This is a genomic window from Bradyrhizobium sp. AUGA SZCCT0160 (assembly GCF_018130105.1).
Lineage (GTDB): Bacteria > Pseudomonadota > Alphaproteobacteria > Rhizobiales > Xanthobacteraceae > Bradyrhizobium.
The window spans coordinates 109,311-149,727 of record NZ_JAFCMD010000020.1 but is presented as its reverse complement, the minus strand read 5'-3'; the positions used below and the strand labels follow the sequence as shown (position 1 = coordinate 149,727).

The 40,417-nt window shown below is 63.1% G+C and carries 45 protein-coding genes (1 of these 45 running past the window's edge); 29 read left to right on the top strand and 16 right to left on the bottom strand.

The genetic code is table 11. The features are described 5' to 3' along the window. The 3 genes from JQ558_RS27880 to JQ558_RS27870 form a co-directional block, all read left to right on the top strand. Positions 1–251 (top strand): hypothetical protein (locus tag JQ558_RS27880; protein WP_212295781.1); only part of this gene is annotated, 251 nt, incomplete at its 5' end. Positions 252–329: 78 nt separating this feature from the next. Beyond that, on the top strand, positions 330–695 hold the full coding sequence (gene flaF, locus JQ558_RS27875; RefSeq protein ID WP_212204296.1) for a flagellar biosynthesis regulator FlaF: 366 nt from the start codon (positions 330–332) through the stop codon (positions 693–695). 28 nt (positions 696–723) lie between these two features. After that, positions 724–1,089 (top strand): hypothetical protein, encoded by a 366-nt coding sequence (locus tag JQ558_RS27870; RefSeq protein WP_192740231.1) that lies wholly within the window; start codon positions 724–726, stop codon positions 1,087–1,089. A 19-nt stretch (positions 1,090–1,108) separates the two neighbouring features. Here the strand turns inward: JQ558_RS27870 and JQ558_RS27865 are convergent, their stop codons facing one another. The 4 genes from JQ558_RS27865 to JQ558_RS27850 form a co-directional block, all read right to left on the bottom strand. Further along, a complete protein-coding gene (locus tag JQ558_RS27865; protein ID WP_212204297.1) occupies positions 1,109–1,486 on the bottom strand; it encodes a hypothetical protein in 378 nt (125 codons plus the stop codon). Positions 1,487–1,628: 142 nt separating this feature from the next. Further along, positions 1,629–2,120, bottom strand: coding sequence for a hypothetical protein (locus JQ558_RS27860; protein WP_212295780.1), 492 nt, complete (start codon positions 2,118–2,120; stop codon positions 1,629–1,631). Positions 2,121–2,137: 17 nt separating this feature from the next. Further along, positions 2,138–2,488 carry a flagellar assembly peptidoglycan hydrolase FlgJ gene (gene flgJ / locus JQ558_RS27855; RefSeq protein WP_212204299.1) on the bottom strand — a complete coding sequence of 117 codons (351 nt, stop codon included), beginning with the start codon at positions 2,486–2,488 and terminating at the stop codon, positions 2,138–2,140. Then, positions 2,488–3,612 carry a flagellar basal body P-ring protein FlgI gene (locus JQ558_RS27850; protein ID WP_212204300.1) on the bottom strand — a complete coding sequence of 375 codons (1,125 nt, stop codon included), beginning with the start codon at positions 3,610–3,612 and terminating at the stop codon, positions 2,488–2,490. Before JQ558_RS27850 ends, flgJ begins: the two co-directional genes overlap by 1 nt. A 262-nt stretch (positions 3,613–3,874) precedes the next feature. Between JQ558_RS27850 and JQ558_RS27845 the strand changes: the two genes are divergently transcribed. Further along, positions 3,875–4,288: a flagellar assembly protein FliX gene (locus JQ558_RS27845; protein WP_212295779.1), complete on the top strand. Its 414-nt coding sequence runs from the start codon at positions 3,875–3,877 to the stop codon at positions 4,286–4,288. A gap of 30 nt (positions 4,289–4,318) precedes the next feature. On the opposite strand, the gene JQ558_RS27840 is transcribed toward JQ558_RS27845, so the two are convergent. Beyond that, a complete protein-coding gene (locus JQ558_RS27840) occupies positions 4,319–4,690 on the bottom strand; it encodes a helix-turn-helix domain-containing protein (protein WP_212204958.1) in 372 nt (123 codons plus the stop codon). Between the two features lie 121 nt (positions 4,691–4,811). On the opposite strand from JQ558_RS27840, the gene JQ558_RS27835 reads away from it, so the two are divergent. The 4 genes from JQ558_RS27835 to JQ558_RS27820 all read left to right on the top strand — a co-directional run bounded on the left by JQ558_RS27835 (position 4,812) and on the right by JQ558_RS27820 (position 7,685). Continuing rightward, positions 4,812–5,423, top strand: coding sequence for an NAD(P)-dependent oxidoreductase (locus tag JQ558_RS27835; RefSeq protein ID WP_212295778.1), 612 nt, complete (start codon positions 4,812–4,814; stop codon positions 5,421–5,423). A 210-nt stretch (positions 5,424–5,633) separates the two neighbouring features. Then, a complete protein-coding gene (dksA, locus tag JQ558_RS27830) occupies positions 5,634–5,999 on the top strand; it encodes an RNA polymerase-binding protein DksA (protein ID WP_092509290.1) in 366 nt (121 codons plus the stop codon). 69 nt (positions 6,000–6,068) lie between these two features. Continuing rightward, on the top strand, positions 6,069–6,857 hold the full coding sequence (locus tag JQ558_RS27825; RefSeq protein ID WP_212295777.1) for a 2-keto-4-pentenoate hydratase: 789 nt from the start codon (positions 6,069–6,071) through the stop codon (positions 6,855–6,857). Between the two features lie 9 nt (positions 6,858–6,866). Further along, positions 6,867–7,685, top strand: a complete 819-nt coding sequence (locus tag JQ558_RS27820; RefSeq protein WP_212295776.1) for a hypothetical protein — start codon at positions 6,867–6,869, stop codon at positions 7,683–7,685. A gap of 3 nt (positions 7,686–7,688) precedes the next feature. Here JQ558_RS27820 and JQ558_RS27815 read toward each other — a convergent pair whose 3' ends face one another. Further along, positions 7,689–8,069: a ClpXP protease specificity-enhancing factor SspB gene (locus JQ558_RS27815; protein WP_249142659.1), complete on the bottom strand. Its 381-nt coding sequence runs from the start codon at positions 8,067–8,069 to the stop codon at positions 7,689–7,691. A gap of 867 nt (positions 8,070–8,936) precedes the next feature. Here JQ558_RS27815 and JQ558_RS27810 point away from each other — a divergent pair. From JQ558_RS27810 to JQ558_RS27795, 4 genes are all read left to right on the top strand, one after another. Further along, a complete protein-coding gene (locus JQ558_RS27810) occupies positions 8,937–9,938 on the top strand; it encodes a tripartite tricarboxylate transporter substrate binding protein (RefSeq protein WP_212295775.1) in 1,002 nt (333 codons plus the stop codon). A 633-nt stretch (positions 9,939–10,571) separates the two neighbouring features. After that, positions 10,572–11,621, top strand: coding sequence for an MBL fold metallo-hydrolase (locus tag JQ558_RS27805; RefSeq protein WP_212295774.1), 1,050 nt, complete (start codon positions 10,572–10,574; stop codon positions 11,619–11,621). 607 nt (positions 11,622–12,228) lie between these two features. Next, positions 12,229–13,263, top strand: coding sequence for a putative zinc-binding metallopeptidase (locus tag JQ558_RS27800; RefSeq protein WP_249127809.1), 1,035 nt, complete (start codon positions 12,229–12,231; stop codon positions 13,261–13,263). Further along, positions 13,260–14,294 carry an ATP-grasp domain-containing protein gene (locus JQ558_RS27795; protein ID WP_212295773.1) on the top strand — a complete coding sequence of 345 codons (1,035 nt, stop codon included), beginning with the start codon at positions 13,260–13,262 and terminating at the stop codon, positions 14,292–14,294. The genes JQ558_RS27800 and JQ558_RS27795 overlap by 4 nt, the downstream gene beginning before the upstream one ends. Positions 14,295–15,197: 903 nt before the next feature. Here the strand turns inward: JQ558_RS27795 and JQ558_RS27790 are convergent. The 3 genes from JQ558_RS27790 to JQ558_RS38190 all read right to left on the bottom strand — a co-directional run bounded on the left by JQ558_RS27790 (position 15,198) and on the right by JQ558_RS38190 (position 17,347). Further along, positions 15,198–15,968: a carbonic anhydrase gene (locus JQ558_RS27790; RefSeq protein WP_212295772.1), complete on the bottom strand. Its 771-nt coding sequence runs from the start codon at positions 15,966–15,968 to the stop codon at positions 15,198–15,200. Positions 15,969–16,183: 215 nt separating this feature from the next. Beyond that, positions 16,184–16,489 carry a hypothetical protein gene (locus JQ558_RS27785; protein WP_212204317.1) on the bottom strand — a complete coding sequence of 102 codons (306 nt, stop codon included), beginning with the start codon at positions 16,487–16,489 and terminating at the stop codon, positions 16,184–16,186. A gap of 171 nt (positions 16,490–16,660) precedes the next feature. Further along, a complete protein-coding gene (locus JQ558_RS38190; protein ID WP_312015037.1) occupies positions 16,661–17,347 on the bottom strand; it encodes a hypothetical protein in 687 nt (228 codons plus the stop codon). Positions 17,348–17,591: 244 nt separating this feature from the next. Here JQ558_RS38190 and JQ558_RS27775 point away from each other — a divergent pair, with 244 nt between their 5' ends. Beyond that, entirely contained in the window at positions 17,592–18,641 is a 1,050-nt protein-coding gene (locus tag JQ558_RS27775; protein WP_249142658.1) for a diguanylate cyclase domain-containing protein, read from the top strand. 126 nt (positions 18,642–18,767) lie between these two features. Here the strand turns inward: JQ558_RS27775 and flgH are convergent, their stop codons facing one another. From flgH to flgF, 4 genes are read right to left on the bottom strand one after another with little or no spacing between them, the layout of a single operon-like run. After that, entirely contained in the window at positions 18,768–19,520 is a 753-nt protein-coding gene (flgH, locus tag JQ558_RS27770) for a flagellar basal body L-ring protein FlgH (RefSeq protein WP_192740246.1), read from the bottom strand. Positions 19,521–19,525: 5 nt separating this feature from the next. Beyond that, positions 19,526–20,602 carry a flagellar basal body P-ring formation chaperone FlgA gene (flgA, locus tag JQ558_RS27765; protein ID WP_212295771.1) on the bottom strand — a complete coding sequence of 359 codons (1,077 nt, stop codon included), beginning with the start codon at positions 20,600–20,602 and terminating at the stop codon, positions 19,526–19,528. 9 nt (positions 20,603–20,611) lie between these two features. Next, positions 20,612–21,400 carry a flagellar basal-body rod protein FlgG gene (gene flgG / locus JQ558_RS27760; protein WP_192740248.1) on the bottom strand — a complete coding sequence of 263 codons (789 nt, stop codon included), beginning with the start codon at positions 21,398–21,400 and terminating at the stop codon, positions 20,612–20,614. A 17-nt stretch (positions 21,401–21,417) separates the two neighbouring features. After that, a complete protein-coding gene (gene flgF, locus JQ558_RS27755; RefSeq protein WP_212295770.1) occupies positions 21,418–22,182 on the bottom strand; it encodes a flagellar basal-body rod protein FlgF in 765 nt (254 codons plus the stop codon). Between the two features lie 380 nt (positions 22,183–22,562). On the opposite strand from flgF, the gene fliL reads away from it, so the two are divergent. The 7 genes from fliL to JQ558_RS27720 all read left to right on the top strand — a co-directional run bounded on the left by fliL (position 22,563) and on the right by JQ558_RS27720 (position 30,211). After that, entirely contained in the window at positions 22,563–23,057 is a 495-nt protein-coding gene (fliL, locus tag JQ558_RS27750) for a flagellar basal body-associated protein FliL (RefSeq protein ID WP_212295769.1), read from the top strand. A gap of 19 nt (positions 23,058–23,076) precedes the next feature. Further along, positions 23,077–24,276, top strand: coding sequence for a flagellar motor switch protein FliM (gene fliM, locus JQ558_RS27745; protein WP_212204326.1), 1,200 nt, complete (start codon positions 23,077–23,079; stop codon positions 24,274–24,276). After that, positions 24,273–24,713 carry a DUF6468 domain-containing protein gene (locus tag JQ558_RS27740; RefSeq protein WP_212204328.1) on the top strand — a complete coding sequence of 147 codons (441 nt, stop codon included), beginning with the start codon at positions 24,273–24,275 and terminating at the stop codon, positions 24,711–24,713. The genes fliM and JQ558_RS27740 overlap by 4 nt, the downstream gene beginning before the upstream one ends. After that, positions 24,710–25,504 (top strand): MotE family protein, encoded by a 795-nt coding sequence (locus JQ558_RS27735; RefSeq protein WP_212295768.1) that lies wholly within the window; start codon positions 24,710–24,712, stop codon positions 25,502–25,504. The genes JQ558_RS27740 and JQ558_RS27735 overlap by 4 nt, the downstream gene beginning before the upstream one ends. A 102-nt stretch (positions 25,505–25,606) precedes the next feature. Next, complete coding sequence (locus JQ558_RS27730; RefSeq protein WP_212295767.1) at positions 25,607–29,497, top strand: tetratricopeptide repeat protein; 3,891 nt, start codon at positions 25,607–25,609, stop codon at positions 29,495–29,497. A 74-nt stretch (positions 29,498–29,571) separates the two neighbouring features. Then, positions 29,572–29,865, top strand: a complete 294-nt coding sequence (locus JQ558_RS27725; RefSeq protein ID WP_312010928.1) for a DUF1488 family protein — start codon at positions 29,572–29,574, stop codon at positions 29,863–29,865. Positions 29,866–29,974: 109 nt separating this feature from the next. Continuing rightward, positions 29,975–30,211 (top strand): hypothetical protein, encoded by a 237-nt coding sequence (locus JQ558_RS27720; RefSeq protein ID WP_212295766.1) that lies wholly within the window; start codon positions 29,975–29,977, stop codon positions 30,209–30,211. Positions 30,212–30,239: 28 nt separating this feature from the next. On the opposite strand, the gene JQ558_RS27715 is transcribed toward JQ558_RS27720, so the two are convergent. After that, on the bottom strand, positions 30,240–30,686 hold the full coding sequence (locus JQ558_RS27715; protein WP_212295765.1) for a GNAT family N-acetyltransferase: 447 nt from the start codon (positions 30,684–30,686) through the stop codon (positions 30,240–30,242). A gap of 85 nt (positions 30,687–30,771) precedes the next feature. On the opposite strand from JQ558_RS27715, the gene JQ558_RS27710 reads away from it, so the two are divergent. After that, entirely contained in the window at positions 30,772–30,993 is a 222-nt protein-coding gene (locus tag JQ558_RS27710; protein WP_212273292.1) for a hypothetical protein, read from the top strand. Here the strand turns inward: JQ558_RS27710 and fliP are convergent. Further along, positions 30,981–31,733, bottom strand: a complete 753-nt coding sequence (fliP, locus tag JQ558_RS27705; protein WP_212295764.1) for a flagellar type III secretion system pore protein FliP — start codon at positions 31,731–31,733, stop codon at positions 30,981–30,983. The genes JQ558_RS27710 and fliP overlap by 13 nt on opposite strands. Beyond that, entirely contained in the window at positions 31,730–32,638 is a 909-nt protein-coding gene (locus JQ558_RS27700) for a flagellar biosynthetic protein FliO (RefSeq protein ID WP_212295763.1), read from the bottom strand. The genes fliP and JQ558_RS27700 overlap by 4 nt, the downstream gene beginning before the upstream one ends. Before the next feature lie 436 nt (positions 32,639–33,074). On the opposite strand from JQ558_RS27700, the gene flgB reads away from it, so the two are divergent. The 8 genes from flgB to JQ558_RS27660 form a co-directional block, all read left to right on the top strand. Next, complete coding sequence (gene flgB / locus JQ558_RS27695; protein WP_212204349.1) at positions 33,075–33,491, top strand: flagellar basal body rod protein FlgB; 417 nt, start codon at positions 33,075–33,077, stop codon at positions 33,489–33,491. A 26-nt stretch (positions 33,492–33,517) separates the two neighbouring features. After that, the gene (gene flgC / locus JQ558_RS27690) at positions 33,518–33,946 is read left to right on the top strand and encodes a flagellar basal body rod protein FlgC (protein WP_212204351.1); all 429 of its coding nucleotides are present in this window, start codon (positions 33,518–33,520) and stop codon (positions 33,944–33,946) included. A gap of 17 nt (positions 33,947–33,963) precedes the next feature. After that, positions 33,964–34,275, top strand: coding sequence for a flagellar hook-basal body complex protein FliE (gene fliE / locus JQ558_RS27685; protein WP_212204359.1), 312 nt, complete (start codon positions 33,964–33,966; stop codon positions 34,273–34,275). A 103-nt stretch (positions 34,276–34,378) separates the two neighbouring features. After that, positions 34,379–34,642, top strand: a complete 264-nt coding sequence (gene fliQ, locus JQ558_RS27680; RefSeq protein WP_212204364.1) for a flagellar biosynthesis protein FliQ — start codon at positions 34,379–34,381, stop codon at positions 34,640–34,642. Positions 34,643–34,659: 17 nt separating this feature from the next. Then, positions 34,660–35,430 carry a flagellar biosynthetic protein FliR gene (gene fliR / locus JQ558_RS27675; RefSeq protein ID WP_212204369.1) on the top strand — a complete coding sequence of 257 codons (771 nt, stop codon included), beginning with the start codon at positions 34,660–34,662 and terminating at the stop codon, positions 35,428–35,430. 72 nt (positions 35,431–35,502) lie between these two features. Then, a complete protein-coding gene (flhB, locus tag JQ558_RS27670) occupies positions 35,503–36,576 on the top strand; it encodes a flagellar biosynthesis protein FlhB (RefSeq protein ID WP_212273288.1) in 1,074 nt (357 codons plus the stop codon). Between the two features lie 215 nt (positions 36,577–36,791). Beyond that, positions 36,792–39,356, top strand: coding sequence for a cell cycle histidine kinase CckA (cckA, locus tag JQ558_RS27665; RefSeq protein WP_212295762.1), 2,565 nt, complete (start codon positions 36,792–36,794; stop codon positions 39,354–39,356). 165 nt (positions 39,357–39,521) lie between these two features. Then, a protein-coding gene (locus JQ558_RS27660; RefSeq protein ID WP_212295761.1) for a hypothetical protein crosses the window boundary here: on the top strand, positions 39,522–40,417 show its 5' portion. Its footprint extends 259 nt past the window's final position; 896 of the gene's 1,155 nt are visible here — the first part of the coding sequence; its start codon is at positions 39,522–39,524; its stop codon lies beyond the right edge, outside the window.

Genomic DNA, 40,417 nt, shown 5'->3' with positions numbered 1-40,417 from the left:
AGCCAGCAGAGCGTGCTCCAGCTGCTCCGCTAAGTTCGGCTGCGAAGACAACGATCAAGGCGGCGGGGGAAACCCCGCCGTTTTTCTTTTTGGCCGAAAGAAAAATGTCCAGTCGTGCGGGCAAAACGCATCATGCAAAAAATTGTGGCTTCGATCTTAATCTCATCAGAACGCACCGCGGGCATGGTGGTGAAAATATGGATTTCGCCGGACCGCTGACACAATTGGTAACCGCCGCTAACCATATTTAAAGGCCGGACTTGTATGAACGTTGGGCAGTTCTTGCAGCCACGCGGTCACTGCCAACCGCTCCCACCGAGGTTCCCTGAATGACCAATGCAGCCCAGGCCTACGCTCGCACGTCGCATGCGACGTCGTCTCCCCGTGAAATCGAAGCGCAGGCGCTGCTGAAGGCCGCACGACAGCTCCAGGAAGTCCAGACCAACTGGGCCGGTCCCGGCCAGGCGCTGGAGAACGCGCTGCTGTTCAACCGCCGGCTCTGGTCGATTTTCATGAGCGCGGCGACGGCCGACGAGAATCCGCAGCCGATCGAGGTTCGCCAGAAGATCGCCAATATCGGTGTGTTCGTGATGAAGCAGACGGTCGACATGCAGATGAGCCCGGATCCGGCCAAGCTGAAGGCGCTGATCGACATCAACTGCAACCTGGCCGCCGGCCTGGCCGGCCGCGCCTAACGACACCTGAGGGTAGGGGAGCCGTAGCATGGCCGACGTCCTGAGCATCCTGTCGGCCAACTACAAGACCGTCGGGCAGACCGTGCCCTCCAATACGCCGTACTTCGCGGTCAATCCCGACAATTATCAGGGCGACTGGACCGGCAAATATGCCGACAACAAGTCGTTCAAGATCTCGGTCTCGAACGTGACCGGCTTTCGCGCCAAGGTGCATTACCAGAGCGGCGCCACCAGCAAATATCAGGACGTGCTGATCAGGAATAATTCGTTCCGGGTCGGCGACACCAAGTTCACGCTGGCGAGCAACGGCAAGGCCGAGATCAACACCGTCGTCACCGATCCCGTCAGCGGACAGACCTATCTGGACAAGGCTTACGCGACCCACGAAACCTGAGTAGCAGGCGTTCTGGCTTTCAAGCCCGCTGGTCGGTAACGCGCAGACGTTGCGGCGCTTCCCTGGTCAGGTCGAGGGCGTGGAAATAGGCGCGGCGGCGCAGCACTGCTTCTTCCGGAAATTGCTTCACGACCTGGCTCGTCCGGTTGTCGACCACCTGATAGACGACCGCTCGCGCGTCGCGATCGATCACCACCTGGTTCGAGACGGACGGATTCGAAATCGAAACATGGACCGCGCGGGAATCGCTGCTGCGTGCGCCCGCGTCCGACGCCGTGACGCTCTGAGGCGCCGGCAATTCGGTCGCGACCGCATTGTGCGCCGCTTCGCTGATCGGTTGAACAATCGGCGCGGCAACCGGTGCCCCCACCGGTTTGATGTTGAAATCTGTACTCATGGCAGCCTCCAGGCTTGCTTCGAGTCAAATCCCAACCCCTCTCAAACAGCAATATAACTTCCCACCCCTCAACACGGTGTTAGGGAACGCGCTGAATCCCGTGCTTATACGGGGACGCGAGTTTGTCGAAAATTTTAGATGTTTAGAGCGAGCGGCTCACCGCAAGCGGCGTCATGTTGCGCGGCCCTGGCGTCGCGCGCTGGCCGCTCGCCGTATAGGTGTTGGGGATGTTGCGGCGCTGGATCTCGACGTTGACGCCGCGCACGATGCCTTCGGACACCGCATGCGCGGTCGCAAGCACCGTGAGATTGATCTGCAGCATGGCGCGGAACGTGTCGTGATGGCGGCGCAGTGTGGTCAGCAATTCAGGCGATACCTGCGTCAGGTATTTTTGCGAGTTCTTCAAGTGCTCGACCGCGACCATGTAGCGGCGCGACAGCTCGCCCTTCTGGCCTTCAAGCTCCATCGCTTCGCGGATCTTGCCGGCGCGAACCAGTTCGGTTTCGCGCTCGATGATGCCGAGCAGCCCGCTCATCACGTCCATCAGGTCTTCCGCAAGTTTGCGGGCCTCGACCGGCGAGGAAATCGCGCGTGCCGGTGTGGCGGCGGGCTGGGCTTGCGGGCGCTGATTCATGTCGGGGTTCCCTTATGTCAGCCGGCGCGATTGGCTTGCTGCAGGATCAAGGTACGGAAGACGTCGTTGGAGATTCCGATGCCGCCGGATTTGGCGAACGACTTCGAATATTCATCCGTCAGCATCGAGCGCCAGGCGCCGGTGCCCGTCGTATCGCCGAACGGGCCTTCGCCTTTGACGCCGGTGGTCATCTGCGAAAACATCGAGTTCAGGAACATCGCCTCGAAGTCCTGTGCCTTGGCGCGGGTCTTCTTCTGCGCCTCGGGCGAAATCTTGGTCAGGGCCTCGGCCAGCTGCGGGTCGTTGCGACCGGTGATCAGCGTGGATTTCGGGTACGAATTGCTGATGCCGTTCAAGCTGCTTTGCATCACATCACCTCGATGTCGGCCTGGATCGCGCCGGCGGCCTTGATTGCCTGCAGGATGCCGATCAGGTCGCGCGGACCGATGCCGAGACCGTTGAGGCCGTCGACGAGCTGCTGCAGCGAGACGCCGTCTTTCACGACCGCGAATTTCTTGCCGTCTTCGGAAACGGACACGCTCGAGCGCGGTGTCACCACGGTCCGGCCGCGTGACAGCGGATTGGGTTGGCTCACTTGCGGACTCTCGGAAATCGAGACCGTAAGGTTGCCCTGCGCCACCGCCACGGTGGCGACGCGCACATCGCGGCCCATCACGATGATGCCTGAGCGTTCGTCGATCACGATCTTGGCGGTGAGGTCGGGTTCGACCTGCAATTGCTCGATCTCGGTCAGGAAGGCGACGACGTTGCCCTTGAACTCGGCGGGGATCGCCAGTTGCACCGTGGACGGATCGATCGGCTCGGCGGTCTTGACGCCGAGGAAATCATTGACGGCCGCGGCGATGCGCTTGGCGGTGGTGAAATCGGCATTGCGCAGCGCCAGCCGCACATTGGGCAAACGGTTCAACGCGAATTCGATCTCGCGCTCGATGATGGCGCCGTTGGGGATACGGCCGTTGGTCGGTACGCCGCGGGTGATGCTGGCGGCGGCGCCTTCCGCCGCGAAGCCCGAGATTGCGAGCGAGCCTTGCGCGACCGCATAGACATTGCCGTCGGCGCCGAGCAGGGGGGTGACGAGCAGGGTGCCGCCGGTCAGGTTCTTGGCGTCGCCGAGCGCGGAAACGGTGACGTCCATCCGCGTGCCCTGGGTGCCGAACGCCGGCAGATTGCCGGTGACCATCACGGCGGCGACGTTGCCGGTGCGGATGGTGGCGCCGCGGATGTTGACGCCCATTCGTTCCAGCATCGCCTGCAGCGATTGCTTGGTGAAGGGGATGTTGTTCAGCGTGTCGCCGGTGCCGTTGAGGCCGACGACGAGGCCGTAGCCGATCAACTGGTTCTGACGCACGCCCTCAATATTGGCTAGGTCCTTGATCCGCGAGGTCGCGCCTGCGGACATGGCCGACAATGCCAGCGCCAGCAGCGCTGCGCAGCCTACCCTCAACACTCTTGCCGTATGGATGCCGGGCATCCCAATGCTCCCCTGAAGTCTTCCCGGACCACACGCCACTCCCATGACGGTAGCCCGGGATTAACTATGCGAGATCGGTGCCACGCGGATTCGGTGGCCTAGTCCGTTGAAAGTGCTATGCTTTACGTGTTGGTGCGCGATCCGGCCGATCTCGCGGCACCGGCGAAACTGCCGCGCGGCGGCAGATTTTGCCGGGTCGTTTACGCGGCATTAACCATAAAGCGGCGAAGCTCCCTGCAATCGACCGGCGAGATTCACGACGATGCGCATCTACGGACCGAACGGCACCACGCTTGGATCGCCCGCGAGCAGCACGCGGCGAACCAACTCGACCGGCTTTTCGCTGCCGGATGCGCCGGCGACGCCGGACGAGACCCGCTCCGCGGCCCCGCCGAAAGCCGCCGGCAGCATCGACGCGCTGCTGGCGATGCAGGGCGTCGAGGATCCGACCGAGCGCCGCAAGCGGTCGGTGGCACGCGGGCGCGGCGCGCTCGACGTGCTCGACGAACTCAAGCTCGGGTTGCTGTCCGGCAATCTCGATGCCGCCACCATGAACCGGCTGCGCGATGCCGCGGCCAACCTGAAATCCTCCTCCGGCGATCCCGGCCTCGATGCCGTCCTGGCCGAGATCGAGCTTCGAGTCGAAGTCGAACTGGCCAAGGCCGGGAAATTCTAGGCTTCGCGCGCTCTTCTCATCCTGTTTGTCTCACGCCGCCATCGAATTGCGCTGCGCATCGTAGCGCCGCTGTGCGTTCAGCACTTCTTTCAGATTGCTTTCCGCCCAATCGCGCAAGGCATCGACCGCCGTCGACAGCGTCGCGCCCAGCGGCGTGATCGAATACTCCACCGTGACCGGCACGGTTGCGATGACACGGCGCTTGATCAGGCCGTCGCGCTCCAGGCTCTTCAGCACCTGCGACAGCATCTTCTGCGAGATGCCTTCGATGGCACGGCGTAGCGCATTGAAGCGCATCGGCTCGTCGCGCACCAGCAGCAGAATCAGCACCGCCCATTTGTCGCCGACGCGATCAAGAATCTGGCGCGTCGGACAATTGGCGGCATAGGCGTCGGGTTTCATTTTCATGGCGGTTACTCCGGCGTAATCAGGTGAGTTCAAAGTGCTCTCTTAACACCTACGCTCTTTGCGTTATCTAGTCACCATTGGATACCACATCCATCCCATCGCAAGGAGACCCAAGATGAAGATCGCCGTCGTCGGCGCGTCCGGAAATGCCGGCTCGCGTATCGTCACCGAACTGGCCAGCCGCGGCCACACCATCACCGCCATTGCCCGCCACCCCGAGAGGATCGCGAGCCAGCCCAACGTCACGGCCAAGCAGGGCGACGTGCAGGACCAGGCCGGCCTGGCCGCGTTGTTCGCCGGCCACGACGCTGCGGTCAGCTCGGTGCACTTCCTCGACAGCGACCCGGCCCGGCTGATTGGCGCCGCCCGTGATTCGAAGGTTGGCCGCTACCTCGTGGTCGGCGGCGCCGGCAGCCTCGAAGTGGCGCCGGGCGTCCGGTTGGTCACGACGCCGAATTTTCCCGTGGTATACAAGGCCGAGGCCGAGAAGGGCGGCGCCTTTCTCGACCTGCTGCGGCAGGAAAAGGAGCTGAACTGGACCTTCCTGTCGCCCTCGGCCCTGTTCACGGCCGGCGAGCGGACGGCCAAGTTCCGTCTCGGGACCGACCAGCTTTTGACCGCGTCCGACGGCAAAAGCTGGATTTCCTTCGAGGACTTCGCAGTTGCACTCGCCGACGAAATCGAGCGTCCGGCCCATATCCGGCAGCGTTTTACCGTCGGTTACTGACCAAGCGGGCTGCCCCGCTGCGGTGCACAGTTTTGCCTGTGTATGCGCTCCGGGGCGGCCTTCCTTGCCCCAGGGCCGATATTGTCTGTCACAACTCGCCGCTATATAAGGCGCGCGCGGACGGACGATTTTCCGTTTCGCCTTGCACTTAAAGATGGGCTGACATTGGAAAAGTTGAAGAATTATCGACCCTCCGAAAAAGAGCCTTTCATGAACGACCGCCAGCGCGATTATTTTCGCGCCAAGCTGCTGGCGTGGAAGGACGAGATATTGCGGGAATCGAAGATTACCCTGCAGACCCTCCAGGAAGAGAACGTCAATCATCCCGATCTGGCTGATCGCGCCTCTTCCGAAACCGATCGCGCGATCGAACTGCGCGCTCGGGACCGCCAGCGCAAGCTGATCTCCAAGATCGACGCGGCGCTGCAGCGTATCGAAGACAACACCTACGGCTATTGCGAAGAGACCGGCGAGCCGATCTCGTTGAAGCGGCTGGAAGCCCGCCCGATCGCAACGCTGTCGGTGGAAGCGCAGGAGCGTCACGAGAAGCGTGAAAAGGTTTACCGGGACGAGTAGAGTAACCTCCGGCATCTGACCGCAGCGCGCGGTCGGCGTTGCCGGATTGCAACGAGAGAGCTGCCGCCGATGGACAAAATTCTCGCGGCCGCCAAGCGCATCGCCAGCGCCCGCCGCAGCCGTTCGCCGCTGGCCGCGCTTTCGAGCGAACTCGTGCCGCAGGACGAGGCCGAGGGCTACAAGATCCAGCGCGCGGTGCACGATCTCTTGCTGCCGCAAATAGGCAGCCTCGTCGGATACAAGATCGGCTGCACCAGCGCGGTGATGCAGCAATATCTCGACATACCCCATCCCTGTGGCGGCGGCGTGTTCGCCAAGGGCGTGCATGAGTCCGGCGCCAAGCTGCGCTTCGGCGATTACGTCCGTGTCGGCGTCGAGTGCGAAATTGCGGTCCGGCTCGCGCGCAATTTGCTGCCGTCGGAAGCGCCGTTCACGGCGGAGTGGGTAATGGAGGCGATCGAGGCCTATTACCCCGCGATCGAGATCGTCGACGACCGCTACGCCAAATGGGAAACCATGGGCGCGCCGACGCTGGTGGCCGATGATTTCTTCGCCGCCGGCTGCGTGCTCGGTCAGGCGATCTCGCGCACCGCGGCGCCCAATCTGCTCAAGGTGGTCGGCCGCGCCATTGTCAACGACACCGAAGTCGGGCGCGGCACCGGCGCCGACGTGCTCGGGCATCCGCACAACGCGCTGGCCTGGCTCGCCAATCATCTGGCCGAGGAGGGCACGGGATTGCACGCCGGGCAGATCGTGCTCACCGGCAGCCTGGTCAAGACCGTGTGGCTCAATGCCGGCGACAGCGTGGTGATGGAGCTCGACGGGCTCGGCACCGTGGCGGCGAGCTTTCGGGACTGAGCGGCAATCATGCAAGGGCAGGAGAGCGTTCCCTCGATTCTCGAAGCCGACGCGCGCGGTGAAATCGCCGAGATCTTCGCCGACATCCGAAAGGTGCTCGGCACCAGCGTCGTCAATCTGGTCTGGCGCACCCTCGCGACCATGCCGGGCGCGCTGCCCTGGACCTGGGCGACGGTGCGGCCGCTTTATCTCGGCGCCGCACCGCTGCATGCCGAATCGGTCAGGCGCACGATCGCCTTGCCGGATGCGCCCGGATTTTCCGCCGACACGTTGCTCGCCGCCGGCATCGATCAATCCGACCAGGCCATCATTCGCAATGTGCTGAACAGCTATCAATACACCAACGCGCTGGCGCTGACCGTGCTGTCGGCGTTGCTCGCGCATTTCGAACCGCGCCCGGCCGTGACAGTCGCGGCCGCCGGCTCCGCACCTCCGCCCTCCGGCGTCAAGATTCCGGAACTGCCGCCGATGGACGCGCTCGATCCCGAGGTGGCGCGGCTTGTTGCGGAATTGAACGGTTTCGGCGAGGACACCGAACCGCAATTGATTGCGAGCATGTACCGGCATCTGGCGTACTGGCCGGCGTATCTGGCGCTGGTGCGAACCATGCTGGCGCCGCTGCAAGCCGACGGCCGGCTCGATGCGCTGACGCGTTCGACCCGCGCGCTCGGGTATGCGCATGGTCAGATGCTGGCGCCGCAGCTGAAACCTGCGGCACCGCCCGATACGCTTCAAGATGCGCTGAAGTCTTGTCGCCTGTTTGTCGAGCATCCCATTGCCCGCATGACCGGGCTCTGCGCATTGATCCGCCGCGCGACGCCTGAGTGAAGTTTAGCTACCCGAGCACTTCAACTCGGTGCGGTCATAGAACGCCTTGATGGCGTTGAAGGGGACGACGAGCCGTTCCGGATAGCCCTTGAACCACACCAGCACTTCGAAGCGATCGTCCTTCACATTGAGCTTGCCGAATTCATATTGCAGGACGACGGTCATCTCGTTCGGATATTTTTCCAAGAGATAGCCCGGCATTTTCACGCCCTCGGTCCGGGTCGTGAAGGTGATATGGACCGGATGTTCTTCGGCCGCGTGCCACAGCGTGTCTGCAATGTTGAAACGCGCCGGCGTCGTGCTGCAGGGTTCAGCCGCCACCGCGCGGGATGCGGTGAACATGGTCGCCAGCAGGGCGAACAGGATTGCTGCTTTTCTCGTCATGGCCGCCTGCATTGGTTCGTCTCGCGTTGTCACACTGTTTCATGCGTCAGTTGCCGTGGAATGCACGTGGGTTCATTTCGGTGGCGCATTGTCCCTTCGAATGTGCGGGAGGTCACAGCTACACCGTCGTTCCGGCCTTGAGCTCAGATGCGTAATTGCGCATCTGAGCTCAAGGCCGGGACGACGGCGGTGTTTGTTGCTGCACCGTGGTCTAAGCGCACTTCCGCGTTCTCGCGGCCTGCTACGCCCGAGGTTTGCCAGAAGTTCCTTGCCCTCGAAATATGAGGGCGCAGGGAAGACCGGGTGCGCGCTGCACCCGCGGTCTCGTGTGCGGTTTGCACAAAACAAGGTGCACACGAGCATACAGGGCAGCGGAGAACACCCGGCCTTCCCTGCGCAATGGCTTTACGGCTTATGCCGTGATCTCCCCGGAGACGAGTTCTTGGTTGACTCCGTCATCGCCGGTTCAGCTCACGCTTAGCCGACGGCTTGACGCCAGCAACGGGCGCCAGGACCACACGGTTTTGCCGTACGCTCATCCACGCCATCGTCTCAGCGCAAACAAGCGTCCACCGCAACCCGCCCAACGTCCGTGACGACGGCCGACGCCCTTCTGAGTAGGACGGGATGGCTAAACATATGCACCTGATTTTCCATTCTGGTAAACAGAAATATTTTTTATTTTAGGGCTTGACACAACTTCTGTAAATCGGAACTGATTTGCCCGTCGGGCCAATAAGCCGCATGTATTTGACTTGACGGAGCGCTGTTCGGCTCTTTCACGCCGGAGAACGGCGCACTACGCTGTCGCCGGCGCAGCAAGCCTTGCCCGACCAATCAAGCAGGCGCCTGCGCAAGGGAGGGAAAATGATGCCGCAGCTCACGCCTGTGAACCGCCGCAAATTGCTGGCCATGCTCGGCGGCTCGATTGCCGCGCCGTATCTCGCAAGGCGCGAGGCGTTCGCGCAAGAGGCGTGGCCGGCGCGGCAGGTGAAATACGTCAACGGTTTTCCGGCCGGCGGCGCCACCGATACGCTGTCGCGGATCATCTGTCAGAAGATGAGCGACCTGTCCGGACAGTCCTTCGTCGTCGAGAACAAGGCTGGCGCGGGCGGCGTGCTGGGGGCGGATGCGGTGGCAAAGTCGCCGCCAGACGGATACACTCTCGGCCTCGGCGGCATCGCCAGCAACGTGCTGGCGATCGGAAGCTACGCAAAGCTTCCCTATGATCCGCGCGCCGATTTCACCTTCATCGGCGGCATGTGGCAATTGCCCAATATCCTGGTGGCGAAGAAGGACCTGTTCTCCTCCGACATCAGGGAGTTGCTGGCCGCGTTCAGGAAGGAGCCGAAGAAATACACCTATGCCTCGGCCGGGTTCGGCACCACGTTGCATCTGTCGGGCGAGATGATGAACAGCATGGCGGGCGTGGAGGTCAATCACATTCCCTATCGCGGCGCCGCGCCGGCATTGACCGACCTGCTCGGCGGCCGCGTCGATCTGTTGTTCGACAATCTGCCCGGCTCGTTGCCGAGCGTGCGCGCAGGCCAGGTCAAGCCGGTCGCCGTCACGTCGTTGAAGCGGCTCCCCGAGCTTCCTGATGTGCCCACCATGGCCGAGGTGCTGCCGGGATATGCGATGACGTCATGGACCGCGCTGATCGGGCCGGCGAACATGAAGGCCGATCTTGTCGCGCAGATAAGTGCGCTCACCGTCAAGGCGCTCGCCGATCGCGGCTTGCAGGAGCGCTACGCAGAGCTTGGCGCCACGCCGTGGCCGGCGTCATCGGCCGAGATCAGCAAATTCCGTGACGACGAGGAAAAGCGGCTGCTGCCGATCATGCAGGCGGCGGGGATCAAGCCGGGGTAGAGGAGGGCTGGCGGTTGGGGAGGCGGCGTTGCCGCGCGGCTCGTTCCGAACGAACGACCTGGCCGCCCATCCAGGTTCGCGAGTTCATATCGCATGGTTCGAGCCGACTGGCGATGCGCCTATCCCCGACCCAAGACGGCAGAGATAAAGTCTCTGTGCAGGCAAGTTGGTCTTTGGGCGCGATCGAACAACACGGTGATGCCAGCGGTACGAGAGCTCACGTCAATAACAATGCCAGCCCGGTCAGCCAACTCTGGGCACCGAACGGCTCCAAGCCATCCTAAAACGGGTGCCGACAACAATTCTGTCGGTTTTCTAGTCAATCATTATGAGCTTCTTTCTTCGCTATGCATTATATCGCCCATAGCTTCGGGTGATCGGAAGGCGCGCTCTACGCCGTGCGTCGCGACTTTGTCGTGACACTTCCGGAAATTGGGCGTACTCATGCGGCGAGCGGCCACGCCTTGAGATAAACTCCCGAATGGCGCTAGGGACGGCGACCGGCTGATCAAACAAGCTTCGGGGAGATCAAAGTATCGTCCGCCCGGTGTGGCGCGGGGACTCAATCGCGCATTCCGTAAGGCTCCGACAAGCAAACTCAAATGGGGGTGTTCTCAAAGAAGGAGGACTTCCATGAATCTTCGCGCAGCATTGTTCTTTGCGACCGCACTTGGCGGCGTCGCTGCCGTGGTTGCCCCTGCGACAACGGCCGCGGCCGAGCCAAACAGCCAGATCACCATCCTCTATGACGCTTTCGGCACCGATGCCGCAATGAAGAAGGATTGGGGCTTCTCCGCGTTCGTGGAGGTCGCCGGTAAACGAATCCTGTTTGACACAGGCAACGATCCAGACATCTTCGCAGCCAACGTCAAGGCGAAGGGTGTTGACCTTACCAACATCGATTTCGTCGTCCTGTCGCACCGACACTCCGATCACATGGCTGGCCTGAATCACGTTCTGAGCGTGAATCCGACGGTAAAGATCTACGCACCTAGAGAAGGATTCGGCATTTACGGTTCGTCGCTGCCATCGAGCTTCTACCGAAAAGACGAGTCTTTGCCCTCCGAGATGCGCTACTACGAGGGCAAGCCGCCGGAAGTCATGAAATTCGGCACCGCTTGGCAGGGAGCCAACATCGAACTAATCGACAAAACGACGGAAATCGTTCCAGGCATTACCTTGATAGCACTGGTATCCGACGCTCCAGGCACGAAAGAGCTCAAAGAGTTGTCCTTAGCGGTCAACACCTCGGACGGCGTAGTGCTTGTGGTCGGCTGCGCGCACCCGGGAGTCGAAAAGATCGTCGAGGCGGCGGCGGCCATCAGTTCCAAAATACGTTTGATCGCCGGCGGATTCCACCTCGTCGTCGCTCCGGACGAGGTCATTGCCAGGTCCGTGGCAACGCTCAAGGATACGTTCAAGATAGAGAGCATCGCTCCGGGCCACTGCACCGGTGAGCCGACATTCGCAGCGTTGAAGCAGGCTTTCGGCGACCGATACCTTTATGCGGGCGTTGGCACATCGCTGTCGTTGGTACCAAGCACGGGCTCTGTCGGGCGACGGGGCGAGGGACCCGTTCTCCAAGAAGACGACCTAACCACTTATCGGAAGCTCGCCCGCCGCGAAGACCCCTTCGGCATTTTCCAGGCGCGGATTCAACGCTCAAATCTTTCGCACCAGTGAAGGCGCGTAACAGCCTACGCACGATCGATGTGCAGGCGGGACGGGGATGGCGCCGCCTCAAGGTCCGAATTTGGTCTCCGAGCGTGCAAGTAATCAATTAATCGTTTGGTTCGATGCCTGGATCGATTGGACTACAAGCAGAGGCTGTCGTGCAGCAAGCAAGAGGGTGGGTTACGCTTCGCTAACCCACCTCCGAACCTGTCTCTGACGTCCGCGGAATATCTTCGACATCAGGATCGTCTGCTCTTCACCGAAGGACCCCTCCCTAACAGTCTTGAAGCCGCGCTTTGCGTAGAACGCTTTTGCCGTCACCGATGATTGCACACTCAACGTCCGCTGCGATTGGGCATTCGCAGCGTTTTCGACCGGTCCATAAGCTTTGTGGCGATACCGCGGACTAATAGCCCAAACCCAGCCGTCCAGCGGGCGCTTGCACGCGCCGCCTGCGCGGTGGCCCGGCTCCCGCGCCTGCTTGAGGCCTCCGGACTGGATGGCTCGTCAACGGGCTCCTCTGGGACACCGGGTCGAAAGTGCCGCAAGGACTAGGCGGTTGTTGCCAGCGGCATACTATGACACCATCCAGATACTGTATTTTCATGATTTCTGGATGCCTATGCCACCTCGGAAATATACCTGGGAAAAGCTGTCGGATGAGCAGTTGCTCAAGCAGCGTCTCAGCAGCCTGAAGGTCAACATCAAGGGCACCTGGCTCGAGGATTGCCTCGGCACTCTGAACGAAGAACTCCAGGCGCGGAACATCCGGCTGCGGCCACACGCATGGATATCGAGCGAATGGTTCAGTCCGGCAGATGTGCCGGGCATCGCCATCCCGTTCTATCTTGCCCATCCCCGCCTGATGAAACTCGAGAAAAAAATGATGCTCGAGGTAGAGGGAAGTACCTGGTCGGAATGCATGGCCATCCTCCGTCACGAGGCAGGGCATGCCGTGCAGCACGCTTACCAGTTGCAACGCCGCCGACGCTGGCAACAGTTGTTCGGCCCGTCCTCGAAACACTATCCGCTCTACTACCGGCCCAATCCGGCCAGCCGGAATTACGTCCAGCATCTTCGGCGCTGGTACGCGCAGAGCCATCCGGACGAGGATTTCGCCGAAACCTTTGCGGTGTGGCTGCGACCGCGGTCGAAATGGCGGGCACGCTATGCCGGTTGGCCGGCGCTGAAGAAGCTCGAATATGTCGACGAACTGATGAGCGAGATTGCAGGCGAGCGGCCGCCGATTACATCACGGGAGCGTGTCGATCCGCTGTCCGGGCTCAGCCAAACGCTTGGCGAGCATTACCAGAAGAAGCAGGCGTTTTACGCTTTCGAGGCGCCGAAGACGTATGACCGCGACCTGTCCCGTCTGTTCTCCGCCGATCAACGACATCGACGGGCGCAGCCGGCGGCATCCTTCATCAGGCGGCACCGCGCGCAGGTCAGGCAGCTGGTCGCGCGATGGACGGGCGAGAACCAGCTTACGCTCGATGCCGTTCTCGATGACATGATCTCCCGCTGCCGCGAACTCGATCTCCGGGCCCCGGGCTCGGAGCGGAAGCTTGTGATCAACTTCACCATTCTGCTGACCGCCAAGACCATGCACGCGCTGTTCGGCCCGTCACGCCGCAAGTGGATCGCGCTATGAGACGCCTGCGCGTCCTGGTCCTGATGCATCCGGACTTCTTGCCGCCGGACTCGACCGACGGATACACCGCGCAGGAAATCAACCGATGGAAAACCGAGTTCGATGTCGTGAGCACCTTGCGCGCGGCGGGCCACGATGTGCGCCCGCTCGGCGTGCAGGAGGAAATCAAGCCGGTTCGCGACGCGATCGAAAGCTTCAAGCCGCATGTGGTGTACACATTGCTGGAGGAGTTCCACTATACGTCAGGGTATGACCAGCACATCGCGAGCTTTCTCGAACTGATGAAAGTCCCGTATACCGGCTGTAACCCGCGCGGCCTGATCCTGGCGCGCGGCAAGGATCTGTCCAAAACGCTAGTGCACCATCGCCGGATCGCGGTGCCGGCCTTCGCCGTGTTTCCGATGCGCCGCAAAGTCAAACGGCCGACGCGTCTTGCGCTGCCGCTGATCGTCAAGAGCCTGAACGAGGATGGATCGTTCGGCATCTCGCAAGCATCCATCGTCGATACGGACGAGAAGCTCGCAGAGCGAGTCGCTTTCGTCCACGACCGGCTCGGAACTGCCGCCATCGCCGAGCAGTACATCGAGGGGCGTGAGCTCTACGTCGCCGTGCTCGGCAACAATCGGCTGCGAGTTCTGCCGATTTGGGAATTGAAATTCGGCAGCATGGGTGGCGAGGGGGCACGGCAGATTGCCACCGAAAAGGTAAAACACGATCCCGGTTACCAGGAGCGCGTCGGAATCGAGGACGGGCCGGCCAAGAACCTTGCGCCAGAGGTATCCGCCCGCATTCAGCGAACAGCGAAACGCATCTACCGTACACTGAAGCTCGATGGATACGCACGCATCGACTTTCGGCTCTCGGCCGACGGCACTCCCTATTTCATCGAAGCGAATCCCAATCCCGAAATAGCGAAGAGCCAGGAGTTCGCGACAGCTGCCCGGCATGACGGGCTTGCCTACCCCGACCTGCTAAATCGCATTCTGGCCCTCGGAATCAGCCGGGCCAAGGCAGGTGCATCCGTAGGCTGAAAGGCAACGCGAAGCGGTCATGCACGGTGGTGGTGCGCGCCCGGAAGTTGATGCTCCACGCTCGTCAACCCAGGACGGGAGATATAAAGTCCCTGTGCAGGCACGTTGGTCTTTGGGCGCCATCGAACCGCACGGTGATGCCAGTGGTACGAGGGCTCACCTCAATGACAATCCCAGCCCGGTCAGCCAGCTCGGGGCACCGCGCGACTCCAAGTTTACTCATCTTGAAACGAGTGCCGACAAAAATTCTGTCGGCTTTCTGGTCATTCATTTTGGCTATTCGATAAGTCGAAAAAGATCGTCTTCAATAAAAGCAAAGCGTCAATCGCAGGGATCAGACTAGATCGGATCAATCTTGTGAACAATCTCCGGAGTAATACCGGACTCCGCCAACGCAAGTAAGCTGGGTATCGCAGCGCAGCATTGATCGTTACTCATGAGCACGCGGCGAGGCGCGGGAAGGCGAGTAAAGCCGGCCACACGACAACGCTACTTTCGTCTACCAAGGACACGCGATGCAGAAAGGCAACGCCCCGGTGGAATGTCATCGGGCCGTCAAAATCTCCTTAGTATTTCCCGGACCAAGCGTGTATCTCGGGAACCCAGTCGGAACGGAGTGGGCCATGGAATTATTTCGGGCTGAGATGGTGGCCGTCGTGGAGAGTGAGACGGACAAGGATTGCCGGTCCTGTGGCGAGAGGTTGAAGCTGGTTCGAACCATGGTGAGCCCGAGCACCGGCTGCATCGTCCACATGTTCGAATGCAAGTGCGGACAGCGCACTTGGGCCGATTAGACGATCAAGAGTAAAGTCCTGGATCGATTGGACCATAACGTTGTGGTGCGGCAGGCTTGAAGACGAAGATGGTGGGCGCGCGTCCTGCATCATTGTACGGCCCTGACGATCAGCCGACCAATTCGACCTTGCCGCTGTCCAGCCGATAAATACCACCGACGATCTTGATCTTGCCCTCGGCCGCGGCGGCGCTGAGGATTGGCGTCGCCGACTTGAGCCGGGCGACAACGTCGATGACATTCTGGCGGATGGCGTTCGCGAGCTTGTCGCCGGGCTTGTCCGCGCTGGCCTTGACGGCAGGCGCAAGCGCGTTGACCAGCGACGGCAGGTGGCCGGGCAGGGTGGTGTTGTCCTTGAGCGACTTGATCGTGGCATCGACCGCGCCGCAGCTGTCGTGGCCGAGTACCAGGATCAGCGGCGAGTTAAGCACGGCCACGCCATATTCCAGGCTCGCGACGGTGTCGTCATTGGCGAAATTGCCCGCAACGCGGCAGACGAACAGATCGCCCCGGCTGCTGTCGAAGGCGTATTCCGGCGCAATGCGGGAATCCGCGCAGCTCAGGATGCTGGCAAAGGGATTTTGGCCGCCGACCAGGGCTTCCCGCTCACTTTTGAAGTCATGCCGGCGCGAGGTGCCTTCGACATAACGCGTATTGCCTTTCATCAACCGATCGAGGGCCGCGGCCGGCGACATCTGGTTCTGCGGCTTCGGCGGCGGTTTTGCATCTTTGGCTTTTGCATCCCTGGCAAAGGCCGCGGGGGCAAAGGTAAGCGGTGCCAGCGCAAGACTTGCGGCGATCCCGGCCGTGAATTGAAGGAAACGGCGGCGTGAGGTTTCCCGGACTTCAACGGCGTGGCTGGCATCGCAAATGCGGCACATGGCTGACCTCCTTGGGGAGACGAAAGCGATGCCGAATTGTATGTCATTGCGCGCGCAGCGAAGCAATCCGCCTACGCTCTCCGAGCTTCGGCGTGACAGGTCCGCCTTCTTGCGGTCCGTAGTCCGTAGGATGGGTTGAGCTCTTCGCGAAACCCATCACTCATTCGCGGGCAGCAGTTGATGGGTTTCGCGAAGAGCTCAACCCATCCTACATCCTACGCGCGCGACGAGGCCTGCCGCGATACGCTGTAGGCGTCCCAGCTGCCCCAGCTCACCTGCGCGAGGCTGCGCAGATCAGTCGCCAGCGGCCGCTTGGTTTGTCTTTCGTGCGCGGCGATGCATCGCTGCGATTCAGCGATCTTGCGCTTGAGCTGGGTCAGCGCTTTTTGTTGCGCATGGCCGGCCGCGCCGGTCATCTCGCCAACCCGGAAGCGGGCGATTTCCAATGCCTTGACGGCCTCGCGGTTCTTCTTGAGCTGAACCCGGTGCCAGGCGATGTTGCTATTGCTTTCAGCGATCATGTTTGCAGCCGTGATCAATACGAGTGGGCAGGAGAGGGAGCGCCTGCGCGCGCCGGCCAGGTGACCGACCTGGTCAATCCCTTGGATCCTCTCCTGGACTTTCGAGGATGAGACGGCTTGGTTAACGAAGGGTTAACGGCTCGGTAACGATCCGACAGACCTACCGCCAGCCTACCGCTGCTCTGCCGTCGCCGGCTTCTGGTCGTCATCGGCCAGGCACCGGATCACGAACGCGGTCCAGTCGCGCGGCAGAACCTTGGCGAGATGGGCCTTGCGGCGGCATTCCAGTTGCTCGGCTTTCTTGGCGTTCGCCTTCTCCTCGGTGAGGGAGGATTGCCTGATCCGGCGCAGCGTCACCGGCTCGCCGTCGGACTCGAATTGCAGTTCGTATTTCCGGCCGTCCCTGGCGGTCGCCGCACAGGAGATGCTGGAGACCTGCCTCGTCGCGATGATCCCCACCTGGCGGCAGGTGCCGGTCGATGATTCAACCAGTGGCACCGGCAGGCCGTCGACCTTCGGCCTCTCTTTGGAGTTCAGCAGCATCCGGTCGACCTGCAGTTCATAGACGTTGTCCTGCTCGCGGCGGCCGGTTTCACCTGAAAATGAAATGATGTGGCTGTCATCCCTGGGATCGTCGAGCACGATCGTGAAATGCGCACGGCCCTGCTGGCCGTGGAAATAGGCCACCGCCTTGCAGCCGAAATCGCGGCCGGCGATTTTTAGCTTGGTGCACTTGCCCGAGATGTGCGCGTACATGTCGATGTCGGGCTCGGCGCGTTCCACCGCGCCCGCGGTCAACGATGGGGTCGCCGCACAGAGAACGCCAACAAGGAACGGCCAGCACAAGCGCATCGTCATGTCCGGTTCAGGAGAATTGGCCCGGTCAGGCACAGAGGGAATATCAGTTCGAATCGCACTCTTGTGGAACTCTTTGTCGTTTCGATGGAACTTTCTGCCGCAAAAACACGGCAATCTGCCGCACTGCACCGGGAAATCCGGGCCCTTTTAACCCGGCACTAACTGGGATTCCTAACCGGGCTTCCATTCATCGTTGGCCTAATACCCATAGCCTCCAGCGTTTGTCGATCCGAGGGTTGAGGACTTGAAGACCGGAGCCAAAGGAAGTGCTGACGTCGCACAGGGTTATGCCGTGCGGCTGATGCAGCATTTGGTGGTCCCGACCTTCGTGCTCAATCCAAAACGGCGCGTCGTGATCTGGAACCGGGCCTGTGAGCGCCTGACCGGCGTCGTCGCGACTGACGTCATCGGCACATCAGATCATTGGCGCGCGTTCTATCAGCAGCAGCGCTATTGCCTGGCCGATCTGGTCGCGCTCGGACGGCCCGACAAATTGAGCCAGCTCTATCCCGAGCACACCGTCCCCCATGACGGCGTCGGCTTCTCCGCCGAAAACTGGTGCGTGATGCCGAAGCTCGGCAATCAATTATATCTCGCCATCGACGCCGGCCCGATCCACGACGAGGACGGCAAGCTGATCGCCGTCGTCGAGACGCTGCGCGACATGACCGATCAGAAGCGTGCGGAGCTGGCGTTGCAGACGCTGGCGGCGAGCGACGGCCTGACCGGCCTTGCCAATCGCCGCTCGTTCGACCAGACGCTGGCGATGGAGTGGGCGCGCGCGCAACGAACTAAGAAGCCGCTGTCGCTGCTGTTGTGCGACGTCGACCATTTCAAGCTCTACAATGACATGCACGGCCATCAAAAAGGCGACGAGTGTCTGCGCGCGGTGGCGATCGGCAAGAACGCGTTTCGCCCGGCCGATCTTTCGGCGCGCTATGGCGGAGAAGAGTTCGCCATCATCATGCCCGAAACCGATTCCGCCGGCGCTCGAAAATTGGCCGAGCGGCTGCGCGATGCGCTGGCGCGGGTCCGGCTGCCGCACGGCGCGCCGGGTGTGCCGCCGTTCGTGACGCTGAGCATCGGCATCGCGACCCTGGTGCCGAGCGAGGATACGCGCGCGGATTGGCTGCTGGGGCAGGCCGACCAGGCGCTCTACGCCGCAAAATATTCCGGCCGCAACCGCGTCGTGTCGGCCGATAAGGTGCTGGCCGCATTCGCCGGCGCGCAGGATTTGCGCGAGAGCGAGACGCCGCAGCCGGTCCGCAAGCGCCGCGTGCGCAAGTCGGCCTGACGTTCGGGCTTTCCGTCATTTCCTCAAAACGACCGCGGCCCTCGTCAGGGGAGCTGACAAGGGCCGCGTTAGAACACATCGTCGCGCCTAGGTTCGCAACGAGGTGTGGGAGCTCGGGATAACGAATTAGAACGGCAGCAGCACGTCCATTACCTGCTGACCGTAGCGCGGTTGCTGCACGTCGGTGATCTGGCCGCGGCCGCCATAGGCGATGCGGGCCTGCGCGATCTTCGAGGAATCGATGGTGTTGTCGCTCTGGATGTCTTCCGGCCGCACGATGCCGGCGACGATCAGTTCGCGGATTTCGAAGTTGACGCGGATCTCCTGCTTGCCTTCGACCACGAGATTGCCGTTCGGCAGCACCTGCGTCACCACGGCGGCGACGTTGGTCTGCAATGCTTCCTGGCGGTTGACCGAACCCCTGCCGTCGGTCGAGGCGGTCGAGTCCGCAGTCAGGATCTTGCCCGGCAGGATCTTGTTGGCTTGCGTGATCGTCTGCGATCCGAGGAAGTCGGTAACGCCGGAGTCTTCCTTGCTGGAGCGGCTGCGCTGGGTCTGGTTGGCGATGTTGGCCTTGTCGGTGATGTTGACGGTCACCGTCATGATGTCGCCGACGCGCGCGGCGCGCTGGTCGCGGAAGAAGGCGCGTGAGCCGTTCCGCCACAGCGAGTTGGCGTTGTAGGAAGCCTGCTCGGGCTTCGGCATCGGCATCTGCACCGGCTTGTAGCCGGGCTGCGTGGTCGGATTCTCGATCTCGGTCAGCTTCGGCTTTTCGCCGATCTGGGAGAGGCGGTCGATCGAGGAGCAACCGCTTGCGAACGCTGCCACGGTCAGCAAGGCGCCGGTGAGGATGAAGCGGTTGATACGGGAGACTGACATCTACATTACTCGGCTTTTGGAGCGACTGACGAACTGAGTTTGGCGACGGCGACGGAGGCGGCTTGTCCGGTGCTGCCGAGCGAAGAGGTGGTATCGGCGGCGGCAGGCGCAGGGCGGGAAGCGGCGACCGTGATCGAGACCTGGCCGCGGCCGGTGACGGTGCCGGACACCGTGCGCTTGGATTGCAAATTCATGACGTTGACGACGTCGCCTTCGGTGCCGTTCTCGAGCGCCTTGCCGCGCACGGTGAGGTAAAGGCCCGGGCTATCGTAGATCAGCGTGACGTTCTGGTCGCGCTGCACCAGATCCGGCTTGGCGAGATCGGCAACCCGGACGGCCTGGCCGGCGCGCAACTGTCGGCGCGCCTGCATGCCGACCGCGCGGTCGCGCGTCGCGGCATCTGCGCCGACTTCGGCCTTGGGGCGGCGCTCGATCACGACGTCGGAAGATTTCAGAACTTCGTTGCGCTCGATTGCGCGCGCCAGCACCGCGGCCTCGACGGTCTCGATCGCCGTGCCGGTGAAGCGCAGCTTGATCGGCGCCGTGCCATTGTCGTTGGATATTTCGAAGGTGACGTCGAAGCGGCCGTTGCGCGCATCGAAGCGCACGATGGCGGCCTGCATGCCGCCGGTGTTGGAAGCATCGAGCCTGACATCGCCGGGGTCGCGGTCGAAGGTGAGATTGAGATTGGCGGCCTCGCCGAGGCCGTTCTTGCGCTCCAGCGCGCGCGCGACCTGCTGCTCGATGTCCTTGCCCTCGAGCGTGCGGGCCAGCCGCGTCACCGAAATTTCCTTCAGGTCCCGTGTGTCGACGCCGATCACGTGATGCGACCGCAGCGCATTGAGCACTTGCGCGACCGGCAGCGAGCCGGTGGTGCCCAGATCCGGCGCGCGGTAGATCGCGATCTGCGCAGCGCTGCCGGCGTTGTCGATGACATCGCCGATCCGCACCAAATCGCCCGTGACAACAACGCTGGCGCGCAGCGCGGGGGCGGCGATGATGTCGCCACGGGTCTGCGCGACCGCCGTCGCCGCGGAGGCGGCGATGAGCGCAGTGGCAAGGAGGAGCGCGCGGGCGATCATGACAAATCCTCAGCGGAACATGTTGGAGGTGGACTGCAGCATCTGGTCGGCCGCGCTGATCACCTTGGCGTTCATCTCGTAGGCGCGCTGCGCCGCGATCAGGTCGGAGATTTCGGTGACGACCTCGACATTGGCCTGTTCGAGATTGGACTGCTGCATGTCGCCGAAACCGTCGGTGTTGGCGATGCCGTCCTGCGGCGGGCCGGAGGCCGGCGTGTCCGTGAACAAATTGTCGCCGATCGGATTGAGGCCGGCCTTGTTGATGAAGCGGGTCAGGCCGATCTGGCCGACGGTCGATGGCGTGGTCGAACCCGGCAGCAATACCGACACCTGACCCTGGGCGTTGATGGTGAGGCCCGACGCGCTCTGAGGGATTGTGATGGTCGGCTGCACCGGGTTGCCCTGCGAGGTCACGACGCGGCCCTGCGCATCCATCTGGAACGAGCCGTCGCGGGTATAGGTGTAGGTGCCGTCAGGCATCTGGATCTTGAAGAAGCCTTCGCCGCGGACCGCGATGTCGAGTTCGTTGCCGGTCGGCAGCAGCGTGCCCTGGCTCATCAGGCGCGGCGTGCCGACGGTCTTGACGCCACCGCCGATGTCGACGCCGACGGGGAGGATGGTGCCCTGATCGGACGCCTGCGCGCCGACCCGGCGCACGTGATCGTAGATCAGGTCCTGGAACGCGGCGCGCTGCTTCTTGTAGCCGGTGGTGCGCATGTTCGCGATGTTGTTGGAGATCACCTGAACGTTGAGTTCCTGTGCCGCCATGCCGGTCGAGGCTGTGTAGAGTGCACGCATCGATCAAAACTTTCAGGTTATGCCGGAACTTCGGCGAGTTTCTCGATCGCGGATTTGTGCAGATCGCTCTGCTGCTGCAGCAGGGCCGAGATCTGCGTGTAGGCGCGCGTGATCTCGATCATGCGGCTCATCTCGGTCACCGAATTGACGTTCGATTTCTCGACGTAACCCTGGTTGACCCGCGAGGTGGTGTCTGCCTGGGGGGCGAGGCCCTGGCCGGCGGAGTACAAATTGCCGCCATCCTTGACGAGCTTCTGCGCGTCCGCGAATGAAACGATGCGCAGCTTGCCGCGAACGGAATCGATGCGGTTGGTGCCCTCGAGGACGGTAACATTGCCGTCGGGGGCGATGGTGAACTGCTTGTCGGTCTGCTGGAACACGATCGGGCCGGAGCCTCCCATCACGGGATAGCCGCTCTGGGTGACGAGTTGGCCCTGATTATTGATCTGCAGATTGCCGTCGCGGGTGTAGCGCTCGCCGGCAGGGGTCTGCACGACCAGGAAACCCTTGCCGTCGATCGCGACGTCGAGCGGGTTCTTGGTCATCTCGCTGGCACCGACCGCGAAATCCTTGAAGGTGCCGCGGTCCTGCACGAACGCGACCTGGCGGTCGGGCCGCTGGAAATTGTCTTCATGCGCGGGCGAGCGCAGAAATTGCTCGAACAACGACCGGTCGGCCTTGAAGCCGTTGGTGTTGACGTTGGCGACGTTGTTGGCGACGACATCCATCTGCCGTTCCAGCACCATCTGCCGCGATAGTCCGACGAGAAGCGTATTCTCCATCGGTGGTTCTCCCCTTCATCGATCCGCGTGCTGCTCTCCCAAGCGGGGCTCGCCGATCTCTCGAACCGCCCAAGCTCTCCCAAGCCCGTGGTCCGCCGACTACTCAGCGAAAGCCGTGCCAGTTTGGAAGGTCACAGTTTTTCAAGGGGTTAGGCGTTTTGCCGGGGCGATTACGGACGGCAGAAGGGTCTTGTTGACCATGTTTGCCCGGCAGATTTTTCCTAGTTGAGGGCCAGTGGAAAGGTTCCGTTAACCATTATTACCCTACCGTTGCATTCAAGAGAGCGCGTGTGCGCTGGCGGCTTTTGTATCGCGTCTGGGGTCTCATCCGGCCCGGCTGGTGGCAACCGTGTTCGTTCCCAATTGGATCGGGCGGGGCAATGGCGGACAACGAGGCAGAGGGCGGCGCGGCCGAAGGCGCGGAAGTCGCCCCGGCAAAAAAGGGCAAGCTCAAGCTGATCATTGCCGCAGTCGGGTTCGTCGCCATCCTTGGCGCCGGCGCGGGCTGGTTCTTCCTGATGCGCGGTCACGGCGAGGAGAAGCATGCCGAGGCGCCGCCGCCGAAGCCGCCGTCCTTTGTCGAAGTGCCGGACATGATGGTCAATCTGGTCGGCGCCCCCGGCGAGCGCGTGCAATACCTCAAGGTCAAGGTCGTGCTCGAGGTCAAGGAAGAGAAGCAGCTCGAGGCGATCAAGCCGACGCTGCCGCGCGTCACCGATCTGTTCCAGACCTATCTGCGCGAACTGCGCCCCAGCGACATCAACGGCTCGGCCGGTTTGTTTCGCCTCAAGGAGGAGCTGACCAAGCGCGTCAATATCGCGCTGGCGCCGCAACAGGTGAGTGCGGTGCTGTTCAAGGAAATCCTGGTCCAGTGACAGAGCAGGTCTCATAATCATGGCCAACGATAAAGACCTCGACCAGGACGCAATTGCCGCCCAATGGGAGGCCTCGCTCGATTCCGAGGATCCGGCGGCGGCGGCGGAAGAAGCTGCGGCCAATGAACTCTCGGAGAGCATGGCCCTGCAATGGGCCGCGATGGTCGAGGACGGCAGCCGCGATTTCGGCAACAAGGCCGGCGGCGAGCGGGTCCTGTCGCAGGAAGAGATCGACAATCTGCTCGGCTTCACCGTCGGCGACGTCAATCTCGACGACAATTCCGGCATCCGCGCCATCATCGATTCGGCGATGGTGTCCTACGAGCGTCTGCCGATGCTCGAAATCGTGTTCGACCGCCTGGTGCGGCTGATGACCACGAGCCTGCGCAACTTCACCTCCGACAACGTCGAAGTCTCGCTCGACCGCATCACCTCGGTGCGGTTCGGCGATTACATGAATTCGATACCGCTCCCCGCAGTGCTCAGCGTGTTCAAGGCCGAGGAGTGGGAAAACTTCGGCCTCGCGACCGTCGATTCAAGCCTGATCTATTCGATCATCGACGTGCTGCTCGGCGGCCGCCGCGGCCAGACTTCATTGCGCATCGAAGGCCGCCCCTACACCACGATCGAAACCAATCTGGTCAAACGGCTGGTCGAGGTCGTGCTGTCCGATGCCGAGCAGGCGTTCCGGCCGCTGTCGCCGGTGACCTTCTCGATCGACCGGCTGGAAACCAATCCGCGCTTCGCCGCGATCAGCCGGCCTGCCAACGCCGCGATCCTGGTGCGGCTGCGCATCGACATGGAAGACCGCGGCGGCAATATCGAGCTGCTGCTGCCCTATGCGACCATCGAGCCGATCCGGCCGGTGCTGTTGCAGATGTTCATGGGCGAAAAGTTCGGCCGCGACCCGATCTGGGAAGGCCATTTCGCAACGGAAGTGGCGCAAGCCGAGATCGCCGTCGACGCCGTGCTGTATGAAGCCAACGTGCCGCTCAAGCAGTTGATGAAGCTGAAGGTCGGCGACACGCTGCCGCTGGAAATGAAAAAGGACGCGCTGGTGTCGGTCCGCTGCGGCAACGTCGTGCTGACCGAAGGCCGCATGGGCCGGGTCGGCGACCGGGTCGCCATCCGCGTCACCAAGCAGCTGCGCAAACCCAATACCACCTTCGCGATGTTCGAGAAGGCCGACGAGCAAACCAAGTTGATGGAGGCACAATGAGTCATTCCCTCGGAATCGTAATCGAGAGTCTGGTGGCGGTGCTGCTGCTGGTGACGATCGGCTACTGCGTACTGCTCAACTCGCGCCTGAAGCGGCTGAAGGCGGACGAGCATTCGCTCAAGGCCACGATCGGCGAACTGATCACCGCCACCGAAATCGCCGAGCGTGCGATCGGCGGCCTCAAGCATACCGTTCGCGACGTCAATGAGCACCTCGGCAGCCAGCTGACGGCGGCCTCGCAAATGTCGACGCAGCTGAAGGGCATGCTGGCCGAGGGCGACGGCATCATCCGCCGCCTCTCCAAGATCGCCATTGCGGCGCGGCCGCTGACGTCGGAGCCGGAACCTGCCGCTCCCAAGGTCACGACCGCGAGAGCCGTCGCTGCCGCTGCAGAAGCATTCTCGGAACGCCGAAGGGCTAGTGGCCTCGCTGCATGAAATCGTTTCGCGACATACGTGTCATTCCGGTGGTGCTGGTCGCCGTCTTCGGCCTTGCTGTGCTGAAGGTGGCCGGCCTCGTCATCGACGGGGGATACGTATTCGACTATCAGCCGCAGCCGACCAAGAAGTCGTGGGCGCAGGACACGTTCAACTTTCCGGGCGGCGGCTCCAAGATCGCCTCCAAGATTGAGTCCGACGACATCACGGGCTCGGTGCCCAAGCCGAAGGAGGAGCCGCCAAAGCCGGCGGCCCCCGCTGCCGCCGATCCGCCGCCGCAGCAAAGCGGCACCGTGATCTTTCCTGAAACCAACCAGCAGTCGGTATCGCCGTCGGAGCGCGCCATTCTCGAGCGGCTGCAGGCGCGGCGGCAGGAACTGGAGCAGCGCGCGCGAGAGATCGAGATCCGCGAGAGCCTTCTGAAATCGGCCGAGAAACGCATCGAGGGGCGGGTCGAGGAGGCGAAGGCCACCGAGGCGCGGATCACGACCGCGACCGGGCAGAAGGCCGAAACCGATGCCGCGCGCTTCAAGGGCATCATCACGATGTATGAGGGCATGAAGCCAAAGGACGCCGCCAAGGTGTTCGACCGGCTCGAGATGTCCGTTCTGTACGAAATCGCCTCCCAGATCGCGCCGCGCAAGATGTCGGACATTCTCGGCCTGATGCAGCCGGAGGCGGCCGAGCGGCTGACCGTGGAACTGGCGCGTCGCGCCGGACCCGACAAATCCGCCTCGACGGCGGAATTGCCGAAAATTGAAGGCAAGATGCTGTCGCAAAAGCCCAATTGACGGGGATATTTAACAATACCTTAAGCCGGCCAATTCAAGATTCAGCCGCGAAGGCGAGGGCGCTTTCGTTGCTGCAATCGTTGAGGCCAAGAGACATCCTGGATGGGGCAAAGGGCTGCCGCTGGAATTGGGTCGCAAGGCTGCGCATTGGCGCGGATGGCCCGGCGCTGCCTTGATGTCACCCTTAACCGATCTCCTGGTCTCCGCTCGCCACTCGCCACCTTGCTGGTGCTCGCCGGCTTGACGGTGGCTTCGCCCGGCCGGGCACAGGACCTCGTCAAAGGCGAAGCGACGTTCACGGCGTCCGGCGGCTACGCGCGGCTGGTGCTGAAGCTTGCCGAGGACGTCGAGTCCGACGTCATCACCGCCGGCTCGATCATCGTGATCCGCTTCAAGCGTCCGGTGGACATTCCCGTCGACAAGCTGAGCGATGCCGTGCCCGATTATGTCGGCTCGGCGCGGCGCGATCCTGATGGTTCGGCGATCCGGCTGTCGCTGGCGCGGCGGGCGACGATCAACACCATGACGGCCGGCGAGCGGATCTTCGTCGACTTCCTGCCCGACAGCTGGACTGGCCCGCCGCCCACGCTGCCGGCCGACGTCATTCGCGAACTGGCCGCGCGGGCCCGCGCCGCCGAACGCGCGCTGCGCGCCCAGTTGGCGGTTGCCGCGGCCAAAAAGAAGCCGCCGGTGCGCGTCCGCGCCTCGGTGCAGCCGACCTTTGTCCGCTTCGTCTTTGAAATGCCCAACGGGGTCAACGTGTCGTCGGTGCTGAACGAGCAGAAGCTGACGCTGCAGTTCAACGGCGTGCTGGCGTTCGATCTGGCCGATGCCAAGGTGGCGGCGCCGCCGAATATCGCCTCGATCACGCAGCGGACCGATGGCGATTCCTCCGCGGTCGATATCGTGTTGATCGGCGAAGTCGACGTGCATTCCTTCCGCGAGGAGAAGAACTACGTCATCGACGTCGCCTTCCAGCAGGCCGACAAGCCGGCGGCGGAACAGGCGCAGGCCCCGGTCGCCGCACCCCCGGCTGTCGTGCATGGCCCGGCGGCGAGGTCGGGGATATCGGCGCAGATCGCCGCTGCCCAAGCGGGCGCCCACAGCAAGCCGCTCAGCGACTCGATCCCGCCGCAGCATCCGCCGCAGCTGCCGCCGGTGACGTCCGAGGCGATCGCCGAGCAGGCCAAAATCGAGATCAGGCCCGGCGAGCCGCAGGAGGCGCCGCCCGCAATTGAAAAAGCACCGCCAGCCGCTGAGACAGCGCCGCGCGCGTCCGAGAAGATGGTGCCAGTCGTCGAGCAGCCCGCGCCTGTAGCGGAGAAGCCGGCGCCGCAGGTTGCCGTGCCCGCACCTGCCGTAGAAAAGTTGCCGGCTGTGCCTCAGAAGGCGGAGCTTGCAGCTGAGAAGATGACCCCGATGGAGATGCCGAAGGCAGCGGCGGCTTCGGAAGCAAAGCCCGCCGCCGCGATCGAGACGCCAAAACCCGCAGCGCCGAAGAAGGCCGCTTCTGCCGTTGAGGCACCGAAGAAAACCGAACCACCGGCGGCTTCCGTCGAGGCGAGGCGGGACAGCGACGGCCTGCGCGTGATGTTTTCCTTTGTCGCGCCGACGCCGGCGGCCATGTTCCGCCGCGCCGACACGGTGTGGCTGGTGTTCGACCAGACCGGGCCGATCGATGTCGAGCAGATCCGCGCCAAGGGCGGCGCCATCATCGGCGACGTCAGCCGGCTGCCGCTGGAAAAAGGCCAGGCCATCCGCATTCGTCTTAACCGGCCGCAGATGCCGTCGCTTGAAAGCGATGGCCGCGCCAACGGCATGGCCTGGACGCTGACATTTGCCGATCGTGTGCAGGCGCCACCATTGCCGCTGCAGGTGTTGCGCAACATCACCGATCCGGCGCTGGCCAACGTCACGGTGCCGCTGGCGAACCCCGGCCTCATGCATCGGCTGGTCGACCCCGACGCCGGCGACACGCTGCTGGTGGTCACCGCGCCGCCGCCGACGCGCGGCTTCATCAAGCGGCAGGACTTCGTCGAGCTGTCGCTGCTGGAATCCGTCCACGGCGTCGTGGTTCATCCCAATTCCGACGACATCACCGCCGAGGTCGGATCCGACAAGGTGATGCTCGGCCGGCCGGGCGGGCTGACGCTGTCGTCGGCCGACGTCTCTGCCGAACGCGCCACCGCGGCGGTGCGGCCGTTGTTTGACGCCAAGGAATGGCGCAAGAACCGCGAGGAGAATTTTCTGGGCCGGCTCGATGCGCTGATCAAGGCGGTGGCCGCGGCCGGCGATGACGGGCTGGCGCAGGCCCGGCTCGACCTTGCCAATTTCTACATGGCGCGGGGGATGTTTCAGGAAGCGAGGGGAGTAACCAATCTCATCCTCTCCGAATCCAAGGCTGGAAGCGAAGACGCTGCCGTCGTCATGGTCAATGCGGTTGCCAGCATCCTGATCGGCCATCCCGAGCGGGGGCTGAAGGGCCTGGCCAGTCCGGTGATCGGCAACGGCTATGATTCCCAATTGTGGAAGGCGCTCGCCTTTGCACGCCAGGGTAAATGGGCTGACGCCCGCGAGAAGTTCAAGAACGCCGAATTTTCCATCGCCGCCTTGCCGCCCGAGATGCAGCGTATCTTGACCGTGGATGCGATGCGCGCGGCGCTTGAAGTGAAGGATTACGCCGGGGCCTCGCGCCGCCGCAGCGAGCTTGAGGTTGTCGGCGTACCCAAGGAAATGAAGCCGGAAATCGCGGTGTTGCGCGGACGGCTGGCCGAGGCGCTCGGCCACGACAAGGACGCGCTCGACGCTTACCGGTTCGCCGCCAATTCGTCCGATCGGCCTGCTGCTGCCGAAGCCAAGTTGCTGGAGGTCTTGCTCCGCCAGCGGCGCGGCCAGCTCGGGCAAGCCGAGGTGCTGGGTGAACTGGAGACGCTGTCGGCGATCTGGCGTGGCGACGCGATCGAGTTGAAGACCCTTGCGGTGTTGTCGCAGCTCTACGCCGATGCGGGCCGCTACGAGGAATCGCTCGCGGCAGCCAAGACCGCGACCCGGCTGCAGCCGAATTCCGAGCTGGCGCGGCAGGGCCAGGACGCCGCGTCCGCGCTGTTTGCGCAGCTCTTTCTCGGCCCCAAGGGCGAGGACATGAAGCCGATCGATGCGCTCGGCATGTTCTACGAATATCGCGAACTGACGCCGATCGGACGCCGCGGCGACGAGATGATCCGCCGCCTGGCGGACCGCCTGGTGGCGGTCGACCTGCTCGATCAGGCCGCCGAGCTGCTGCAGTATCAGATCGACAAACGGCTGGAGGGCGCCGCGCGCGCGCAGGTGGCGGCGCGCCTTGCCATGGTCTACCTGACCAACCGCAAGCCGGATCGCGCGGTCGCGGCGCTGCGCACCACGCGCATTGCCGATCTCTCGGGTGAGTTGCGCCAGCAGCGCCTGTTGCTGGAGGCGCGGGCGCAAAGCGACGTCGGACGCCATGATCTTGCGCTCGACATCATCTCCAACATCACCGGACGCGAGGCGATCCGCCTGCGTTCCGACATCTACTGGGCGTCACGGCAGTGGCGCGAGGCCTCCGAACAGATCGAACTGTACTATGCCGATCGCTGGCGCGACTTCAAACCGCTGAACGCGGTGGAGAAGGGCGATGTGATCCGCACCGTCGTCGGCTATGCGCTCGCCGAGGACGCCATCGGACTGTCGCGCTTCCGCGAGAAATATGCGCCGCTGATGCTGGGCGATACCGACCGGATGGCGTTTGATCTCGCCAGCAAGCCGGCCGCTGCCTCAAGCACTGAATTTGCCGCGATCGCCAAGATGGCGGCAGGCGTCGACACGCTCGATGGCTTTATCCGGGAAATGAAGGTCCGCTTCCCCGACGCCACCGCGCGCGCGCCGATTTCGCCCGAAATGGCCAGGGGCGAGCCGGTCCACACCGGGGCGTTGCCCGCGATATCAGGACACAAAAGCGCCGAAGCGGCAAAATAGTAGGTCAAGCAACCCCCGGCGGGGTTTGCGCTTCAGTGTTTCGTCGGTTAAGCGAAATCCACACATCAAGCCGTATGGAAGTTTGTCGTTCGATGCCGCTGACCCGGGGCCGAATTGTAGGACACGACAACGAACGATTGGCGTTCAAGTTCACCATGCAGAATGGGGACGAGCCGATCGAATGCCAGATCAGTGACGCCGCCATGGACGAGCTCGCTGGTGTCAAGGGAACCGAGAGCCTGGCAAGACAGGCGCAGTTTTTGGCGCTGCGAGATGCCGTCGAACGCATCGCCTCCGACATGTTCGACGCGGCGCCGGCCGTGAAGGGCTATGTCGTCAGGATATTCACCAAGCACATCCCGAAATAGCGCCCCGGCGCGGCAAGGTATCGCGCCGTGCTCTCGTCCCCTCGACAGACGGCTTCCGAACCGGCAACCTGCGCACAACATCAAAGACGCCACCGGGGGAACTATCGCCATGAGCAAGCCTGCCAAGACCGAAGCCGAACTCATTGCGATGGCAAGGGCCGAGTTGAAGGTCCATGCCGATTGCCCCGATGGAATGGTGATCTCGGTGCTCCGCGACGGCGACTCCTGGGAGTTTCGCGTCAGTGCCGAACAGGCGACGATCGACAAGCCGGGCTATCCCGAATGCGTCGCAATGGTGGTGCAGATCGGCGACCACCTCTGCAAGCAGTATGATGTCAAGGAGTGAGTAGACCGCGAGGCGTTGCGCGCTTTTTCTATTTCGCAGGATTGCGCACAGCGTAGGCGGTACGAAGTCCGGGGACAAAACCGCAAGCCTCGTAGAAGCGGTGCACGCGCGGATCGGCCCGGCCGCTTTGCATCAATACCTGATAGCAATCCTGCTCCCACGCCTCGGCCAGCGCCGCCGAGACAACCGCGCGGCCGTGGCCGCGTCCCTGGAAGTCGGGATGGGTTGCGACATTCTCGAGAATGCCGAACTGACGACCGCCGCGCAGCAGGTTGGGCGTGGTGATGAGCGTGCAGGTTGAAACGATTCTACTGCTGTCGTCCGATACAAAGATCATTAGTCCTTCGCGGGCGAGGATCTGCGCCCAAATTATTCTAGCTCGTTCCGGTTCCGCACTCCGGCTGACGTCGCAATCGGCAAACAGTGCCAGCAAGGCGCCGAGATCGCTGGCATTTACCAGTCGCGCACTTGTCATCCGTGAGCTCCTTGTTTGAAACCGTTTTCATCACAAATCGTAGCTTCCCAAGCAGCCAAATAGCGCGAGAGACGGACTAATTTTTATGCATCCCAGGAATACACACCGACCGCTGGTTCCGGTCGCGATCGCTGTCGTGGTCGCGGTCATCGGCACCGCGCTTTTCGCGGTGGAATTGCGGACCAAAGACGTGGTCGCGGACAACGGCATCAGCATGATCACGACGGCTGTCGTCGAGAAGGCCGGTGCGACGGCTTATCCGACCGCCCGTGATATCGGCGCGGATCAGATCAGCTACGTCCCGTAACTCTGCACCAGGCTTCCCGCCACCAGCGACCAGCCGTCGACCAGCACGAAGAAGATCAGTTTGAACGGGAGTGACACCACGACCGGCGGCAGCATCATCATGCCCATCGACATCAGAACCGACGCCACCACGAGATCGATGATCAGGAAGGGCAGGAACAACAGGAAGCCGATCTCGAAGGCGCGCTTCAGCTCGGAAATCATGAAGGCCGGCACCAGAATCCGCAGCGACATCTCTTCCGGCGTCGCCGGCGGCGGCTCGCGCGACATGTCCAGGAACAGCTTGAGGTCCTTCTCGCGGACGTTCTTCAGCATGAAGCCGCGCAGCGGCACGGACGCTCGTTGCAGCGCGTCCTCGACGCCGATTTGATTGGCGACCAAAGGCTTGATGCCGTCGTCATAGGATTTTTGCAGCACCGGCCCCATCACGAACGCGGTCAGGAACATTGCGAGCGCAATGATCACGGAGTTCGGCGGCGCGGTCGCGGTGCCCAAAGCGGTGCGCAGCAGCGACAGCACCACCACGATCCGGGTGAACGACGTCATCATGATCAGGATCGACGGCGCGATCGAGAGGATCGTCAGCAGCGCGATCAGCTGGATCGCGCGCTCGGTGACGCCGCCACCGCCCTGGCCGAGATTGATGCTGATGTCCTGCGCCAGCACCGGATCGGCGAGCGATCCGGCGGCTATCAGTGGGACAAAAAATAAAACTCTACGCGGGGCTTTCGCCGATCTCACGAAGGAGACTTCGGGCGGCCCAGCAATGAGGCCATCTCGTCTTCGAGGTTCTCAAACCCGCTCTTCTGCGGCGCGGGCGCGGGGGGCGGGGCGGGCGTCTCGCTGCGCGCAGGGCGGGCAGGCGGCGGCTCGGGCGCGACCGGCGGTGCGATCGGGGCATCGGCGGGCCGGCGCAAGGCAGCTTCGAGCCGCTGCGCCATCTCGGCGAGATTCTGGTCGGCGGACTGCGGCGGAGGCGCAGGCGGCGGGGGTGGCGGCGGTGCTGCCGCGCGCTCGGGCGCACGGACCGGCGGCGGCGCCTTCGGCGGCTCCATCTGGCGCTGCGGCCGCGGCATCATGGGTTCGGTGCGGGCCGGGCGCTGCGGGACCGGATCGGGACGCGGTTCCGGCCGACCGCCCATCGGCTCCGGCGAAAAGCTTGCCAGCGGGTCGGTGCGGCGCTCGGCCATAGCCGGGCGGCGGAGTTCGTCGGCGAAAGCGGGACGTGCCGGGCGCGGCGGCGGCTCGGGCATCTGCGGTTCGGCGTGATCGAACGGGTCGCGCGCGCTCTCGTCGTTCCAGCCGGCATCCGGCAGCGGGGCGATACGTGGCGGCTGCTCGCCGGTTACCGCAGGCCGCGGCGCCATCTGGTCACGGCCCGGCATCGCGCGGACGATATTGGGTTCCACCACGATGTCGCTGGGGCCGCCGATCATCAGGAGATGTTCGACGTTGTCGCGCCGGACCAGCACGAGGCGGCGGCGGCCGTCCACGGCGGCGGCGTCGATCACGGCCAGCCGCGGCATCCGCCCGCGATTGGTGTTGGCGCCGAGGCGGTTGGTGGCGAAGCGGCGCACCAGCCATGCGGCGACGCCGATCAGCGCCAGCACGGCGACGAATGCGAAGATGAAATATGCTGTCTGCATTCTCTAGTCCCCGGCCTCAGGCCGTTCTCACATGCTTGCTTCGAGGTGCGCGGATCTGATCTTCCAAGTTGAACATGATTCTTCCGGATTCATCTTCCGAAACGATATTCATGTTCCGAAGCGATCCGTCGACCGGCGAATCACGCCCGAGATCAGCCCTAATTCCTTAATTCCCCACGGCAAACGCTGCCGCCCATTAATTAATAGACCAAGAATCGCTTGATCCAAAACGACTTCTGAGCGCCCCCGGCCGCGTCGGCCGCGGCTGGTTAACGCAGATTTCGTGGCGAAAATGCGCTCTTTTGGGCGTCGGCCCCCGTGCAAGCGCGTTGTCCACGGCCTGATACTGCGGATTTTAACCAGCCGTTAACCATACACCGGGCAAATTCTGCCTACCTCGCGGCGCCTGCCAGAGGTTAACGAGGACCCGCTCGCGATGGCCATCAACGATCTTCCGGACCTGTCGGCGCTGCGCACCAAGATGCAGTGGCATCAGGAGCGCCAGCGGGTGCTCGCCGAGAACATCTCCAACGCCAACACCCCGAATTTCAAGCCGCGCGATCTGGTCGAACCGAAATTCGACCACAAGGGTTCCGCCGCCACCGTCGGCGGAACGTTCGGATCGATGGCGATGCTGCGCACCAGCGCGAGCCATATCGGCGCGTCCGGCGGCGGGCAGACCTTCGACGGCGATGGCGGCAAGAGCGGGTTCCTGACCCGACCCGCCGGCAACGCCGTCAATCTGGAAGATCAGATGATGCGGGTCTCCGCCAACCAGATGGACTATGCGGCGGCCACCTCGCTCTACAGCCGCAGCCTCGGACTTCTCAAAACCGCCATCGGAAAGCGCTGACGCGCCGCATTTAGGGGAGCCGGATCATGGCAAATGAAGGTGGAAGCGACTTCGCCCGCTCGATGAGCATCGCGACCTCGGGCCTGCGCGCGCAGGCCGGGCGGATGCGGGTGATCTCGGAAAACATCGCGAACGTGGATTCCACCGCGCCGACGTCCGCCGGCGATCCCTATCGCCGCAAGGTGCCAACCTTCTCCTCGGCGCTCGACCGTACGATCGATGCGAAAGTGGTGACGCTCGGCAAGGTGCGCGCCGACCAGTCGGCGTTCCGCATCAAGCACGAGCCGAGCAACCCGGCGGCGGACGCCGCCGGCAACGTCAAATATCCCAACGTCAACCCGCTGGTCGAAATGACCGACATGCGCGAAGCCCAGCGGTCCTATGAAGCCAACCTCAACATCATCAGCGCCACGCGCCGGATGATCCAACGCACGCTCGACATCCTCAAGGCCTGAAACAGGAATCCTAAACCATGGCTTCACCGACAGTAGCAGCAAACGCCTACGCCGCGCTCTCGCGCATCATGGAGACCGGCGGCGCCGAGAAGGGCGGCCAGAAATCGGGCGGCCCATCCTTCGGCGCGCTGCTCAAGGATGCCGTCGGCAGCGTGATGGAAGCCGGCAAGAAATCGGACGCCCAGACCATCGCGATGACTTCCGGCAAGGCCAACGTCATGGACGTGGTGACGGCGGTGGCCGAGACCGACGTCGCGGTCTCGACGCTGGTGTCGGTGCGCGACCGGGTGATCCAGTCTTACGAAGACATCATGAAGATGCCGATCTGATAGAGGCGAATAGCGAATGGCGAATAGGGCTGAAATCCATTCGCTATTCGCCACTCGCCATTCGCCCGCCTCGAAATGGCGGAAATAAACCGAGAGAATCAAAATGACCGGTGCTGAAACCCTCGACGTGGCGCGTGATGCGATCTGGACCATCGTGGTGGTGTCGTCGCCCTTGATGGTGGTCGGCCTCGTGGTCGGCGTCGTGGTGTCGCTGTTCCAGGCGCTGACGCAGATCCAGGAACAGACGCTGATCTTCGTGCCGAAGATCATCGCGATCTTCGTGACGTTATTGCTGGCGCTGCCGTTCATGGCGGATTCGATGCAAGGCTACATGATGCGGATATCGTCGCGAATCATAGGCGGATGATGCACTGTGCGTAGACCATGCGCATCGATGTCTCCATGCTGCCGGCCCTGGCCGCCACTTTCATGCTGGTGTTCGCCCGCGTGGGGGCGATGGTGATGCTGTTGCCGGGATTCGGCGAGAGCAACATCCCGGTCCGGATCAAGCTCGCGATCGCGCTGTTGCTGACGCTGATCATCCTGCCGCTGCACCGCGCCGCCTATCAGGTCGATTTGACTTCGATGAGTGCGATGGGCGTTCTGATGGTGCACGAGATCGTCATCGGCGTGGTGCTCGGCGCCACCGCGCGGGTGACGCTGTCGGCGCTGGCGGTCGCAGGCTCAGTGATCGCCCAGCAGCTCGGCCTCGGCTTCGTCACTGCCGTCGATCCGACCCAGGGCCAGCAGGGCCTTCTGATCGGCAACTTCCTCACCATCCTCGGCATGACGCTGTTGTTCGCCACCGACAGCCATCATCTGGTGATCGCGGCGCTCAACGAGAGCTACCGGATCTTCTCGCCGGGCGAGACGATGCCGACCGGCGATGTCGCGGCGCTTGCGACCCGCGCTTTCACTGCCGCCTTCAAGATCGGCCTGCAATTGTCGGCGCCGTTTTTGGTGTTCGGCATCGTCTTCAACATGGGGCTCGGGATTCTGGCGCGGCTGATGCCGGCGATGCAGGTCTATTTCGTCGGCGTGCCGCTCTCGATCCTGATCGGCTTCCTGATCTTCGCCGCCGTCCTCACGGCGATGATGGGGACCTATCTGAACTACTTCACCGGCGTCATGCACGAGCTCACACCGCTTAGATAGAGCATGATCCGGAAAAGTGGGAACCCTTTTTCCGAAGAGATCATGCTCAAATAAAAAAGCCAAGGCGCCGCGATGGCCGACGATAGCGACGATAAAACAGAAGACCCTACGCAAAAGCGTCTCGACGACGCGCATGCGAAGGGCGACGTTGCCAAGAGCCAGGAGGTCAACACCTGGTTCGTGATCGCGGGCGCGACGCTTGTGCTGTCGACTTTCTCGGGCTCGATCGGCGGCGGCATCCTGATGCCGCTGCGCAATTTGATCGCCAATGCCGGCACGCTGCGCGCCGACGGCTCGGCGTTGCTGCAACTCGGCAATACGCTCGGCATTGCCGTGCTGGCGGCGATCGGTGTGCCGCTGCTGATGCTGATGATATCGGCCATCGCCGGCAACATGATCCAGCACCGGCTGGTGTGGTCGTCGGAATCGCTCACGCCCAAATTCAGCAAGGTGTCGCCCGGCGCCGGCTTCAAGCGCATCTTCGGCAAGCAGGCGCTGGCGAACTTCCTCAAGGGCGTGTTCAAGCTGGTCGCGCTCGGCGCCGTCATGATGGCGGTGCTGTGGCCGGAGCGCCACCGGCTGGAGTCGTTCCTGGCCTTCGACCCGACGGCGATCATGGGCGTCACCACCAGTCTGACGCTGCATCTGATGGGCGCGGTGGTGGCGATGCTGGCCGCCGTGGCGATCGCGGATTACTTCTTCCAGTACCGGCAGTGGTTCGAGCGGCAGAAGATGTCGCTGCAGGAGATCAAGGACGAGTTCAAACAGTCCGAAGGCGACCCCCACATCAAGGCCAAGATCCGGCAGTTGCGCCAGGCCAACATGAAGAAGCGGATGATGACCGATGTGCCCAAGGCCAGCGTCATCATCACCAACCCGACCCACTATTCGGTGGCGCTGTCCTACGACCGCGGCATGTCGGCGCCGGTCTGCGTCGCCAAGGGCGTCGACAATATCGCGTTCAAGATCAGGGAGATCGCCAAGAAACACGACATTCCGATCGTGGAGAACGTGCCGCTGGCGCGCGCGCTCTATGCGACCGTCGATGTCGACGAGGAGATCCCGGTCGAGCACTATCATGCGGTTGCCGAAATCATCGGCTTCGTCATGGGGTTGAAGCGCGACGCTGCCGGCCGGCGCAACTGACGGGGGTCGGAACTTGCCTTGAAATGCGTTGGATAAGGCCTTGGACGATAATTTTTTACGTGTTTTCTTCACTCGAACCGGTGCCCATTTCGCTTGAAACCGCTATTGATGCCAATTAGCCGCCTGATGGACTTGCGCTTGCCGGTCCGATTCAGGCACTCAAGGGCGCGCAGATCAGCGCGCCATCCCATGCCGACGGGCTTGCGTCCCCTGATATGACCGCCGAAACCGACAGCCATCCGTCCCCCGAGCCCTTCGCGGCCCATGAGCCGGCGCGGCGTAGCGGCAGCATCGTGCTGGTGCTGCTGGTCGCCGCCGGCATCGTCGCGATCGCGGTCGTGCTGATGACCATCGGCCGCGCCCAGGCCCAGCCCTATATCCTCGGCGTGCTGGCGCTGCTGGCCATGGTCGGCCTGTTCAATCTGTTCGCCTTTGCCGCTGGAATCATCCGCTTCACCGACCGCTCTACCGACGATCCGGTGATGGGACGGATCGCCGACCATGCCCATGACGGGCTCGCGGTCACCGATTCGCGCGGCCACGTCGTCTATTCCAACGCCGCCTATCTGGCGCTGACGGGGGCCGCGACCGCCCAGGAGGTGCGCCCGATCGAGCGCGTCTTCATCGGCAATCCTGATGTCTCGGAGGCGGTGTTCCGCCTGCTCAAGGCGGCGCGCGAAGGCAAGCGGCAGCAGGAGGAAGTCCGGATCGCAGGGACCGACGGCGCCCATGGCCGCTGGCTGCGGATGCGGGTCCGCCCCCTCGGCGCCAGCAAGCGCGAGGCGAAATACTCGGTGTGGTCGATCGCCGACATCACGCGGGATCGCGAACGCCAGGAGGACGTCTTCAAGGAATTGCAGCACGCGATCGAATATCTCGATCACGCGCCTTGCGGCTTCTTCTCGGTCAGTCCTTCGGGCGAGGTCGTCTATGTCAACGCGACGCTGGCGGGCTGGCTCGATCACGACCTTGCCGAAATCGGATCGGGCGGCCTGAAGCTGACCGATATCGTATCGGGTGACGGCGCGTCGCTGCTGACCTCGATCGTGGCGGTGCCGGGCGAAGTCAAAACCGAAGTGCTCGACATCGATCTGCGCATGCGCAGCGGCAGGACCATGCCGGTGCGGCTCTATCACAAGCTGGCGTTCGGCGCCGACGGCGTGCCCGGCGCGTCGCGGACGCTGGTGATCAGCCGCGCGCGCGACGAGCATTCCGACCCCGAGCGCGCCGCCGAAGTGCGCTTCATGCGGTTCTTCGACCATACGCCGATGGCGATCGCGACCGTTGACCGCGCCGGCGCGGTGGTGCGCGCCAATGCCCGCTTCGCCAAGCTGGCGCAAAGCCTGAGCGCGGACGGTGCCGCCAACAAATCGATCTTCCGCAGCGTGAACGCCCGCGACCGCAGCCTGCTGATCGCGGCGATCAACCAGGCCGCCGAAGGGCAGGGCGACATCGCGCCGGTGGAAGCCATGCTCGACGGTGCCAAGGAGCGCTGGGCGCAATATTTCGTCACCGCGGTCGAGGAGGACGAGCGCGAAACCGAAGCCGCCATCGTCTACATGCTGGAAACCACCGAGCGGCGCACGCTCGAGAACCAGATCAACCAGTCGCAGAAGATGGACATGGTCGGCCAGCTTGCCGGCGGCATCGCGCACGATTTCAACAACGTGCTCTCGGCCATCATGATGGCCAACGACTTCCTGCTGAACGCGCACAAGCCGACCGACCCGTCGTTCCAGGACATCATGCAGATCAAGCAGAACGCTACCCGCGCGGCGACGCTGGTGAGGCAGCTGCTCGCGTTCTCGCGCCGCCAGACCCTGCGCCCGCAGGTGCTCGATCTCGGCGACGCATTGAGCGACCTCACCATGCTGCTGCGCCGCCTGATCGGCGAGAAGGTCAAGCTCGACCTCGTGCATGGCCGTGATCTCTGGCCGGTGAAGGTCGACGTCTCGCAATTCGAACAGGTGATCGTCAATCTCGCCGTCAACGCCCGCGACGCGATGGCCGATGGCGGCAAACTGACGGTCAAGACCAGCAACGTCACGACGGATGAAGCCGCGCTGTTGTCCTATAAGGGCATGCCGGCTGCGGACTACGTGCGGATCGACGTCGCCGATACCGGCACCGGCATCCCCGCCGAGATCGTCGACAAGATCTTCGAGCCGTTCTTCTCCACCAAGGAGGTCGGCAAGGGCACCGGCCTCGGGCTGTCGACCGTCTACGGCATCGTCAAGCAGACCGGCGGCTTTGTTTACGTGGATTCGAAAGCGGGGGAGGGCACCACGTTCCGCATCTTCCTGCCGCGGCACCGTCCGGAACTGGAAGCCGCACCCGAACCGCAGGTCACCAATGGCGCCGCCAAGGAAGCCGCCGCCGAGCCGCCGAAGCCGCAGGCCGATCTCACCGGGCAGGGCACCATCCTGCTGGTGGAAGACGAGGACGGCCTGCGCTCGCTCAACGCGCGCGGTCTTCGTTCGCGCGGCTACAGCGTGATCGAGGCCGCCAACGGCATCGAGGCGATGGAAGCGCTGGAGGAGAAGAACGGCGCCGTCGATCTCGTCGTCTCCGACGTGGTGATGCCGGAAATGGACGGCCCAACGCTGCTCAAGGAAATGCGGCAGCGCAATCCCAACCTCAAGATCATCTTCGTCTCCGGCTATGCCGAAGAGGCGTTCGACAAGAGCCTGCCGGAAAACGAGCAGTTCGCCTTCCTCGCCAAGCCGTTTGCGCTCAGTGCACTGGTCGCGAAGGTGAAGGAGACGATGACGGCGTCGTGAGGCCGTCTTCGGTCTTCGGTCCGGATTTCAGGATTTGTTGCGAGGCCGGAACGGCCGCGTCCCCACCGTTTGGGCCGGAAAACCCGCGCCACCATACATTTGCCGTTCTGAACGGGGTTAAGGTGTCCGCTTACGGCACCGACGCTGCTCATGAAGGCAAGTTGCATGACCGATCCTGCCACGGTTCCCGAGGCGGCTGACGCCGCGGAAACAGCGTATTTTCTGCGCCGTTTCGCCGACATGATGTCCAACGGGCAAAACGCCGAAAATCTGCTGCGTGCGGCCGATCTGATCGACGGCCTGATGGCGCGCGTTACCGGCGCCTTCGATGAGGAACAGCTGTGGCGCTACAAGTACGAAACCGTGAGCCACCAGAATGACGAGCTGGAAACCGAATGCGAAAGCCTTCGGCATGACGTCGAGAGGCACGTAAAGCTTTCCAGTTTCATCATCACCGAGCGCGATACGCTCAAGACGACGCTGCAGGGGCGGGAGGCCGAGCTGCTCGAACTCGGCGACACGCTGAAGCGAGCGCAGGAAACCTTGAAGGGTGCACAGGACGAGGCCGCGACGAAATCGCAGGCGCATGAATCCGCCCTGGCCGAGCTTGGTACGAGCTTCGATCAGGAGCGTGTCGCGCTGAAGGCAAGCCTGGAAGCGAGCATCAAGCAAATCGAGCAGCAGCGCAGCGAGCATCTGCGCGAGCGCGACGAGCTCTCGGCAAAGCTGTCGCAGAGCGAGGCCGTCATGGCCGAGTTCAGGCTTGCGTTTGATCGTGAGCGTGACGATTGGCAATCCAGGCTGCGATCACGCGAGGACGAACTTGCGACGATCCGCGTCGCGACCGCCAACGAACACGAGGAGCTGCAGCAAAGGATCGAGGCGCTCGAGGCCAAGCGGGAGGAGCTTCGGTCAGCCTTTGACCGGATCAGCCAGCTCGGCGTGGCCGCCACCGACCCGCGCGCGGAAGCCCAAGTCGGCTCGCCTCCGGTTCAATCGCAAGAGCGGGATTCAGCGCCCCGGGATTCTGCGCCCGGGGAAAACAGTGCGGTCGTGCCGAA

Coding starts and splice junctions, on each gene's coding strand:
- flaF (WP_212204296.1), top strand. CDS start 330: ATGACCAATGCAGCCCAGGCCTACGCTCGCACGTCGCATGCGACGTCG.
- JQ558_RS27870 (WP_192740231.1), top strand. CDS start 724: ATGGCCGACGTCCTGAGCATCCTGTCGGCCAACTACAAGACCGTCGGG.
- JQ558_RS27865 (WP_212204297.1), bottom strand. CDS start 1,486: ATGAGTACAGATTTCAACATCAAACCGGTGGGGGCACCGGTTGCCGCG.
- JQ558_RS27860 (WP_212295780.1), bottom strand. CDS start 2,120: ATGAATCAGCGCCCGCAAGCCCAGCCCGCCGCCACACCGGCACGCGCG.
- flgJ (WP_212204299.1), bottom strand. CDS start 2,488: ATGCAAAGCAGCTTGAACGGCATCAGCAATTCGTACCCGAAATCCACG.
- JQ558_RS27850 (WP_212204300.1), bottom strand. CDS start 3,612: ATGCCCGGCATCCATACGGCAAGAGTGTTGAGGGTAGGCTGCGCAGCG.
- JQ558_RS27845 (WP_212295779.1), top strand. CDS start 3,875: ATGCGCATCTACGGACCGAACGGCACCACGCTTGGATCGCCCGCGAGC.
- JQ558_RS27840 (WP_212204958.1), bottom strand. CDS start 4,690: ATGAAACCCGACGCCTATGCCGCCAATTGTCCGACGCGCCAGATTCTT.
- JQ558_RS27835 (WP_212295778.1), top strand. CDS start 4,812: ATGAAGATCGCCGTCGTCGGCGCGTCCGGAAATGCCGGCTCGCGTATC.
- dksA (WP_092509290.1), top strand. CDS start 5,634: ATGAACGACCGCCAGCGCGATTATTTTCGCGCCAAGCTGCTGGCGTGG.
- JQ558_RS27825 (WP_212295777.1), top strand. CDS start 6,069: ATGGACAAAATTCTCGCGGCCGCCAAGCGCATCGCCAGCGCCCGCCGC.
- JQ558_RS27820 (WP_212295776.1), top strand. CDS start 6,867: ATGCAAGGGCAGGAGAGCGTTCCCTCGATTCTCGAAGCCGACGCGCGC.
- JQ558_RS27815 (WP_249142659.1), bottom strand. CDS start 8,069: ATGACGAGAAAAGCAGCAATCCTGTTCGCCCTGCTGGCGACCATGTTC.
- JQ558_RS27810 (WP_212295775.1), top strand. CDS start 8,937: ATGATGCCGCAGCTCACGCCTGTGAACCGCCGCAAATTGCTGGCCATG.
- JQ558_RS27805 (WP_212295774.1), top strand. CDS start 10,572: ATGAATCTTCGCGCAGCATTGTTCTTTGCGACCGCACTTGGCGGCGTC.
- JQ558_RS27800 (WP_249127809.1), top strand. CDS start 12,229: ATGCCTATGCCACCTCGGAAATATACCTGGGAAAAGCTGTCGGATGAG.
- JQ558_RS27795 (WP_212295773.1), top strand. CDS start 13,260: ATGAGACGCCTGCGCGTCCTGGTCCTGATGCATCCGGACTTCTTGCCG.
- JQ558_RS27790 (WP_212295772.1), bottom strand. CDS start 15,968: ATGTGCCGCATTTGCGATGCCAGCCACGCCGTTGAAGTCCGGGAAACC.
- JQ558_RS27785 (WP_212204317.1), bottom strand. CDS start 16,489: ATGATCGCTGAAAGCAATAGCAACATCGCCTGGCACCGGGTTCAGCTC.
- JQ558_RS38190 (WP_312015037.1), bottom strand. CDS start 17,347: ATGACGATGCGCTTGTGCTGGCCGTTCCTTGTTGGCGTTCTCTGTGCG.
- flgH (WP_192740246.1), bottom strand. CDS start 19,520: ATGTCAGTCTCCCGTATCAACCGCTTCATCCTCACCGGCGCCTTGCTG.
- flgA (WP_212295771.1), bottom strand. CDS start 20,602: ATGATCGCCCGCGCGCTCCTCCTTGCCACTGCGCTCATCGCCGCCTCC.
- flgG (WP_192740248.1), bottom strand. CDS start 21,400: ATGCGTGCACTCTACACAGCCTCGACCGGCATGGCGGCACAGGAACTC.
- flgF (WP_212295770.1), bottom strand. CDS start 22,182: ATGGAGAATACGCTTCTCGTCGGACTATCGCGGCAGATGGTGCTGGAA.
- fliL (WP_212295769.1), top strand. CDS start 22,563: ATGGCGGACAACGAGGCAGAGGGCGGCGCGGCCGAAGGCGCGGAAGTC.
- fliM (WP_212204326.1), top strand. CDS start 23,077: ATGGCCAACGATAAAGACCTCGACCAGGACGCAATTGCCGCCCAATGG.
- JQ558_RS27740 (WP_212204328.1), top strand. CDS start 24,273: ATGAGTCATTCCCTCGGAATCGTAATCGAGAGTCTGGTGGCGGTGCTG.
- JQ558_RS27735 (WP_212295768.1), top strand. CDS start 24,710: ATGAAATCGTTTCGCGACATACGTGTCATTCCGGTGGTGCTGGTCGCC.
- JQ558_RS27730 (WP_212295767.1), top strand. CDS start 25,607: ATGGGGCAAAGGGCTGCCGCTGGAATTGGGTCGCAAGGCTGCGCATTG.
- JQ558_RS27725 (WP_312010928.1), top strand. CDS start 29,572: ATGGAAGTTTGTCGTTCGATGCCGCTGACCCGGGGCCGAATTGTAGGA.
- JQ558_RS27720 (WP_212295766.1), top strand. CDS start 29,975: ATGAGCAAGCCTGCCAAGACCGAAGCCGAACTCATTGCGATGGCAAGG.
- JQ558_RS27715 (WP_212295765.1), bottom strand. CDS start 30,686: ATGACAAGTGCGCGACTGGTAAATGCCAGCGATCTCGGCGCCTTGCTG.
- JQ558_RS27710 (WP_212273292.1), top strand. CDS start 30,772: ATGCATCCCAGGAATACACACCGACCGCTGGTTCCGGTCGCGATCGCT.
- JQ558_RS27700 (WP_212295763.1), bottom strand. CDS start 32,638: ATGCAGACAGCATATTTCATCTTCGCATTCGTCGCCGTGCTGGCGCTG.
- flgB (WP_212204349.1), top strand. CDS start 33,075: ATGGCCATCAACGATCTTCCGGACCTGTCGGCGCTGCGCACCAAGATG.
- flgC (WP_212204351.1), top strand. CDS start 33,518: ATGGCAAATGAAGGTGGAAGCGACTTCGCCCGCTCGATGAGCATCGCG.
- fliE (WP_212204359.1), top strand. CDS start 33,964: ATGGCTTCACCGACAGTAGCAGCAAACGCCTACGCCGCGCTCTCGCGC.
- fliQ (WP_212204364.1), top strand. CDS start 34,379: ATGACCGGTGCTGAAACCCTCGACGTGGCGCGTGATGCGATCTGGACC.
- fliR (WP_212204369.1), top strand. CDS start 34,660: ATGCGCATCGATGTCTCCATGCTGCCGGCCCTGGCCGCCACTTTCATG.
- flhB (WP_212273288.1), top strand. CDS start 35,503: ATGGCCGACGATAGCGACGATAAAACAGAAGACCCTACGCAAAAGCGT.
- cckA (WP_212295762.1), top strand. CDS start 36,792: ATGACCGCCGAAACCGACAGCCATCCGTCCCCCGAGCCCTTCGCGGCC.